The sequence below is a fragment of the Lentzea sp. NPDC055074 genome (genome assembly GCF_053608005.1).
Map to the genome: position 1 here is coordinate 9,583 of NZ_JBSGUQ010000016.1, position 56,247 is coordinate 65,829.

Annotated in this window: 56 protein-coding genes and 1 pseudogene (1 of these 57 only partly in view); 37 read left to right on the forward strand and 20 right to left on the reverse strand. The window is 69.6% G+C overall.

What is annotated here, in order from left to right; translation table 11 throughout:
• The first annotated feature begins 132 nt into the window (after window positions 1–132).
• Window positions 133–285: a LuxR C-terminal-related transcriptional regulator gene (locus ACWF7A_RS30450; protein WP_452253937.1), complete on the forward strand. Its 153-nt coding sequence runs from the start codon at window positions 133–135 to the stop codon at window positions 283–285.
• Here the strand turns inward: ACWF7A_RS30450 and ACWF7A_RS30455 are convergent.
• The gene (locus ACWF7A_RS30455; RefSeq protein ID WP_452253938.1) at window positions 275–1,855 is read right to left on the reverse strand and encodes a penicillin-binding transpeptidase domain-containing protein; all 1,581 of its coding nucleotides are present in this window, start codon (window positions 1,853–1,855) and stop codon (window positions 275–277) included. The two genes, ACWF7A_RS30450 and ACWF7A_RS30455, sit on opposite strands and share 11 nt — an antisense overlap.
• A 78-nt stretch (window positions 1,856–1,933) precedes the next feature.
• The gene (locus ACWF7A_RS30460; protein ID WP_452253939.1) at window positions 1,934–2,674 is read right to left on the reverse strand and encodes an SIS domain-containing protein; all 741 of its coding nucleotides are present in this window, start codon (window positions 2,672–2,674) and stop codon (window positions 1,934–1,936) included.
• Between the two features lie 102 nt (window positions 2,675–2,776).
• Here ACWF7A_RS30460 and ACWF7A_RS30465 point away from each other — a divergent pair, with 102 nt between their 5' ends.
• On the forward strand, window positions 2,777–2,959 hold the full coding sequence (locus ACWF7A_RS30465) for a hypothetical protein (protein ID WP_452253940.1): 183 nt from the start codon (window positions 2,777–2,779) through the stop codon (window positions 2,957–2,959).
• Entirely contained in the window at window positions 2,926–3,222 is a 297-nt protein-coding gene (locus ACWF7A_RS30470) for a hypothetical protein (protein ID WP_452253941.1), read from the forward strand. Before ACWF7A_RS30465 ends, ACWF7A_RS30470 begins: the two co-directional genes overlap by 34 nt.
• On the opposite strand, the gene ACWF7A_RS30475 is transcribed toward ACWF7A_RS30470, so the two are convergent.
• The 3 genes from ACWF7A_RS30475 to ACWF7A_RS30485 are packed head-to-tail and all read right to left on the reverse strand — an operon-like array spanning window position 3,197 to window position 5,560.
• Entirely contained in the window at window positions 3,197–3,772 is a 576-nt protein-coding gene (locus tag ACWF7A_RS30475; RefSeq protein WP_452253942.1) for a nucleotidyltransferase family protein, read from the reverse strand. The genes ACWF7A_RS30470 and ACWF7A_RS30475 overlap by 26 nt on opposite strands.
• A gap of 10 nt (window positions 3,773–3,782) precedes the next feature.
• Window positions 3,783–4,445, reverse strand: coding sequence for a response regulator transcription factor (locus tag ACWF7A_RS30480; RefSeq protein WP_452253943.1), 663 nt, complete (start codon window positions 4,443–4,445; stop codon window positions 3,783–3,785).
• The gene (locus ACWF7A_RS30485; RefSeq protein WP_452253944.1) at window positions 4,442–5,560 is read right to left on the reverse strand and encodes a sensor histidine kinase; all 1,119 of its coding nucleotides are present in this window, start codon (window positions 5,558–5,560) and stop codon (window positions 4,442–4,444) included. Before ACWF7A_RS30485 ends, ACWF7A_RS30480 begins: the two co-directional genes overlap by 4 nt.
• An 85-nt stretch (window positions 5,561–5,645) precedes the next feature.
• Between ACWF7A_RS30485 and ACWF7A_RS30490 the strand changes: the two genes are divergently transcribed.
• Window positions 5,646–7,088, forward strand: coding sequence for a hypothetical protein (locus ACWF7A_RS30490; protein ID WP_452253945.1), 1,443 nt, complete (start codon window positions 5,646–5,648; stop codon window positions 7,086–7,088).
• Here ACWF7A_RS30490 and ACWF7A_RS30495 read toward each other — a convergent pair.
• The gene (locus ACWF7A_RS30495; protein ID WP_452253946.1) at window positions 7,021–7,845 is read right to left on the reverse strand and encodes an alpha/beta fold hydrolase; all 825 of its coding nucleotides are present in this window, start codon (window positions 7,843–7,845) and stop codon (window positions 7,021–7,023) included. The genes ACWF7A_RS30490 and ACWF7A_RS30495 overlap by 68 nt on opposite strands.
• Before the next feature lie 124 nt (window positions 7,846–7,969).
• On the opposite strand from ACWF7A_RS30495, the gene ACWF7A_RS30500 reads away from it, so the two are divergent.
• From ACWF7A_RS30500 to shbA, 5 genes are all read left to right on the forward strand, one after another.
• Complete coding sequence (locus tag ACWF7A_RS30500; RefSeq protein WP_452253947.1) at window positions 7,970–8,608, forward strand: alpha/beta hydrolase; 639 nt, start codon at window positions 7,970–7,972, stop codon at window positions 8,606–8,608.
• A complete protein-coding gene (locus ACWF7A_RS30505) occupies window positions 8,601–9,839 on the forward strand; it encodes an NAD(P)/FAD-dependent oxidoreductase (protein ID WP_452253948.1) in 1,239 nt (412 codons plus the stop codon). Before ACWF7A_RS30500 ends, ACWF7A_RS30505 begins: the two co-directional genes overlap by 8 nt.
• Window positions 9,836–10,516, forward strand: coding sequence for a DUF1365 domain-containing protein (locus tag ACWF7A_RS30510; protein ID WP_452253949.1), 681 nt, complete (start codon window positions 9,836–9,838; stop codon window positions 10,514–10,516). The genes ACWF7A_RS30505 and ACWF7A_RS30510 overlap by 4 nt, the downstream gene beginning before the upstream one ends.
• Window positions 10,513–11,739, forward strand: a complete 1,227-nt coding sequence (locus ACWF7A_RS30515) for a class I SAM-dependent methyltransferase (protein ID WP_452253950.1) — start codon at window positions 10,513–10,515, stop codon at window positions 11,737–11,739. The genes ACWF7A_RS30510 and ACWF7A_RS30515 overlap by 4 nt, the downstream gene beginning before the upstream one ends.
• 229 nt (window positions 11,740–11,968) lie before the next feature.
• Entirely contained in the window at window positions 11,969–12,571 is a 603-nt protein-coding gene (shbA, locus tag ACWF7A_RS30520; RefSeq protein ID WP_452253951.1) for an RNA polymerase sigma factor ShbA, read from the forward strand.
• Here the strand turns inward: shbA and ACWF7A_RS30525 are convergent.
• Entirely contained in the window at window positions 12,534–13,217 is a 684-nt protein-coding gene (locus ACWF7A_RS30525) for an alpha/beta fold hydrolase (RefSeq protein WP_452253952.1), read from the reverse strand. The two genes, shbA and ACWF7A_RS30525, sit on opposite strands and share 38 nt — an antisense overlap.
• 64 nt (window positions 13,218–13,281) lie before the next feature.
• Window positions 13,282–14,460 (reverse strand): MFS transporter, encoded by a 1,179-nt coding sequence (locus tag ACWF7A_RS30530; protein WP_452253953.1) that lies wholly within the window; start codon window positions 14,458–14,460, stop codon window positions 13,282–13,284.
• A gap of 50 nt (window positions 14,461–14,510) precedes the next feature.
• On the opposite strand from ACWF7A_RS30530, the gene ACWF7A_RS30535 reads away from it, so the two are divergent.
• The 11 genes from ACWF7A_RS30535 to ACWF7A_RS30585 all read left to right on the forward strand — a co-directional run bounded on the left by ACWF7A_RS30535 (window position 14,511) and on the right by ACWF7A_RS30585 (window position 26,517).
• On the forward strand, window positions 14,511–15,551 hold the full coding sequence (locus ACWF7A_RS30535; protein WP_452253954.1) for a carbohydrate kinase family protein: 1,041 nt from the start codon (window positions 14,511–14,513) through the stop codon (window positions 15,549–15,551).
• Window positions 15,552–15,650: 99 nt separating this feature from the next.
• Entirely contained in the window at window positions 15,651–17,768 is a 2,118-nt protein-coding gene (locus ACWF7A_RS30540; protein ID WP_452253955.1) for a transglycosylase domain-containing protein, read from the forward strand.
• Window positions 17,769–18,999: 1,231 nt separating this feature from the next.
• Complete coding sequence (locus ACWF7A_RS30545; RefSeq protein WP_452253956.1) at window positions 19,000–19,791, forward strand: M23 family metallopeptidase; 792 nt, start codon at window positions 19,000–19,002, stop codon at window positions 19,789–19,791.
• A gap of 298 nt (window positions 19,792–20,089) precedes the next feature.
• Window positions 20,090–20,278, forward strand: a complete 189-nt coding sequence (locus ACWF7A_RS30550) for an AMP-binding enzyme (RefSeq protein ID WP_452254138.1) — start codon at window positions 20,090–20,092, stop codon at window positions 20,276–20,278.
• A gap of 255 nt (window positions 20,279–20,533) precedes the next feature.
• Window positions 20,534–22,042, forward strand: a complete 1,509-nt coding sequence (locus tag ACWF7A_RS30555) for an HAL/PAL/TAL family ammonia-lyase (RefSeq protein ID WP_452253957.1) — start codon at window positions 20,534–20,536, stop codon at window positions 22,040–22,042.
• A gap of 329 nt (window positions 22,043–22,371) precedes the next feature.
• Entirely contained in the window at window positions 22,372–22,800 is a 429-nt protein-coding gene (locus ACWF7A_RS30560; RefSeq protein WP_452253958.1) for a hypothetical protein, read from the forward strand.
• Between the two features lie 13 nt (window positions 22,801–22,813).
• A complete protein-coding gene (locus tag ACWF7A_RS30565; RefSeq protein ID WP_452253959.1) occupies window positions 22,814–23,470 on the forward strand; it encodes an O-methyltransferase in 657 nt (218 codons plus the stop codon).
• A 61-nt stretch (window positions 23,471–23,531) separates the two neighbouring features.
• Complete coding sequence (locus ACWF7A_RS30570) at window positions 23,532–24,482, forward strand: LLM class F420-dependent oxidoreductase (protein ID WP_452253960.1); 951 nt, start codon at window positions 23,532–23,534, stop codon at window positions 24,480–24,482.
• 4 nt (window positions 24,483–24,486) lie between these two features.
• Entirely contained in the window at window positions 24,487–25,059 is a 573-nt protein-coding gene (locus ACWF7A_RS30575; RefSeq protein ID WP_452253961.1) for a TetR/AcrR family transcriptional regulator, read from the forward strand.
• Window positions 25,056–25,970 carry a TIGR03619 family F420-dependent LLM class oxidoreductase gene (locus ACWF7A_RS30580; RefSeq protein ID WP_452253962.1) on the forward strand — a complete coding sequence of 305 codons (915 nt, stop codon included), beginning with the start codon at window positions 25,056–25,058 and terminating at the stop codon, window positions 25,968–25,970. The genes ACWF7A_RS30575 and ACWF7A_RS30580 overlap by 4 nt, the downstream gene beginning before the upstream one ends.
• Before the next feature lie 43 nt (window positions 25,971–26,013).
• A complete protein-coding gene (locus ACWF7A_RS30585; protein ID WP_452253963.1) occupies window positions 26,014–26,517 on the forward strand; it encodes an MmpS family transport accessory protein in 504 nt (167 codons plus the stop codon).
• Here the strand turns inward: ACWF7A_RS30585 and ACWF7A_RS30590 are convergent.
• On the reverse strand, window positions 26,504–26,953 hold the full coding sequence (locus ACWF7A_RS30590; RefSeq protein WP_452253964.1) for a peroxiredoxin: 450 nt from the start codon (window positions 26,951–26,953) through the stop codon (window positions 26,504–26,506). The genes ACWF7A_RS30585 and ACWF7A_RS30590 overlap by 14 nt on opposite strands.
• 31 nt (window positions 26,954–26,984) lie before the next feature.
• Between ACWF7A_RS30590 and ACWF7A_RS30595 the strand changes: the two genes are divergently transcribed.
• From ACWF7A_RS30595 to treZ, 7 genes are all read left to right on the forward strand, one after another.
• Window positions 26,985–27,896 carry a LacI family DNA-binding transcriptional regulator gene (locus ACWF7A_RS30595; protein ID WP_452254139.1) on the forward strand — a complete coding sequence of 304 codons (912 nt, stop codon included), beginning with the start codon at window positions 26,985–26,987 and terminating at the stop codon, window positions 27,894–27,896.
• Between the two features lie 13 nt (window positions 27,897–27,909).
• The gene (locus ACWF7A_RS30600) at window positions 27,910–28,335 is read left to right on the forward strand and encodes a RidA family protein (RefSeq protein WP_452253965.1); all 426 of its coding nucleotides are present in this window, start codon (window positions 27,910–27,912) and stop codon (window positions 28,333–28,335) included.
• A gap of 105 nt (window positions 28,336–28,440) precedes the next feature.
• Complete coding sequence (locus tag ACWF7A_RS30605) at window positions 28,441–30,267, forward strand: 4-alpha-glucanotransferase (protein WP_452253966.1); 1,827 nt, start codon at window positions 28,441–28,443, stop codon at window positions 30,265–30,267.
• Between the two features lie 81 nt (window positions 30,268–30,348).
• A complete protein-coding gene (locus tag ACWF7A_RS30610) occupies window positions 30,349–30,651 on the forward strand; it encodes a hypothetical protein (RefSeq protein ID WP_452253967.1) in 303 nt (100 codons plus the stop codon).
• 789 nt (window positions 30,652–31,440) lie between these two features.
• Window positions 31,441–33,546, forward strand: a complete 2,106-nt coding sequence (gene glgX / locus ACWF7A_RS30615; RefSeq protein ID WP_452253968.1) for a glycogen debranching protein GlgX — start codon at window positions 31,441–31,443, stop codon at window positions 33,544–33,546.
• Window positions 33,546–35,624, forward strand: a complete 2,079-nt coding sequence (gene treY, locus ACWF7A_RS30620) for a malto-oligosyltrehalose synthase (protein WP_452253969.1) — start codon at window positions 33,546–33,548, stop codon at window positions 35,622–35,624. The genes glgX and treY overlap by 1 nt, the downstream gene beginning before the upstream one ends.
• A complete protein-coding gene (treZ, locus tag ACWF7A_RS30625) occupies window positions 35,621–37,309 on the forward strand; it encodes a malto-oligosyltrehalose trehalohydrolase (protein ID WP_452253970.1) in 1,689 nt (562 codons plus the stop codon). The genes treY and treZ overlap by 4 nt, the downstream gene beginning before the upstream one ends.
• On the opposite strand, the gene ACWF7A_RS30630 is transcribed toward treZ, so the two are convergent.
• The gene (locus ACWF7A_RS30630; RefSeq protein WP_452253971.1) at window positions 37,228–37,572 is read right to left on the reverse strand and encodes an ANTAR domain-containing protein; all 345 of its coding nucleotides are present in this window, start codon (window positions 37,570–37,572) and stop codon (window positions 37,228–37,230) included. The two genes, treZ and ACWF7A_RS30630, sit on opposite strands and share 82 nt — an antisense overlap.
• A 186-nt stretch (window positions 37,573–37,758) precedes the next feature.
• Here ACWF7A_RS30630 and ACWF7A_RS30635 point away from each other — a divergent pair, with 186 nt between their 5' ends.
• The 4 genes from ACWF7A_RS30635 (at window position 37,759) to ACWF7A_RS30650 (ending at window position 39,922) form a co-directional block, all read left to right on the forward strand.
• Window positions 37,759–37,938 (forward strand): CsbD family protein, encoded by a 180-nt coding sequence (locus tag ACWF7A_RS30635; RefSeq protein ID WP_452253972.1) that lies wholly within the window; start codon window positions 37,759–37,761, stop codon window positions 37,936–37,938.
• Window positions 37,916–38,542, forward strand: a complete 627-nt coding sequence (locus tag ACWF7A_RS30640; protein ID WP_452253973.1) for a UdgX family uracil-DNA binding protein — start codon at window positions 37,916–37,918, stop codon at window positions 38,540–38,542. The genes ACWF7A_RS30635 and ACWF7A_RS30640 overlap by 23 nt, the downstream gene beginning before the upstream one ends.
• Window positions 38,543–38,827: 285 nt before the next feature.
• The gene (locus ACWF7A_RS30645; protein ID WP_452253974.1) at window positions 38,828–39,085 is read left to right on the forward strand and encodes a helix-turn-helix domain-containing protein; all 258 of its coding nucleotides are present in this window, start codon (window positions 38,828–38,830) and stop codon (window positions 39,083–39,085) included.
• Between the two features lie 330 nt (window positions 39,086–39,415).
• The gene (locus ACWF7A_RS30650) at window positions 39,416–39,922 is read left to right on the forward strand and encodes a hypothetical protein (protein ID WP_452253975.1); all 507 of its coding nucleotides are present in this window, start codon (window positions 39,416–39,418) and stop codon (window positions 39,920–39,922) included.
• 4 nt (window positions 39,923–39,926) lie between these two features.
• Here the strand turns inward: ACWF7A_RS30650 and ACWF7A_RS30655 are convergent, their stop codons facing one another.
• From ACWF7A_RS30655 to gabT, 5 genes and pseudogenes are all read right to left on the reverse strand, one after another.
• On the reverse strand, window positions 39,927–41,219 hold the full coding sequence (locus ACWF7A_RS30655; protein WP_452253976.1) for an amino acid permease: 1,293 nt from the start codon (window positions 41,217–41,219) through the stop codon (window positions 39,927–39,929).
• 939 nt (window positions 41,220–42,158) lie between these two features.
• Window positions 42,159–42,683, reverse strand: a complete 525-nt coding sequence (locus tag ACWF7A_RS30660; protein ID WP_452253977.1) for a CAP family protein — start codon at window positions 42,681–42,683, stop codon at window positions 42,159–42,161.
• Between the two features lie 504 nt (window positions 42,684–43,187).
• Window positions 43,188–44,144 carry a LacI family DNA-binding transcriptional regulator gene (locus ACWF7A_RS30665; protein WP_452253978.1) on the reverse strand — a complete coding sequence of 319 codons (957 nt, stop codon included), beginning with the start codon at window positions 44,142–44,144 and terminating at the stop codon, window positions 43,188–43,190.
• Between the two features lie 54 nt (window positions 44,145–44,198).
• Window positions 44,199–45,494: pseudogene (locus ACWF7A_RS30670) on the reverse strand (aldehyde dehydrogenase family protein); the annotation flags it as partial.
• 11 nt (window positions 45,495–45,505) lie between these two features.
• Window positions 45,506–46,789 carry a 4-aminobutyrate--2-oxoglutarate transaminase gene (gabT, locus tag ACWF7A_RS30675; RefSeq protein ID WP_452254140.1) on the reverse strand — a complete coding sequence of 428 codons (1,284 nt, stop codon included), beginning with the start codon at window positions 46,787–46,789 and terminating at the stop codon, window positions 45,506–45,508.
• 82 nt (window positions 46,790–46,871) lie between these two features.
• Here gabT and ACWF7A_RS30680 point away from each other — a divergent pair, with 82 nt between their 5' ends.
• A complete protein-coding gene (locus tag ACWF7A_RS30680; RefSeq protein WP_452253979.1) occupies window positions 46,872–48,134 on the forward strand; it encodes a PucR family transcriptional regulator in 1,263 nt (420 codons plus the stop codon).
• Here the strand turns inward: ACWF7A_RS30680 and ACWF7A_RS30685 are convergent.
• Window positions 48,108–48,908, reverse strand: a complete 801-nt coding sequence (locus ACWF7A_RS30685; RefSeq protein ID WP_452253980.1) for an intradiol ring-cleavage dioxygenase — start codon at window positions 48,906–48,908, stop codon at window positions 48,108–48,110. The genes ACWF7A_RS30680 and ACWF7A_RS30685 overlap by 27 nt on opposite strands.
• A 61-nt stretch (window positions 48,909–48,969) precedes the next feature.
• Window positions 48,970–50,163, reverse strand: coding sequence for an FAD-dependent monooxygenase (locus ACWF7A_RS30690; protein WP_452253981.1), 1,194 nt, complete (start codon window positions 50,161–50,163; stop codon window positions 48,970–48,972).
• A 110-nt stretch (window positions 50,164–50,273) separates the two neighbouring features.
• On the opposite strand from ACWF7A_RS30690, the gene ACWF7A_RS30695 reads away from it, so the two are divergent.
• A complete protein-coding gene (locus tag ACWF7A_RS30695) occupies window positions 50,274–50,732 on the forward strand; it encodes a MarR family winged helix-turn-helix transcriptional regulator (protein ID WP_452253982.1) in 459 nt (152 codons plus the stop codon).
• Between the two features lie 266 nt (window positions 50,733–50,998).
• On the opposite strand, the gene ACWF7A_RS30700 is transcribed toward ACWF7A_RS30695, so the two are convergent.
• Window positions 50,999–51,325 carry a helix-turn-helix transcriptional regulator gene (locus ACWF7A_RS30700; RefSeq protein ID WP_452253983.1) on the reverse strand — a complete coding sequence of 109 codons (327 nt, stop codon included), beginning with the start codon at window positions 51,323–51,325 and terminating at the stop codon, window positions 50,999–51,001.
• 208 nt (window positions 51,326–51,533) lie between these two features.
• Between ACWF7A_RS30700 and ACWF7A_RS30705 the strand changes: the two genes are divergently transcribed.
• From ACWF7A_RS30705 to ACWF7A_RS30720, 4 genes are all read left to right on the forward strand, one after another.
• Window positions 51,534–51,941, forward strand: a complete 408-nt coding sequence (locus ACWF7A_RS30705) for a nuclear transport factor 2 family protein (protein WP_452253984.1) — start codon at window positions 51,534–51,536, stop codon at window positions 51,939–51,941.
• Window positions 51,941–52,558, forward strand: a complete 618-nt coding sequence (locus ACWF7A_RS30710; protein ID WP_452253985.1) for a ScbR family autoregulator-binding transcription factor — start codon at window positions 51,941–51,943, stop codon at window positions 52,556–52,558. Before ACWF7A_RS30705 ends, ACWF7A_RS30710 begins: the two co-directional genes overlap by 1 nt.
• Window positions 52,559–52,651: 93 nt before the next feature.
• Window positions 52,652–53,887 (forward strand): ATP-grasp domain-containing protein, encoded by a 1,236-nt coding sequence (locus ACWF7A_RS30715; RefSeq protein WP_452253986.1) that lies wholly within the window; start codon window positions 52,652–52,654, stop codon window positions 53,885–53,887.
• Window positions 53,888–53,957: 70 nt separating this feature from the next.
• The gene (locus ACWF7A_RS30720) at window positions 53,958–55,232 is read left to right on the forward strand and encodes a serine/threonine-protein kinase (protein WP_452253987.1); all 1,275 of its coding nucleotides are present in this window, start codon (window positions 53,958–53,960) and stop codon (window positions 55,230–55,232) included.
• A 69-nt stretch (window positions 55,233–55,301) separates the two neighbouring features.
• Here ACWF7A_RS30720 and ACWF7A_RS30725 read toward each other — a convergent pair whose 3' ends face one another.
• Window positions 55,302–55,967, reverse strand: coding sequence for an HAD family hydrolase (locus tag ACWF7A_RS30725; RefSeq protein WP_452253988.1), 666 nt, complete (start codon window positions 55,965–55,967; stop codon window positions 55,302–55,304).
• Between the two features lie 22 nt (window positions 55,968–55,989).
• Window positions 55,990–56,247, reverse strand: partial view of a wax ester/triacylglycerol synthase family O-acyltransferase gene (locus tag ACWF7A_RS30730; RefSeq protein WP_452253989.1) — the 3' portion only. 1,041 nt of this gene lie beyond the right edge of the window; only the last 258 of its 1,299 coding nucleotides appear in the window; the start codon falls outside the window, past its right edge; the stop codon is at window positions 55,990–55,992.

Here is a 56,247-nt window from a genome sequence, read left to right on the forward strand (position 1 = left end):
CCACATCTCCCCCCCCCACCCCGCAAACCTCTTGTATGGTATTTCGGGGGGGGTTTTTTTTTGTTAACCCCGGGGGGGGGGGGGGGGGGGGGGGGGGGGGGGGCGGGGGGGGGGGGGCCCCCCCACCGCGATGTGGCGCAGGGTCTCTTCATCACCGAGGCCACCGTGAAGTCACACCTGCTCAACATCTACGCGAAGCTCGAGGTGAGCGACCGCGCCGCGGCCGTCACCGAGGCGTTCCACCGCGGGCTTCTCGTCCCGCGAGAGCAGCGGTTCAGCCCTTGAGGAACGCCGCCGTCGCGTTCAGCGCGCTCTGCGACGAGCCCGCCTTCTCCACGACCACCGCGAACGCGACGTTGTTCTGGTAGCCGACGAACCAGCCGTGCGCCTCGCCGCCACCGGCCTCCGCCGTGCCCGTCTTCCCCGCCAGGCCGGGGATTCCGGCGAGCTGCTTCGCGGTTCCGGAGGTGACGACCTCGCGCATCATCGCCCGCAACGGCTGCAGGACGGCGGCGGGCGGACCCGCGGCGACGTCGTTCGGCTCGGACGGCCTGCCGCGCAACAGGGTCGGCGTCGGTGTGCGGCCGGAGACGACGGTGGCGGCGACCAGGGCCATGCCGAACGGGCTGGCCACGACGTTGCCCTGGCCGAAGCTGTTCTCCACCCGCTGGTCGCCGGTGGCCGCCGGGACCTTGCCGGTGTTCGTCTCGGCGCCGGGCACGGTCCAGTCGGCGCCCAGGCCGAACCGCTTCGCCATCGCGGGCAGCGCGTTCGGGTCGAGCTTCGACCCCAGCTCGCCGAACGTCGTGTTGCAGGACAGGGCGAATGCCGTGTGGAACGGCACGCTGTCGTGGCCGAAGCCCGCGTTGCTGATCGTGCGGGTGCCGATGGTGGCCTTGGCCGTGCAGGGAACGGCGGTGCCCGACTGCACGAGGCCCGCGTCCATGGCCGCCGCGGCCGTGACGATCTTCAGCGCCGAACCGGGGGCGTAGCGGCCGATGAACGGGTTGGTGCCGGTCAACGACTTGTTCTGCGCCACCGCCAGGATCTCGCTGGTGGTGGCGTCGACGGCGACGATCGAGGCGCCCTGCGGAAGGGCGTCGACCGCGGCCTGGGCGGCTGCCTGACGGGCCGGGTCGATCGTGACGGTGATCTTCTCACCGCCCTCCACCTTCTTGCTGTCCAGCAAGGTGAACGCACCGCCGGCGGTGATGCCGACCTCCCAGCCGTCGATGCCCTTCACGTCGCCGACCACGCCGGTGATCGTCTTGTAGAGGCCGTCCGGGAGCGTGCCCTGGACCAGAGGTTTGCCGTCGCGCCCCAGCAAAGCGCCGTCCGCCAGCGCCTTGCGGTAGGTGAGGGCGGCGCCCTCGGTGAGCTGAGGGTGCAGGACCGCGGGCGTCCAGCGCACCTTCCAGCCACCGTCGGCGCGGACCATCGGGACCTTGACGTCGTACTTCAGCTGGGCCGCGCTCGGCATGGTCCAGGTGACGGACGCCGTGTACTCGGTGCTCGTGGCGTCGGCGGCCGGTGGTGGCGAGGTCGCCACGAGGGCCTGGAAAGCCGAGGCGCCCATTCCGGCCTTGGTGGCTTCGAGGGCGGTGGTCGCCGCTGCCGGTGCGTCGGTGCGGAGGGCGGCGGCGGCCGGACCGGAGATCGCCCCGTTCAGGAAGGCGACGGCGACCTCCAGCGGTGTGTCGGGCGCCTTCGTCGTCACCGGTGCCGGGTTCGCCGTGTCGTTGACGACCATGATCTTCTTGCTGCCCGACCAGAGCAGGACGCCCGCCACGCCGACGATGGCCGTCGTGACGAGCGCGCCGCTGATCAGGATCCTCTTGCGAGTTTTCTGCTCCACTGTTCAGTTCCCCCAGGTAAGTGCATTCCCCGGTGGGAGACTAACGGTGGAGCGGGCGGAATCCGTGAGGATTTCTACCTATCCGAGCTGTGGGATGCGGGTCTGGTAGTGGCGGAGCAGGTCGGCGTTGGCCGCGTCGCCGCCCTCCACGTTCGCGCTGCGCCACAACGGCAGTCGCACTCCGGACTCGGTCGCCTTGTCGATCAGGCGGACCATCAGCAGGTTCCACAGGAACGTGGTCGCGAGCGTGGAGATCGCCGCGGTCACCGGGGCGTGCTCGGGGTAGGTCGAGTCACCGGGCGGGACGAGGTTGTCGAGCACGACGGTCGAGACCTCGGCCAGGGTCGCGCCGGCACGACGGGGTGCCTGGGCGCTGGAGGCGACCGAGGTGACGCCGACGACCGGGCAGCCCTTGCTCGCGGCCTCCTGGGCCAGTTCGACGGGGTAGTGGTTGACGCCCGAGGTCGAGAACACGAACAGGACGTCGTGCGGGGCGAGGCCCGACTCGCGCAGGACCTCGCCCGCGAGGCCGGAGCGCCGTTCGGCCGACGTGCTGCTGATCGCGCCGTGCATCGGGAGCAGTTCGGGGTGGTAGATCGGGCGGACGCAGGCCAGGCCGCCCGCGCGGTAGAAGGTCTCGGCGACCGCCGCGAGCGAGTGCCCCGCACCTGCGGTGAGAAGGATTCCGTCCGCTTCGACGGCGGCCAGCACGAGCTCGGCCACGTCGTCGAGCGCGGCCGCGTTGTGCTGCTCGACGCGCGTCAGGTGCGTGCGCACGAGGTTGCCGTAGTCGGATCCGGTCACGGTGTCGGTCGTCATGCGGGTCAGTAGTACCGGATCGCAGATCACCTCACCAGTAACCCGGGCACCACAAACCTCGATACGCGCGATGAGGGGTGCGGTGGCGCTCGTGGACAGGGGGTGGGTTTGACCAGGCGGTACTTCTACTTCTGGGTGGTGCTGGTGGCCGTCTTCACGGCGGCGGCGGCCACGAACATCGCGCTGGCGGTGACCTACTCCGAGCTGTGGCCGGTGTGGGCGGCGCTGGTGCTGCTCGTCGTGGCCGGGGCGTGCGCGAGAGCGGCCGTCCGGGCGAGGCCCTGAAACCTCAGGCCAGCAGCTCGACGCCCAGCGCCGACGCCGTGTGCAGCACCGAGTTGCGGTGGCGCTGGGCGACGGCCAGGCCCGCGTCGCGCAGCCTCAACGGTCGCAGCTACTTCGGCGGCCACTACGCCACGATCGTCGGCTACCGCGCCGGCGGCACCGAGTTCGCCGTGTCCGACCCCGCCTACTCGGGTGGCGGGCTGCACTGGCTGAGCGCCTCGAACGTCTCGTCGGGCATCAAGCTCCGCCGGTACGTCGCCTGAGGTCCTCGGGCCGATCCACGTCGGCACCGTCCGCCACGTCGGCGCACTCGACCTGGCGGACGGTGTTCGCGCGGAGGTAGTCCCGGGCGCCCTGGTCGCCGGCCGCCGACGCCACGACGCCCGCGAAGTGGTCCGACCCGATCAGCACGGGATGCCCGACCTCGCCGCCGTAGGTGGCCCTGGCCAGCGCTTTCGGTTCGGCGAGCGCCATCAGCCGGTGCAGGGCCTCGACGGTGACCCCCGGTGTGTCCACGGGCAGGACGAGCACCGCGTCCGCGCTGCCGACCGCGTGCAGACCGGTGCGCAACGACGAGCCCATGCCGGTGTCCCAGTGCGGGTTGTCGACGACCGTCACGCCTTCGAGCCTCGCCCGTTGCCGCACCTCGGACGCCTGCGCGCCCAGCACCACGACGACCGGGTCGCACCCGGCGGCCCTGAGGAGCTCCGCGGCAGAGTCGACGAAGAGCTCGCCGTCCAGTGGGACGAGTGCCTTGGGGGAGCCGAACCGGCGACCGGCCCCCGCGGCGAGCAGAAGACCGGCCACGCGCATGGCTCTGAATCTAGCCGCTTCCGCTGATCCGGTAGCCGACTCCCGGTGTCGTCGCGATGATCGGCGGCTCGCCCAGCTTGCGGCGCAACCGGCCCACCGTCACGGTCACGGTGTTGGTGAACGGGTCGGCGTGCTCGTCCCACACCCGCTCCAGCAGAGCCTCGGCGCTCAGGAAGCCGGGATGTGCCCCCAGCAGTGCCTCCAGGACGGCGAACTCCTTCACGGAGAGGGTGAGGTGCCGCCCGTCCCGCACGACGGTCCGGCGCACCGGGTCCAGTTCGATCCCCGCCGCGCGCAACGTCGGGGGCCTGGCGTCCGGCCTGCGGCGGGCCAGCGCCCGGACGCGCAGCACGAGCTCGGGGAAGTGGAACGGCTTGGCCAGGTAGTCGTCGGCGCCCAGGGTCAGCCCGCTGACCCGGTCGCCGGGCGCGCCCGCCGCGGTCAGCATCAGCACCATCGGCCTGCCCGCCCGCTCGATGATCAACCGGCACAGCACGTCACCGTGGAGTCCCGGCAGGTCCCGGTCCAGGAGCACCACGTCGTACGGGGTGAGGTCGAGGCCGGCGGCGACCAGTCCGTCGTGCGCGAGGTCGACGGCCATCCCCTGGTCGCGGAGTCCTTCGGCGACGATCTCGGCGAGGGCGTGGTCGTCTTCCACGACGAGGACCCTCACGCCGGCACCTCCGCGGCCGGCAGCGTGATCGACACGCCCAGGCCGCCCTCCGGCAGCGCGCGCAGGTCTAGCCGGCCGCCGTGTGCGGCGGCGATGGTGGCCACGATGGACAGGCCCAGCCCCGACGAGCCGATGCGCTCACCGCCGAGCCGTTCGAAGGGCTGCGCCAGCCGGTCGACCTCCCGCTGGTCGAAGACGGGCCCGCCGGACTGGACGACCAGCACCGCGTTCTCCGCGTCCGCGGAGCCGGTGACCCTGACCCATCCACCGGTCTCGTTGTGCTTCACGGCGTTGTCGACGACGTTGCCCACCAGCCGCGCCAGCAACGCCGGACTGCCGTGGGCGACCGCTTCCCGAGGTACGTCCACCGTCACGGTCAGCCTCTTCGCCCCGACGCCGGCGGACAGCTCGTGCAGCGCGTCTCCGGCGAGCTCACCCAGGTCAACGGGGGCGGCGTCGGCCGGCGCGCCGTGCTGCGCTCTGGCCAGCAGGAGGAACCCGTCGAGCAAGTGGTCGACCCGGTCGAGCTGCACTCGCAGGCGGTCCGCGAGCGCCACCGTCGAGGCCGCCGGGCCGGGTTTGGCGACCGCGACGTCCAGCGACGCCCGCATCGTCGCCAGCGGGGTGCGCAGCTCGTGGGAGGCGTTGGCGGCGAAGCGCCGTTGCGCGGTGAACGACACCTCGAGCCGTTCGAGCAGCTCGTCGATGGTGTCCGCGAGGCCCTTCACCTCGTCGGCCGGGCCGGTGACGGCCAGCCGCCGGTCGAGGCTGTCGGCGGAGATGTGCCGGGTGGCGTTGGTGATCGTCCGCAACGGCCGCAGCACGCGTCGCGCCAGCACCCGGCCGGCCAGCAGCGAGACGACGGCCATCACGACCAGCGCCAGCGACGACCCTGCCAGCAGCTGACGTGCCTGCTGCGCGTGCACCTCGGCCAGCTGCGCCTGCAATTGCTGGACCTGCTGCTGTGCCGCGTCCTGGACGGGCGTGTTCCCGGCGGGCGCGGTGTCGCTCAGGCCGCCGGACAGCAGGAAGGTCAGGAGCAGCAGCCCGATGCCGGACACGAGGAACACAGTGGCGTACAGGATCGTGAACCGGGCCCCGGCGGTTCTGCTCATCGCGTCAGAATGCCGGGAGCGGCCTAACAACGGCATGACAAGGCGGGTTCGGGCCGTGTCACCCGCCGGTCGGTAGACCCGGACCATGTCGATCACCGCACTTCTCCGCAGGGAGTGGACCGCGTTCCGCACCCCGGGCCGCCTGCTCTCCCTGGCCGTCGCCGCCCTGTCCGTCATCGTGCCTGGCCTGCTGTTCGGCGCCGCCTCCTCCTGCGACGGCCCGTGCTCCACCGTCAGCGACACGTTCTGGTTCCGGCACCAGGACCTCGGTCGTGAAGGCGCCATCACGGTCAGGATGACGTCGATGACCGGGACGATCACCTACCCGCCGCCCGGTCACGACCAGATCGTCGCCGGGCTCGTGCCGTGGGCGAAAACCGGGATCATCGTGAAGGACGGCGTACGGCAGGGTTCTCGGTACGCGGCGCTGGCGATGACCGGCGGTCACGGCGTGCGTTTCCAGCACGACTACGAGCACGACGTCGCCGGAGGCACGGGCAGCGTCTCGGCGCAGTCGCCGCTCTGGCTGCGCCTGACCCGTTCGGGCGACACGATCACCGGGTCCGAGTCCGCGGACGGCGAGCGGTGGCACGTGGTCGGGACCGCGGAGCTCACGGGACTTCCGGACACCGTCCAGATCGGACTCTTCGCCACCTCGCCGGGCGACCTCACGCTCCGCGAGACCGGCCTCGGAGGCGCGATCGAGGAGGTGCGGTTCACCCAGGCCGTCGGCGTCTTCGACACCGTCACCGTCCAGGGCGGTACCGGCCGGTGGGACGACGGACCGGTCGGCGAGATGAACCACACGGACTGGGAGAAGTTCCACAACGCGTCAGGGGTGGTGGAGGAGGACGGTGTCGTCACGATCAGCGGCACCGGCGACATCGGGCCGATCGGTGAGGGTGGCGCGCGCGGCGTCGAGAAGACGCTGTCCGGCTTGGTGATCGCGTTGGTCGTCGTGCTCGTGGTGGCGGCACGTCATGGCGCTCGAACGGCTCGCGAGACGACCTCCCGGCAGGTGGTCGCTGCCCAGGCGGCCGTCATCGGATCGACCACCTTCGTCACCGGCCTGGCGGGCGCCGGCATCGTCGTCGCGGCCGCGACGACGCCGGTGTGGACGGGTGCGCGGGTGGTCGTCGGCGTCGCCGCGGTGCTCGCGCTCTGCGCCGTCTTCTCCCACAGCCTCGGCGTGTGGCTGCGCCGCGGCTGGGCGGCGGTCCTCGCCGGACTGTCGCTGGTCGCCCTGCCGTACGTCGTCACGTCGGTTCCGCTGCTGCCCGACGCGGTCGCGGACTGGCTGCTGCGTCTCACCCCTGCCGCGGGCTTCGCCGTCAAGCAGACGGTGGTGGAGCATCCGCAGGTGACGGCGCACTACGCACCGTCGGCCGGGTACTTCCCGTTGCCGGGATGGGTGGGGTTCGCCGTGCTCTGCGCGTACGTGGCGGCGGTGCTGTGGCTGGCTAGCCCAGGTTCTCGAGGATCAGCGAGGACGCGGCTTCCGGGATCTCCTCGGGGATCCAGTGGCTGACGTCCTCGACCATCTCGAACCGGTACGGCCCGGTGCACCACTTCTCGGTCTCGAACGCCGCGAACGACCCGAACGCGACGTCCTCGGTGCTCCACACGTACATGGTCTTGACGCCGACCTTGTCCGCGGCGCCGTCCGGCCGACCCGCGCGGTACCAGTTGAGCGCGGCCGTGAGGGCGCCCGGCTCGGACAGCCGCTGGACGTACTCCTCGACGTGCGAGGGCCGGATCCGCCACTCGAACATCTGCTTGAGGGCCTGCGCGTTGTTGTCGAGCATGCGCTTCTCGGTGCTGCGCTCACGCCAGTCGCGCATGTACTGCGACCGCATCGCCTGCTCCTCGTCGGTCTGCAGCGCGGTCCTGAGCGCGCCGGGGTGCGGCGTGGAGAAGACGGTGAGGGTGCGCAGCCGTTCGGGGTGCTCGATCGCGGTCCACCACGCGACGGCGCCGCCCCAGTCGTGGCCGACCAGGTCGAACGTGTCCCAGCCCAGGGAGTCCGCCATCGCGATCACGTCGCCGACCAGGTGCGTGACCGAGTACTCGGACACCTGCTCCGGCCGCACGCCGGGGGAGTAGCCGCGCTGGTCGGGGGCGACGGCGCGGAAGCCGTTCACGCCGAGGACCGCGACCTGGTGCTCCCACTCGAGGGCGGCCTCGGGGAAGCCGTGCAGCAGCAGCACCGGGCGGCCGTCCTCGGGACCGGACGCGATGGCGTCGAAGGAGCCGGCCTCGGTGGAGATGCTGATGTGGTCGATCACGGGTTCGGACACTACCTGTGTGAGCTGGCTCTCATCAGCCGAGCCAACTGCCGTGGCCTCACGAACATCAAGAGTGCACCCGCATGTAGACGTGGCGAAACCACAGGGCGATACGAATGCTGTCGTGTTAGTGCTGCACGGCGGACGAGAACACGGCACCGACCCCGTGCGGCGCCTCAACCTCGCGTACCTGCGGATGGTTCCCCTGGCCCGCGCCCTGCGCGCCCCCGGCGTCGAGGTCTGGACCCTGCGCTACCGGGTGCGCGGCTGGAACGCGCCGAGCCTCGACCCGGTGAAGGACGCCCGGTGGGCCCTGGACCGGATCTCCGAGCTCCACCCCGGCAAGCCGATCGTGCTCGTCGGGCACTCGATGGGCGGGCGGACCGCGTTGCGCGTCGCCGGGCACCCGAACGTGGTCGCCGTGTGCGCGCTGGCGCCGTGGCTCGTGCCCGGAGAGCCGTTCGAGCAGCTCAGGGGCAAGGCGCTGCTCATCGCGCACGGGGACATGGAGCGGATGACGGACCCGGCGAAGTCGCTGGCGTTCGCCCGGCAGGCCAAGACCGTGACGGACCGCGTCGCGCGGTTCAGCGTCATCGGCGACGGGCACGCGATGCTGAAGAGGGCGCGCGACTGGACCCGTCTGGTCGTAGCTTTCGTCCACGGTGAGCTCGGGCTCGAACCGGTGGCACCGGACATCGCGAATGCGATGCGAGAGGCCTCACCGCGAGGCCTCGACGTGCCGTTGGGAGGCTCGCGTGGCTGAGGTCGCCGTCATCGGAGCAGGGGTTGCCGGGCTCACCGCCGCCTACGTGTTGCAGCGCAAGCACGACGTGACGCTGTTCGAGGCCGACGACCGGCTCGGTGGCCACGCGCACACGCACGACATCGGCGGCACGGCCGTCGACTCGGGGTTCATCGTCCACAACGAACGGACCTACCCGAACCTGATCCGCCTCTTCCGCGAGCTCGGCGTGTCCACTCAGGACTCCGAGATGTCGATGAGCGTGCGGTGCGACGGCTGCGGGCTCGAGTACGCCGGGGCACGGAAGCTGCCCGGCCTGTTCGCCCAGCCGAAGAACGTCGTCAACGGTCGTTATGTCCGGATGCTCGCCGAGGTCACCCGGTTCTACAAGCACGCCCAGCGCGTCCTCGCTCACGAGGAGGCGCACGACGTCACGCTCGGCGCGTTCCTCGCGATCGGCGGGTACAGCCGCTACTTCGTCGACCACTTCATCATCCCGCTGGTCAGCGCCGTGTGGTCGTCCGGCGCGGCGCTGAGCATGAAGTACCCGGCCTGGTACCTGTTCGAGTTCCTCGCGAACCACGGGATGCTCGCCATCGGCGGCACCCCGCAGTGGAAGACCGTGGTCGGCGGCTCGCGCACCTACGTCGACCGTGCCGTGCGGGGGCTCAAGGCCGTGCACGTCGGCACGCCCGTGCGGGCCGTGACGCGCATCGGTGCGGGCGTGGAGATCCGCGACGAGAACAACGTGGCGCACACCGCGGACCACGTCGTCATCGCCACGCACCCGGACCAGGCGCTGGGGCTGCTCGCCGACCCGACGCGCGAGGAGAAGGAGGTGCTCGGCGCCTTCCGGTACTCGCGCAACGAGACGTGGCTGCACACCGACGCCTCGATCCTGCCGAGGGCGAGCGGCGCGCAGGCGTCGTGGAACCTCTACAAGCGGGCCTGCCGGGAAGCGGACGACCAGGTGCTCGTCAGCTACCACATGAACCGGCTGATGCGGCTCGACGAGCCCCGCGACTTCGTCGTCACGCTGAACCCGCACGACGTGAACCCGGACCGGGTGCTGGCGAAGATGGTCTACGAGCACCCGATCTACACGCCGGAGTCCGTTGCCGCGCAACGACGCCTGGCCGAGATCAACACCGGCACGACCGCCTACGCCGGCGCGTACCACGGCTGGGGCTTCCACGAGGACGGCTGCGCGTCCGGCGTGCGTGCCGCCCAGCACTTCGGAGTGCAGTGGTGATCTACGACGTCCTCATCACCCACCAGCGCCGCGAGTTGCTGGATCGCACGTTCAGCCACCGCGCCTACATGTGGCTGGTAGACCTCGGTGACATGCCGAAGGTCCCGTGGTGGGCGCGGCCGTTCGCGAAGTTCGAGGCCCGCGACCACCTCGGCTCGCCGGACAAGACCATCCGCGAGAACCTGGACGAGTGGCTGGCCGGGCACGGGATCGACCTCAGCGGCGGGCAGGTCCTGATGCTCGCCAACGCGCGCGTGCTCGGTTACGTCTTCAACCCGCTGTCCGTGTACTGGTGCCACGACGCTGCCGGAGAGCTCGTGTGCGTCGTCGCGGAAGTGCACAACACCTACGGCGGACGGCACTGCTATCTGCTGCGCACCGACGACAAGGGCCGTGCGTCGGTGGACAAGGAGTTCTACGTCTCCCCGTTCCTGGAAGTCGACGGCCACTACGTGATGAAGCTGCCGAAGCCAGGAGCCCAACTGTCCGTGACCATCGCGTTGCGGCAGAACGGGAAGACGACCTTCAGCGCGACGATGAAGGGCGAGCGCAGTTCGGGACTGCGCATGCTGCTACGCCGTCCGCTGATGCCCCAGCGCGTGTCCGCGTTGATCCGCCGCCACGGAATCGCGCTCTACCTCAGGCGCGTCCCGATCATCCCCAGGAGTGATGGATGAGCACGTTGTCCTTGCCCCGTCCCGGTCAGGGCATCTGGCCAGGGCTCTTCAAGGCACCGCGTTCGCCGATGCGCGCCCGCATCGCCGAGTCGCTGTTCCGAAACGCCGTGCGCACGCTGCCGGTGACCGTGCAGTTCCCCGACGGCAGGACGTGGGGAGCAGGTGGCCCGGTGATGCGGCTCGCCCGTCCCGACGAGTTCTTCCACCGCCTCGGCGCCGACGCCAAGATCGGCTTCGGCGAGGCCTACATGGTGGGCGACTGGGTGTCCGACGAGCTCGCGGACGTGCTCGCGGTGTTCGCGGCCAAGCTCTCGACCCTGATCCCTCCCGGCCTGCAGCGGATGCGGCGGTGGGCCGAGCGTCGCCAGACCGAGGTCAACGACGTCGCGGGCTCCCGGCAGAACATCCACCGGCACTACGACCTGTCGAACGAGCTGTTCGCGGTGTTCCTCGACGAGACGATGACGTACTCGTCGGCGTTGTTCGACCGCGGCGAGACCGACCTGCACACGGCCCAGCTGCGCAAGATCGACGGCGTGCTCGACTACGCGGGCGTCCGGTCCGGCTCCCGCGTGCTCGAGATCGGCACGGGCTGGGGCGCGCTCGCCATCCGGGCGGCGCAGCGGGGCGCCACGGTCACGTCGCTGACCATCTCCGCCGAACAGCGCAAGCTGGCACTGGACCGGGTGAGGGACGCCGGTCTCCACGATCGGGTGACGGTCGAGCTGCGTGACTACCGAGAGGAGCACGGTCAGTACGACGCCGTCGTCAGCGTCGAGATGATCGAGGCGGTCGGCGCCGAGTACTGGCCCGAGTACTTCTCGATGCTCGACCGCGTGCTGGCTCCGGGCGGCCGCGTCGGGCTGCAGGCGATCACCATGCCGCACGACCGCATGATCGCGAGCAAGGCCAGCTACACCTGGATCCACAAGTACATCTTCCCCGGCGGGCTCATCCCGTCCGTGCGGTCGATCGAGGAGTCGGTGCGCGACCACACCCGGCTGCGGATCGCCGAGACCCGGTCGTTCGGCGACGACTACGCCGAGACCCTCCGGCGGTGGCGCGAGACGTTCCTCACCCGTTGGGACGAGGTGCGGGAGCTGGGCTTCGACGACACGTTCCGCCGGATGTGGGAGTTCTACCTCGCCTACTCGGAGGCCGGTTTCCGCGTCGGATACCTCGGGGTGCAGCAGTTCGGCATGGCCGAAAGACTGGGCCGTTAGGACCACGTTCTACCCCAAAAGGGTGCCGCTGGCCCCACCCGACTGGACTTCGTGGTCCTCTTTGAAGCAGGCGGTATCAATCGGCTCGCTGCGGTCTCTTCTTCAGTGAAGCCCCAGTGTCGCTGTAGTGGAGGAGGTCGCCGGGATGGTTATGCCCACAGCCGTGCGGACCGGTGGCGGTGTCGGCGTCCTCAGTGCCGAGGAGGCTTGGAATTCGCCAACGGTGCCCATGCGCCGTCGGGTGCGCCAAGCGCCGGTCTCCAACCAGTGGCTCGCCGAAGCCGAGTTCGCCGACCTCGTCGATGCCGCTCTTGCCGGAGACAGACGGGCGGTCGAGCACCTGCTCGGCCGCATCCAGCCGCTGATCGTGCGCTACTGCCGCGCCCGTGTCGGCGGTCGTGAGCGCACGCTGGTCTCGGCGGAGGACATCGCGCAGGAGGTGTGCGTGGCGGTGCTCGGCGCGTTGTCGAAGTACCGCTACGAACCCGGCTCGTTCCTCGCGTTCGTGTACGGCATCGCCGCGCACAAGGTCGCCGACGCGCGCCGCCGCGCCGTCCGCAACCGCGCGGAGGTCGTGCCGGAGCTGCCGGACTGCCCCTCGCTGGAGACCGGCCCGGAGCAGCACGCGGTCAACGGCGAGATGATGGCCCAGGTCACGCGCCTGCTGCACAAGCTCCCGGCCCGCCAGCGCGAGATCCTCGTGCTGCGGGTGGCCGTGGGCCTGTCCGCGGAGGAGGTCGCGCTGGCGGTCGCGTCGACGCCTGGTGCCGTGCGGGTGGCACAGCACCGGGCGCTCACCCGGATGCGGGAGATGATCGCCGAGGAAGGCTGACGCGCTCGATGATCGCGGCGAGCTCTCGCGGGCAGGACAGGAACGGGGAGTGTCCTGCATCGAGACGTTCCGCGGCCCTCGCTCGTCCCGCCATGGCCTCCTGGGCCTGCGGCGGGATCGCGTTGTCCTTCTCGCTGATGACGTAGGTGCTCGGCGTCCGGTGCCAGGCCGCTGCCGTGAGCTGGTCGGTGAAGGCCCTCCGGCTCTGCGGGAGGAGCTTCTCGGTCGGTGGGTTCTCGACGTCGTTGAAGAAGATGGTCTCCGGCGTCAGCGCGTGGACGACGTCTTCTTCTGCGCGCCACCACGGCGGCGGCGTGCCTCCGACCATGCCGAGCAGCGAGTCGCCGACATCAGGCATGCACGCGGCCACGTAGACGAGGTGCTGGACGTCGGGCGTGGCCGCCTGAGTCGCCGGGATGCCGCCGTAGGAGTGCGCGACGATCACCGTCGGGCCGTCGATCGTGTCCCTGATCGCCTGGGCGTCGTCGTGCATGCCGTACCTGGGCGCGCCGTGCGGCGCCACGCTGGGCAGGTCGACGGTGTCGACTCGCCAGCCGGTGGACTCGAGGAGGGTGCGCAGCGGTTCCCAGCACCAGGAGCCGTGCCAGGCGCCGTGCACCAGCAGCAGAGCGGGGCGTTCGGACATGTCCTCAGTGGACGCTCCGGGCGGTGCCGCCGCAAAGCTCGGGCTTCCGCTGGCCGGAAGCCCTTCACGTCCGCAGGTCGCTGCACCCCGCGATCGCCGCCGTGACCAGCACCAACGCCCCGAACACGAGCAACGCGACCGCGCCGCCGGCGAGATCCGCCAGCAACGCCCCGACCACCGGGGCGACCGGCGTGAACCCACGGCTGACGAAGTTCAGCAGGGCGTCCATGCGCCCCATCAGCTCGTCGGGCACCAGTTCGGTGAACACGGCGCCCACGGAGACGTTGAGCATCGGTGTGCCGACCGCGGTGAGCATGAGCGGCACGAACGGCCACCACGCGCCGAACGGCAGAGCCATCGCCATCATGCTCGCGCCGAACAGGGTGAGCACCGCGACGACCAGCCTGCTCGGCGCCATCGTGACCCTGGGCGACAGCAGGGCGCCCAGGACGCCGCCCACGCCGATGCCCGTGAGCACCAGGCCGACGAGCCAGTCGGACCCGCCGCGCTCCTTGACCAGCGCCATGACCGGGAGCAACGAGGCCGTGCCGAGCAGGTTCATGACCACGAAGATCGCGAGCACGTTGCGCAGGCCGCGCTGCCGCCACAGCCACGCGCACGGCTCACGAAGGTCCTGCCGCATGCGCTGACGTGGGCGTTCCCCGGTGCGCGGCGGGATCTTGGCGAACCACGCGCACGCGGCCGCGACGAGGAACGACAGGGCGTCGCCGACGAACGGGACCGAGCGGCCCAGGCCGAAGAGCAGCGCGCCGAGCGACGGGCCGGCCAGGTACGCCACGTGGGTGCGCGCCTCCTCCTGCGCGTACGCGGCCTTGAGCTGGGCGGGAGGCACGATCTCCTTGATCGCCGTCGCCCTGGCCGGGCCCGCGAACGCGGTGCAGACGCCGTCCACCGCCGCCAGCACGAGGAACAGGGGGATCGAGTCGAGGCCGCTGACGACGTTGGCCGCCATCACCGCGACGGCCACGGCCTGGGTGGTCTGGCTCCGGACGAGGACCTTGCCGCGGTCCCAGCGGTCCACCCACACGCCCGCCGGCATCTGAGCGAGGATCAGCGCCGTCGCCCGCACGCCCGCGATCACGCCCGCCCAGAAGAGCGATCCGGTGACCGCGAGGATCAGCAGGGGGACCGCGACCGTCGTGAGCTGGGTGCCGAGCTGCGAGACCGCACCGCCCAGCCACAGCAGCTGGAACTGGACGTTTTTTCTGAGCGGCACCGCCATGCGGACGTTTCTAACGCATGATCACCGGCCGCGGGTGGCAAGGTTTACGCATGGCTGACCCCGGCGCCGAACCCGCCTACGACGTGCTGCTCACCGGCACCGTGTTCCTCGACATCATCTTCACCGGCCTGCCCCGCCCACCGGAGCCGGGGACCGAGGTGTGGGCCGACGGCCTCGGGTCGTGTCCCGGCGGGATCGCGAACCTCGCGGTGGCGCTGCGCCGCCTGGAGCTGAAGACGGCGCTCGCGGCGGCGTTCGGCGAGGACGCGTACGGCGACTTCTGCTGGGACGTGTTGGCGGAGCAGGAGGGCGTCGACCTCTCCTACTGCCGTCGCTTCTACGGCTGGCACTCGCCCGTGACCGTGTCCATGGCGATGGAACGTGACCGCAGCATGGTCACGCACGGGCACAAGTCGCCCGTGATCGCGGACGACCTCTTCGCGCCGCCGCCGTCGACCAAGGCGTGCTTCGTGCACATCCAGGCCGAGGACGAGCAGTGGGTGCGCACGGCGAAGGAGAACGGCGCCCTGCTGTTCGCCGACATCGGCTGGGACCGCACCGGGGCGTGGTCACCGGAGCTGCTGCGGCGACTCGACGGATATGACGTGTTCCTCCCGAACCACGTGGAGGCGCAGGGCTACACCCGCACCGACACGCCCGAGGCCGCCGCGCGCGAGCTCGCCGAGCACGTGCCCGTGGTGGTCGTCACACGCGGGGGCGGGGGAGCGGTCGCCGTCGACAGCGCGACCGGCGAGTGCGTGGACGTGCCGGGGCTGAACGTCGCGCAGCTCGACGCGACCGGTGCCGGTGACGTGTTTGGGGCCGGGTTCGTGATGGGCACTCTGGCCGGGTGGCCGCTCGAACACCGGGTGCGGTTCGCGAACCTGTGCGCCGCGCTGTCCGTGCAACATTTCGGTGGCTCGCTGTCGGCTCCGGGCTGGGGTGACATCGCGGTCTGGTGGCGGACGGTGAGCAGGCGGCCGGACGAGGAACTGGCTCGGTACGGGTTCCTCGACGACCTGCTTCCCGACCACGCGGGCGTCGAGGTGCGCCGTGCCAGCCCGACGATCGGACTGCGGTTGCTCCGGTAGGTTGGAAAACAGTCGATCAGCGGACGCAACCTCATGGGCCTTCCGCGCGACTTATACGTGTAGAGAGTCTCTGGGGTTTTGCTCGGAAGGAGTTGCGGGTTGTTCGCCGCACGCGCGTCAGGCTTGGTCAAGTTGCTGGGGTTGTGCCTGACTGCGGGCGTGCTCCTCGCCGCGATGGTGTTCCCGTTCGTCGGAGGTCTCGGGCTCGCGTCCAACCGCGCGGCCGACACGGTCGACCAGACGTCGGGCGACCTCGCGAAGGGTGAGCTGCCGCTCGTCACCACCATCCAGGACATGAACGGCGACCCGATCGCCTACCTGTACGACCAGTACCGCATCCCGTTGGAGTCCAAGGACATCGCGGACACCATGAAGGGTGCGATCCTGGCCATTGAGGACAAACGGTTCTACGACCACCAGGGCGTCGACTGGCAGGGCATCGCCCGTGCCGCCGCCAAGGCCGGTGTGGACGGTGGGGCGACGCAGGGCGCGTCGACGCTCACCCAGCAGTACGTGAAGAACTACATGGCGTTCGTGCTCGGCGCCGACAACGAGCAGGAGGCCTGGGAGAAGGCCACCGAGGCCACCATCGGCCGCAAGATGCGCGAAGCGCGCGTCGCGTTGCAGCTCGAGCAGCAGATGACCAAGGACGAGATCCTCACCGGCTACCTCAACATCGTGCCGCTGGGCAACCAGACCTACGGTGTCGGCGCGGCGGCGAAGGCGTACTTCAACACCACCGCCGACAAGCTGACCGTCCCGCAGGCCGCGCTGCTCGCCGCGATCGCGAACCGCCCGTCGTCGCTGAACCCCGGCGCCTCCCCGGAGAAGGCGCTGGAGCGCCGCAACATCGTCATCGACAAGATGCGCGAGAACGGCGCGTTCGGCGCCGACGAGACCGAGGCGAAGAAGAAGGCCGAGGAGTTCAAGGCGCAGCCGATGGGCGTCGTCGAGGACCTGCAGATCCTGCCCAAGGGCTGCGTCGGCTCCGGTGACGGCCCGATCTACGGCTTCTTCTGCGACTACCTGCTCGACTACCTGCGCACCGCCGGCATCACGAACAAGGAACTGCAGCGCGGCGGCCTCACCATCAAGACCACGATGGACCCGAAGGCCACCAAGGCCGCGAAGCAGTCGGCCGAGCAGCAGGTGCCGAAGACCCAGAACGGCATCGCGAACGTCATGTCCGTCGTGCAGCCGGGCACCGACAAGCACCGCGTGCGCGCCCTCGTCGCCTCCCGCGACTACGGCAACAAGGCCGAGCTCGGCCAGGTCGCCCGCCCCGTGCCCGCCGAGGTCCTGCCGTTCGGTCCCGGCTCGGTGAACAAGGTCTTCACCGCCGCCGCGGCCCTCGAGCGCAACGTCATCGGCATCGACAAGCCCATGGACGTCCCGAAGGTCTACTACTCGAAGGTCTACCCCAACGGCGGCGCGCCGTGGAAGGTCGAGAACGCGGGCACCTACGGCGAGAAGATGACGCTGACCCAGGCCCTCGCGCAGTCCCCGAACACGGGCTTCGTGATCCTGCAGGAGAAGGCGGGCCTCAGCCAGACCGTGGACATGGCCTACCGCCTGGGCATGCGCGAAACCCTCCAGGGCGCGAACCGAGCCGGCGAACCTCTGAAGCAGGACAAGTCGAACGGCCCGTCGCAGGGCGACTGGACGAAGCAGAACAACGCGGGCTCCTACACCCTCGGCCCGGGCGCCACGAGCGTCCTCGAACTGGCGAACGTGGCCGCGACCATCGTCTCCAGCGGCACCTGGTGCCCGCCGAGCCCGGTGGAACAGGTCCTCGACCGCTACGGCAAGCCGATGCAGCTGAAGGAACAGGCCTGCGAGCAGGCCGTGAACCCCGAGCTGGCCAACTCGCTGGCCCAGGGCATGTCCCACGACACGATCGCAGGCGGCACGGCGGCAGACGCGGCGCGCGGCAGCGGCTGGAACCGCCCGACCATCGGCAAGACGGGCACCACCGAAGAGCACAAGTCGGTCGCCTTCCTGGCCGCGACCCCGCAGTACGCGGGCGCCGTCATGACCTACGCCGACGGCAACCGCCCCGAGGTGATCTGCGCGAACCCGATCCGCCTGTGCGGGGGTAGCAACTCGGGTGTGTTCGGTGGTCAGGTCGCGGCACCCACGTGGTTCAACGCGATGAAGGTGATCCACGAGGGCCTGCCGGTGGCACCGCTGCCTCCGGCGGCGGCGAAGTACAAGTAAGCATCGATCGGCTTGGGGCCGTCGGACGCCAGGGGCGTCCGGCGGCCCTTTGCGTTGGGGGGAGTTGGGAGGGCTGGGGAGGCGAGAGGGCCGGGGAGGTGAGAGGGCTGGGGAGGCGAGAGGGCTGGGGAGGCGAGAGGGCTGGGGAGGCGAGAGGGCTGGGGAGGTGAGAGGGCAGGGCAGCTGGGCAGGCCAGGCGGGTCAGGTCGGGCAGGTCGGGGCGAGCGGGTCAGGCCAGGTCGGGACGGTAGGGCGGGGCGGGCAGGTCGGGGCGGGCGAGGCAGGGCAGGGCGGGCGAGGCAGGGCAGGGCGGGCGAGGCAGGGCAGGGCGGGCGAGGCAGAGCGGGCGGGGGCAGGACTGCAAGGCGGTTGTGCCGGGCAGGTCGGGACGGGCGAGGCGGTCGGGCCAGGCGGGGCGGTCGGGGTCTTGTCGTCAATCGCAATGGCGGAGCCGAGGCGTGCCTCCAGACGCGTCGGGCAAAGGCGAAGCCGAGCCGCCTTGCCGCCAGCGGCAATGGCGAAGCCGAGGCGTGCGTACCTCTACCAGCCTGGTCAGCGGCGACAAGGTGGGCACCGCGCGATTGGGGCTTGACCTTGAGGGGCTGGATGCGACCGTGGCAGGGATCGGCTGGGTTGTTATGCCCAGCTTTTAAAGGTCCGATATGGCATCCAGCTAGAGGCTCGAGGTCAAGCCCCAATCGCGATCGTCGCGAAGCGGCGATGACCCGCACCGCCACGTCAAGGCCTGCGCAACCACCCACGCAAGGCGACACAACGCACGGCAGGCGACCACCCCGCTGGAACCGGCGCCCCCCAACGCAAGCCGCCCCCGAGACACAAACGCGCCCAAACGACCCCAGCCACCCGAAGTAACCACCCCAGCCGGCCCATCCCCGCCCCCACCCCCGGCAAACCTTTCACGATAAAGCGACTGACCAGTACAAACACCAACCCGGGGATTGGTCCAAAGCGCCTTGACCATGCCCTAAACGACTCGACTACCCAAAGTGACGAGCAGTGGGCCTAATCACCTGAACACCCACTTGGCTTGCCCGCGTCGGTCACGCGAGGTTACGTTCTGCGCCGCATGTCACGGTTCGATAACCGCAAGGACACGGAACGCACCCCGAAGCGGTCCAGTCCACCACCGGGCCCCCGAAGCCCGCAGCCAGGCCCCCCGACGCCAGGCGAAGCGCGGTTGCCGAACTCCCCCGAGTGCATGGAGGCAGGTTTGGCACGGCATCGAGCGAAGGGTCCGCTGGTCGACGTCATCACCAGAGTGGACCTGGACCGCAAGAAGGCCGTCGCGGTGGTTGTCGCCGCAGGCGCCCTCGCCGGCGCCGGTTTCGCCCAGGCGGCCACGGCCGTCGGCCCGGTCGATCGCATCATCGCGCCCGTCGCGGCCACCAAGACCCTCGCTGCCGCGATGACCGCGCCGCCGCAGCAGGACGGGCCGCAGACGATTCACTCCGTCGAGACCGGCTCCGAGGCTCGCAAGCTCCTGCAGGCCGAGCAGATCCAGGCGCAGTTCCACGTCGCCGAGGCGCTCAAGTCCGCCGAGGGCGCGTACGCGAAGCGTCAGGAGGCCGCCAAGGTCGAGGCTGCTCGTGTCGCCGCCGAGGAAGAGGCGAAGCGTCCCAAGTGCGTGCGGCCCGCCCAGGGGTCGTTCACGTCCGGCTTCGGCGCCCGCTGGGGCACCAGCCACAACGGCATCGACATCGCCAACGCCATCGGCACGCCGATCGTCTCCGTCATGGACGGCACGGTCGTCGAGGCCGGGCCCGCGTCCGGGTTCGGGCTGTGGGTGCGCGTGCAGCACGACGACGGCACCATCACCGTCTACGGGCACATGAACACCATCGACGTGCCGCAGGGCGCCAAGGTCAAGGCCGGGCAGCAGATCGCGACGATCGGCAACCGCGGGCAGTCGACCGGGCCGCACGTGCACTTCGAGGTGTGGGCCAGTGGTGGGCAGAAGATCAACCCCGTCGGGTGGCTCGCCGAGCGCGGTGTGAGTCTCTAGCTCGCCCGCCTGAACACGAAAAGTCTTGAGGGTCTCCGGCCACGCCGCCGTGCACGACGCACGGTGGTGTGGCCGGAGTCGCGCCATGTCCTGGAACGCGCGCGGCACAACGAAAAGCTCACGTCGCGGAACGGGTGTGCCTGGTCGAGACCACGGCCAAAGGCTTGGTGTGCAACGGCATCATCAGCCGAACAAGCCGAACGCGGAAATTCGACTGTGACGTGGAATCCGGCCGTGAGCGTCCACAACGGCCGGTTCCCCACGCGAACCGCTGTCTGGTGATCGGTGCCCCGATCGGATCAACGGTGAGATCCGCCACGCCTTCGTGGTCACGCAAGGCGACGTCGCGACGGACGAGCCGAGCGCATTCGTGGCGGAGGAGGTGGCGCCGCACAAGAAGATCCGCCAGGTTGAGTTCGTGCGAGAGATACCGAGGTCCTTTTCAGGCAAGATCCCGCGCCGTCTCCTGAGGGACGGCGCGCGGTGAGGCTGCCGATCACTGTTGTCGTTGGTGTGAAAGGACATTCTCTTGCGGTGACGACAGGTTCACCCCAGTGGACCAGTCCACCGATCTTTTGGGCCGAATCGTGCGCGGAGAGTCCGATCAGCTCTCCCGGCACCGTGAACGCGCTCGAGCAGAGTTGAGAAATTTTCCTCGCTTAGTGCGTACATAAGGCCCTTACTCGTCGACCGGTCAACCGGGATCGTCGCGAGTGGCTCCCCACCGTCCTCAGGAGGCGTCGTGCCTGTCGGAACCTCTTCTGCTGCCCTGAATCTGGCCGCACACCTCGAACCCGCCCAGTTGGAACTCGCCTGCGGCCCGGTCCACGTCGAACTGCCGGCGGACGTGCGCCACCGCATCGCCCGGTGTCGCGAGTTCGTCATGGAGGTCAGCGCCTCCGGGCGCGCCATCTACGGCGTCACAACGGGTTTCGGCCCGCTCGTCGAGTTCGCGGGCCGCGCGGACAGCTCCAGCCAGTGCGACAACGTCATAATCCACCTCATAGTCGGCCACGGTGAACTGCTGCCGCCGGCCGTCGCGCGCGCGGCCGTGCTCGCCCGCCTGTTCTCGTTGGCGCAGGGGCGATCCGGAGTGTCTCAGCAGGTCGTGGACTCGCTGACTGCCATGCTGGACACCGAGTTCGCCCCAGCGGTACCACGTTTGGGCTCACTCGGTGCCAGCGGCGACCTCCAGCCGCTCGCCTACGTGGCGCATTCCTTGCGCGGTAACGGCAACGCGTTCTTCCAAGGAAGACTGATGCCGGCGGAAGAAGCGCTCACAAGGGCGGGACTGGGGAAGCTCGCGCTCGATGGGCGGGACGCGCTCGCGCTGGTGAACGGAATTTCGGTGACCGCCGCAGCACTCGGACTCGCTGTCGCGCAGGCGGTCCGCGCGCGCCGGATCGCGGAGTTGTTGTCCGCCTTGATGACCGACGTCCTGGGGTGCGGCACCGAGTTCACGTCGGTTGGACTACTGGCCGCGTTCGGGCATCCGGACGTCGCTGAGACGGGTGCGTCCATCCGAACGTGGCTCGAGGGCAGTACGCCATCCGGGGAGCGGTCGTTGCAGGAGCCCTACAGCATCCGGTGCACGCCCCAGCTGATCGGCGCGGCCGGCACGAGCGTGCGGCACGCGGACGAGGTGGTGCGCCGCGACCTCAACGGCGTGAGCGACAACCCGTTGTTCTTCCCGGAGACCGGGGAGGTCGTGCACGGCGGCAACTTCTTCGGCCAGCCCAGCGCCTTCGCGGCCGACCAGCTCAACGTCGCCCTGGTGCAGCTGGGCAACCTGGCCGAACGCCAGCTGGACCTGCTGGTGGATCCCCACCGCAACAACGGGTTGCCGCCGATGCTCAGCCCGGTTCCCGGCCAGCACCACGCGTTGCAGGGCGTGCAGCTCTCGATGACCGCCACCGTCGCCGCGATGCGCAGGGCCGCCGCGCCCGCCTCGATGCAGAGCCTGCCGACGAACCTGCACAACCAGGACGTCGTCCCGTTCGGCACGCAGGCCGCGCTCACCGCGCTCGACCAGTCGAGGATGCTGCGGTACCTGCACGCCGGGGTCGCGATCGCGCTGCGCCAGGCCGTGCACGTCGGCGCGCGCCGCCCGCAGTCACCGCGGCTCGCGGCGGTGTTCGACAGGCTGGCGCACGAGGTGCCGCCGATCGTGGAGGATCGGCCGCTGGACGGTGCGCTGGGCCGGATGGCGGACGTCCTCGACGGTCTCGTGTCCGAAGTGGAGAGTGCATGATGAGTGCTCCCGTCTGTCTCCCCGCTTGGGGACACACCTGGGTGGACCTGCCGGTGCTGCGAATGCCGATGCCGGGGACGGAGTTGATTCCGTGCGCGAACGGCTGTTTCGAGCTCCCGATCGTCATCCGCACCCCGGAAGACCCGGTGGAACGCGCCGTGCACCGGTGGTTTCTCGGCCACCACGGCGCATTTCTGGTCTGGAAGTTTCTTTCGGCTTCACTCGATCGGCTGATACGCGAGCCTGATTCGCAGCTAGTCCGCGTCACTGCGCTTGGATACGACGCGTACTCGGTGATGCTCGCCTATTCGGGCAGTTGTTCCCGTGAGATGTACGAGGACGTCATCCGGCCGATGATGGTGACGTTCGACCCGGCGTTCAGCGGGCGGTGGGCGCGTGACTACGAGCCCCTGCCCGGCCTGCTGCGCCAGGCCCGTACCGCACTGGGGCCCGTGGCGTCCGCACCGCTCTCCTCCGCGAGCAAGGCGAACCTGGTGGCACACATGGAGGTCATGCGCAGACTCGTGCCCGGCGGGCCGTCGCTGCTGCGCGAGTCCGGCCGGTCGTCCACGACCACCACCGACGCCGAACGGGCCCGGTTCGACGAGTTCTTCCTCGTCAGCCGGGAGAACGTGTGCGTGAGCCGCTACCGGGCCCACCGCGCCGCCATCTTGTCCGCGATCGGTCACGACCTCGCGAAACGCCCGCTGAGGAGCGAGTACGGAGAGACACTCAGGACGTTCGCCACCCGACTATGAGAGAAGGCCGCGCGTGAACGACTTCAAGGCCGTGGTCATGACCCAGCAGATCTACCGCTACGTGCGCGAGCAGGCAGGCCGGCCCAGCGCGGTGCAGGAGAAGCTCATCGCCCGCACGCTGGAGCTCGGCGACTCGGCGGAGATGCAGATCCCGCACGAGCAGGCGGTGCTGCTGTCGTTGCTGGTCAAGCTCACCGGCGCGCAGACCGTGGTCGAGGTCGGCACCTACACCGGGTACTCCACGCTGGCGTTCGCGCAGGCGCTCCCGCCGTCCGGCAAGGTCATCACCTGCGACGTCTCGCCCGAGTGGACCGCGATCGCCGAGGAGGCCTGGCAGGCGGCGGGGGTGCGCGACCGGATCGAGCTGAGACTCGGCGCGGCCGCCCAGACCCTGGCTGAGATGCCGGAGGAACCGGTCATCGACCTGGTGTTCCTCGACGCGGACAAGGTCGGCTACGTCCACTACTGGGACCTGCTGGTGCCGCGCGTGCGCCAGGGCGGCCTGCTGCTCGCCGACAACACCCTCTACTACGGCGAGGCCGCCGCCGAGCAGCCCGTGGGCAACGCCGCCGCGATCAACGCCTTCAACAAGTTCGTGCGGACCGACCCGCGCGTCGAGTCGGTGCTCGTGCCCATCGCGGACGGCCTGACCATGGCCCGCAAGAGGTGAGGTTGTGGACATACCGACCGGTCGGTAGGGTGGCGGCGAAGTTGCTCACCTGGAGGCTTTCATGGCTCGTTGGGGAATCACGCTGCCGCTGATCGGTGTGCCGGTGCTGGAGCACCGCGCGCTGGTGTCCGAGCTCGCCGGGCTCGGCTACACGGACGTGTGGTCGGCCGAGACGACCGGCACCGACGCGTTCACGCCGCTCGCCCTGGCCGCGCAGTGGTCCTCCGAGCTGCGCTTCGGCCCGGCGATCGCGCCCGTCTACACGCGCGGCCCCGCCACGCTGGCGATGACCGCCGCGACGCTCGCGGAGGTGACCGGCGGCCGGTTCGTGCTGGGCATCGGCTCGTCGTCGCCCGCGATCGTGCAGCGCTGGAACGCGATCCCGTTCGAGGAGCCGTTCAAGCGCACCCGCGACACGCTGCGCTTCCTCAAGTCCGCGCTCGCGGGCGAGAAGGTCTCCGCCGACTACGACACGTTCTCGGTGAAGGGCTTCAAGCTCGAGCGCCCGCCGGCCGAGAAGGTGCCGATCATGCTCGCGGCGCTGCGCCCGAACATGCTGCGCCTGGCCGGTCGCGAGGCCGACGGCGCCATCACCAACTGGCTCGCCGCCACCGACGTGCCGCAGGTGCGCGAGGAACTGGGCGACGCCGAGCTCGCGGCGCGCATCTTCGTCTGCCCGACCGAGGACGCCGACGCCGCTCGCGCACTCGGACGCATGCTGATCAGCACCTACCTGACCGTGCCCGCGTACGCGGCGTTCCACGACTGGCTGGGCCGCGGCGAGGCGCTGCGCCCGATGCACGAGGCGTGGGCCGCGGGCGACCGCAAGGCCGCGTCGAAGTCGATCCCGGACGAGGTCGTGGACGCGCTGGTCGTGCACGGGTCGCTCGACCAGTGCCGTGACCGCGTGGCCGAGTACCAGGCGAACGGCGTCGACACCCCGATCATCGCGCTGCTCCCGACCGGGGGAGACCAGGTCGAGCAGGTGCGCGCGCTCGCACCCAAGAGGTAGCCCGGTGTCCAGCGCGACCGAGCAGAAGATCATCGACGCGGCCGTGCGCCTGTTCGCGTCGCAGGGCTACGACGCGACCTCGGTGCAGGAGATCGTCAACGCCGCCGAGGTCACCAAGGGCGCGCTGTACCACTACTTCCGGTCGAAGGACGACCTGCTCTTCGAGATCTACCGGTTGCTGATCACGGCACAGGCGGCCGACATGGACCGGATCATCGCCCTGGGCCTGCCCGCCGGCGAGACGGTGCGCGAGATCCTCGCGTCGCTCGTCACCTCGACGGCCGAACGGGTCGACGAGACGGCCGTGTTCGTCCGCGAGCTGCACCGCCTCGGCGAGGACCGGATGACGGACTTCCGCGCCGAACGCCGCCGCTACCACGAGACGTTCCTCGCGGTCGTGGAGAAGGGGCAGGCGGACGGCGAGTTCAGCTCGCTCGTCCCCGCCGACACGGTGGTGCGGATCGCGCTCGGCGTGGTGAACCAGCTGCCCATGTGGTTCCGGCCGGACGGACCGAAAACGCCTGGTCAGCTGGCCGGGGAGATCGGGGACTTCGTGCTGGCGGGGCTCGCCGCGTGAGGCTCGGACTCGCCCTGCCCCAGTACGGCCGCTTCGCCGACCCCTCCGTCACGCTCCGGGTGGCCGCCGAGGCCGAGGCACTGGGCTTCGACAGCCTGTGGGTCGGCGACCGGCTGCTGCTGCCGACCGCCCCGCGCGACCGGTACGTCAGCCGTGACGGCGTCGTCCCGGCCGAGTACGAGAACTTCCTGGACCCGCTGACCCTGCTCGCGGCGGTGGCGGCGACGACCTCGCGGGCCAGGCTCGGCACCAGCACCCTCAACGCGCTCTGGCAGCCGCCCGCCCTGCTCGCCCGCACCGTGACGACGCTCGACCAGCTCAGCGGCGGGCGGATCGACCTCGGCATCGGTGCCGGGTGGTCGCGCGACGAGTACCAGGCCGCCGGTGTGCCGTGGGCCGGCCGCGGTGCCCGGCTGGAGGAGACGCTCGACGTCCTCGACGCCTTCTGGTCGGACGGCGACGTCGTGGCGCACGAAGGTCCGTTGTGGACGGTTCCGGAGTCGGTGGTGAGGGCGCGGCCCGTGCAACGCCCGCGCCCGCCCGTGCTGCTCGCGGGACTGGTGCCGGCCGCGTTCACCCGCGTGGCCCGGCGCGCGGACGGCTGGCTCGCCGTCGGCCTGCCGCTGCCGGCGCTGACCGCGACCGTCGCGTCGATCCGCAAGCAGGCCTCGGCGTTCGGCCGCGACCCGGACGAGCTGCGGTTCCCGTTGCGGGTCAACCCGCAGGTCACGACGGAGAAGGCCGACCCGGCGCACGTGCCGCACACCGGCACCGTCGGGCAGCTCGCGGACTACGCGCGGATGGTCGGCGGGGTCGTGGGCGAGGTGTTCGCCGACTTCCAGCAGACCGCGCGCTCCGTCGACGAGTACCTGGACCTCGCGGGTGCGCTGATCGCGGCTGTGCGGCGGTAACGACGGCCGACAGGAGGTCGACAAACCCCACGAGGGGGTCCCCATGTCGCACCAGCCACCGGAGTACGGCCTCGCACCGCCGTTGCACGGCGACCCGCCCAGGACGCGCAAAGGCCCGTGGATCCTCCTGCTGGTCATCGCGCTGCTGGCGGTGGGCGGCGTGGTGTACGGCCCTCGCGTGTTCGACGCGGCGAGCGACGCCGTGCGGCAGGGCGAACCCGAGCCGGGACCGCCGCCCGCCGTGGTGCCCGAACCGCCCGCCGCGCCCGCGAAACGGGTCGTCGTGTTCGAGGTGACCGGCACCGGCAAGGCCTTCAACGTCACCGCCACCGTCGGCACGACCATCCACAACGAGCCGAGCGTGACGCTGCCGTGGACGCGCACCGTCGAGGTGCCCGCCGACACCGCCTCGAAGTCCGTGATGCTCGTGGTGGTCGCGGGCCCGGACGGCGCCGAGGTGCGCGGCAGGTACACCGTCGACGGCACGACTGTCCGCGAGGGCAAGGCTTCCGGGCCCTACGGCGTGCTGACGATCACCGACTCCTGAGAGCCTCCAGCGCCTTGTCCGCGTGCGCGTTCATCGAGAACTCGCTCTTGATCACCTCGATGATCTGGCGGTCCGCGCCGATGACGAACGTGTGCCGCTTGACCGGGGTGATGCCGAACCGGCGCTTCACGCCGAACTGCTCCGCCACCTCGCCCGCGACGTCGGAGAGCAGCGGGTAGTCGAAGCCGTTCAGCTCGGCGAACTGCTTCTGCTTGGCCACGTCGTCCATCGAGATCCCGACGCGCTGCGCGCCCGCCTCGGCGAACTCGGCCGCGAGGTCGCGGAAGTGGCAGCTCTGCGCCGTGCACCCGGACGTCATCGCGGCGGGGTAGAAGAACAGCACGACCGGGCCGTTCGCGAGCAGTTCGGACAGCTTGCGCTCGGTGCCGTCCTGGTCGGGCAGGGAGAAGTCGGGGGCGAGGTCGCCGGGCTTCATGGATCTCCAATACGCTCGGGCCGTGACCAGCATGTCCGACGTGGCCAAGGCCGCAGGGGTGTCCGCTGCGACCGTATCGCGTGCTCTGCGGGGCGAACCGGGCGTGTCCGAGGCGACCAGGCAGCACGTGAGCGAGATCGCGCGGCGGATGAAGTACGCGATCGCGCGTGACGCCTCCTCTTTGGCCGGTGGCCGCCGGTACGCGATCGCGGTGCTGACGTCCGAGGTCAGCCCGGTGCTGGCGGGTGCGGAGGGCGCGCTGCGGCAGGCCGGGTACGACGTGCTGCTCTACGTCCTGGGCGACGCCGCCGGGCGCGCGAAGTTCTTCGGCGAGCTGCCGCTCGGGCGCCGGGTGGACGGTGTGCTGCTGCTGTCGATGTCGCTGTCCTCAGCGGAGCGGACGGCGCTGGAGTCGTTGGAGGTCCCGCACGTCGCGGTCGACGACACCGACCTCCGCCACGCGTTGCAGACCGCGGTGTCCCACGTGGTGGCTCTGGGTCATCGCGACGTGGCCCTGGTGCTGTCCGACGGCGAGGACGAGTCGTACGACGAGATCCTCATCTCCGCCGGGCTGGAGGTCCGTCCCGAGTGGACGGTGTGGTGCTCGCCGACCGTCGACGGCGGCGAACAGGTGGTCGACGTGCTGCTCGACGGCGAACGCCTCCCCACCGCGGTGATCAGCTCGAACGGGGCCGCGGCGGTGGGGATCTTCCTGCGCGTGCAGCGGGACGGGCGGTCGGTGCCGGACGAGGTGTCGATCGTGTCGCTGGACGGGCAGGAGCTCACCCGCGTGGTCGGGCTGACCGCCGTCGAGGGCGCGGCCAAGGAACAGGGGGAACGGGCGGTCGCCGACCTGTTCACGCTGATCCGGGGCGGCGAGGTCGAGCCGGCGGAGCACCCGTTGCGGCTGGTCGTGCGCAACTCCAGCGGGCCGGTCGCCTGAGTACTGTGGCGCCATGCCCGCCGCTGAGCGCCTGACCGAGCTCCCCGACCTGCCCACCACCCCCGGCTACGCGCACGCCGTGACGGTCACCGGCACGCTCGCGTTCGTCTCCGGTCAGGTCGCGGTCGACGCCAGGGGGTGCGTGGTCGGCGTGGACGACCTGGCGGCGCAGACCCGGCAGGCGCTGGGCAATCTTCATCACATCATTCGAGGTTTGGGCGCGAACTGGTCGGATGTCGTCAAGTTCACCTGGTTCGTGCTGGACGCCTCGGAGGTTCAGACCATTCGCGACGTGCGTGACGAAATCCTGCGTCCCGCACTGGGGAACGTGCCCAACCCGGCCAGCACATTGGTTCAGGTCGCCGCGTTGTTCGGGCCCGACTTCCTCGTCGAGGTCGAAGCGGTCGTGGCTGTTCCAAGTGAAGCATCGGATGTCTAAGTAAATGCATCTCTGCGTAGGTGTCCCGACCGGCCTGCACCCTTCGGGTGACCAGGGACCATTTGCTCTGGTAATGCGGACCGGGCTGTGACATAGCTTGTAGTTGTGGAGAAGTTGGTGGCGCGGCTGGCGGACGCTTGGGGCGTGGCCACTCGGTACGAAAACGCGGACCAGCAAGAGGTCGTGGTCGATCTCGAGGTCGTCGTGAAGGTCCTGGCCCAGTTCGGCGTCGACGCGTCCACTGAGGACTCGGTCGCCCGCGCGCTCGCCGACGTCGAGCGGCGCAGGGCCGAGCAGAAGCTCCCGCCCACGATCGTCGTCCGCGAGTACGAGACGTACGACCTGCACGGGCCGGCGACCATCGAGCTCGAGGACGGCACCTCGTTCGCCGTCGAACGGCACCTCCCCGACTCGCTCCCGCTCGGCTGGCACCGCGTGGTGACGCCGGAGCAGACCGTCACGCTCGCCGTCGCGCCGAGGACGCTGCCGGACGTGCCGCACACCTGGGGCTGGATGCTGCAGCTCTACGCCGCGCGCTCGAAGGAGTCGTGGGGGATGGGCGACTTCGCCGACCTCGCGACGATCGCGCGCCGCTCGTCCCTCGAGCTCGACGCCGGCGTGGTGCTCGTCAACCCCGTGCAGGCCCCGGCGCCGACGCACCCCGTCGAGCGCTCGCCGTACTCACCGACCACCCGCCGGTTCGTGAACCCGCTGTACCTGCGCGTCACCGACACCGCCGAGTTCCTGCAGGCCTGCCCGCGCACCCGGCAGCTCATCCGCGACCTCAAGCCCGGCAACCAGGACCTGATCGACTACGACGCCGTCTGGGAGGCGAAGAGGCAGGCCCTAGAGCTGCTCTTCCCCGGCGGCGAGGTCGAGATGGACGCCGAGCTGGAGAAGTTCGCGACGTACTGCGCGCTCGCCGAGATCCACGGCGCGGACTGGCGCGAGTGGCCTGCCGACCGCGCGGACGCACCCGCCGAGCGAGTCGGCTTCTACGCCTGGCTCCAGCACCTCTGCACCCGTCAGCTGCAGGACGTCCGGCTCGCCGCGCACGAGGCCGGCATGGCCGTCGGCGTCATCCACGACCTCCCGGTGGGCGTGGCCCCCGGCGGCGCCGACACGTTCGCCGACCCCGACGTGTTCGCCATCGACGTCACGGTCGGTGCGCCGCCCGACGCGTTCAGCGCGGACGGCCAGGGCTGGGGCCTGCCGCCGTGGCGCCCGGACAAGCTCGCCGAGACCGGCTACCGGCCGTTCCGGCAGGTGCTGCGCAGCGTCCTGAAGCACGCGGACGGCATCCGCATCGACCACGTCGCGGGCCTGTGGCGGCTCTGGTGGATCCCGCCGGGCGAGCCGCCGTCGCGCGGCACGTACGTCTACTACGACGCGGACGCCATGCTCGGCGTGCTCGCGCTGGAGGCGTACCGCGCGGGCGCCGTCGTGGTCGGCGAGGACCTCGGCACGGTCGAGCCGATCGTCACCAAGACCCTGCAGGAGAACGGCATGCTGACCAGTGCCGTCCTCTACTTCCAGCGCGACTACTACGCCGAGGGCCACCCGCTGGTCCCGCCGTCGCAGTGGAATCCCAACCAGATGGCCAGCATCTCGACGCACGACCTGCCGACCGCCGCGACGTTCTTCGCCGGGCCGGACGGCCCCGACTTCGACGCGTTGATGCGCCAGGAGGGCGTCACGACCTCGGACCGGGTCGAGGGCGCCCACGAACTGCTCGCGCAGTCACCCTGCGCGTTGGTCCTGACCTCACCTCAGGACGCTCTGCGGGAGACCCGGCAGCCCAACGTGCCGGGCACGATCGACGAGCACCCGAACTGGAGAATTCCCCTACCCGTGGCGCTGGACGAATTTTTCCCACGGGTCCGGGAAGTCACCCGGCCACTGCGCAACCGCAAAGATGAAACTTTTGCGTAACGGCAGGTCATAGATCTGAGTAGTACTGTAAGGCCGTCACCGGACGGCGGAAGACGAACGTTCTTGGAGGTGGCGTACCAAATGAGTTCAGCCGTGGGCACGCGGACATCGACCGGCGTGCTTGAACTGGCCGTCGAGCAGGTCCTCGCTTCGGTGAGGCCGACCGCGCTCGGCGACCCGGTGGTCGGGGCACGGCGCGCGGAGGAATCCCTGCGTGACGCGCTGCGGGACGCTGGTCCCGTGGAGGACAACACGGCCCTGCAGCACGCGCTGGCGTGCGCGGAGGCGGCTTGTGAACACCTGAAGTACGTGGAGATCCAGGAGGCACGCACGTTGCTCATGGCCGCACGTGGGCAGTTGGTTCTCGCACACGAAGGAGTTTGACCGCATTCGGTAGTCGCCGGTGGATGACGATCACACGATCGAATTAAGCCGCTCCCACTCTCGTGAGAACCTTTCCGTAATGGGCCCTGAATTGTCGGTGCCCGCTCGTAGGGTTCGCAGTGTGATCGTCCACCAGACCCACCGGTTCGCATTGGACCCGACCCCGGCACAGACGCGGGCTTCGTCCGCGCCTCGTGGCGCCGGGAGGGTCGCGTTCGACCGGGGTCCTGCCGTGGGCGCTGCCCGCGTTGATCCGGGACCTGACCGAGAGCGAAGTCGCGCCCCGGACCTCACCGCGTCCGGGATGCCGCGCGGCCGGCGACCCGCCGGGGCCGTCGCCGGAGTGCGCCGACAGGGGGCGTGCGGACCGCGATGGCGGGGTAGTCATCCGGTCGTGGCAGACCCCTGGCGCCCGTCGCCGAAGACCCTCTCGGATCGCGGTGTGGTGAAAACCGTGCCGCAGTCGTACATCGGGGTGTTTCGCCACGGGGCGAGCGGGGTAGTGGTCGATCGGGATCTGAACGCCGCACACGACCCCAGAGCATTGCTGCTGGGGAGAACGCAGGTACCGGAGAGGCTGGAGACCTGGAGCCGCAAGGCTCGAACGGACGTGGATCCGGCCGGGAGACCCGCGGTGCGCGGGCCGGTGGCCGGGAAGCGTTCACCTCGCACCGGGAAACCGGGTCAGACGAGGACCTGGACCGCCGGAATCGGTGTGGTGCAAGCACCTCGCCGCCCGGATATGGTCTGTCGGTAGGCCCGCCGCTTGTGACGAGGAGCAACAGCATCGTGCGACCCTGGCCAGGAAGGCCCTATCCGCTTGGCGCTGGATATGACGGCGTGGGCACCAACTTCGCCCTCTTCTCCGAGGTCGCGGAGTACGTCGAGCTCTGCCTCTTCGACGACGACGGCACGGAGACACGGGTGAGGCTGCCGGAGGTGGACGGTTTCGTCCACCACGGCTACCTGCTGGGCATCGGTCCCGGCCAGCGTTACGGGTACCGAGTGCACGGCCCGCACGACCCCTCCCGCGGTCTGCGGTGCAACCCGAACAAGCTGCTGATCGACCCGTACGCCAAGGCCATCTCGAACGGCCTCGCGTGGGACGAGGCGCTGTACGGGTACAAGTTCGGGTCGCCGGAGGAGCGCAACGACACCGACTCGGCGCCCCACGTGCCGAAGTCCGTCGTGGTGAACCCGTTCTTCGACTGGACGAACGACAGGCTGCCCAAGACGCCGTACAACGAGAGCGTCATCTACGAGGCGCACGTTCGCGGTCTCACCATCGACCACCCGGAGATCCCGCCGCGTCTGCGGGGCACGTACGCGGGTCTCGCGCACCCGGTGATGATCGACCACCTCACCAAGACGGGCATCACCGCGGTCGAACTGATGCCGGTGCACCAGTTCGTCAACGACCACACGTTGCAGGAGAAGCGGCTCAGCAACTACTGGGGTTACAACACGATCGGGTTCTTCGCTCCGCACGACGGCTACGCGGCGTTGCCGCTCAACCAGGTGCAGGAGTTCAAGGGCATGGTGCGCGCCCTGCACCAGGCGGGCATCGAGGTCATCCTCGACGTCGTCTACAACCACACGGCGGAGGGCAACCACCTCGGGCCGACGCTGTCGATGCGCGGTATCGACAACGAGTCGTACTACCGCCTGGTCGACGACGACCAGCAGTACTACACGGACTACACGGGCACGGGCAACTCGCTGAACGTGCGGTCGCCCCACACGCTGCAGCTCATCATGGACTCGCTGCGCTACTGGGTCACCGAGATGCACGTCGACGGCTTTCGGTTCGACCTCGCGGCCACGCTGGCGCGCGAGTTCTACGACGTGGACCGGCTGGCGACGTTCTTCGAGGTCGTGCAGCAGGACCCGGTGGTGTCGCAGGTCAAGCTGATCGCGGAGCCGTGGGACGTCGGTCCCGGTGGCTACCAGGTCGGCAACTTCCCTCCACTGTGGACGGAGTGGAACGGCAAGTACCGCGACACCGTGCGCGACTTCTGGCGCGGTGAGCAGGCGACGCTCGGCGAGTTCGCCTCGCGCATCACGGGCAGCAGCGACCTCTACCAGGACGACGGCCGCCGTCCGTACGCGTCGATCAACTTCGTGACGGCCCACGACGGCTTCACGCTGAACGACCTGGTGTCGTACAACGAGAAGCACAACGAGGCCAACGGCGAGGACAACCAGGACGGCGAGAGCCACAACCGGTCCTGGAACTGCGGTGTCGAGGGTCCGACGGACGACGAGGAGATCCTCACGCTCCGGCGGCGCCAGCGGCGCAACCTGATGGCGACGATGCTGCTCTCGCAGGGCGTGCCGATGATCGTGAACGGCGACGAGTTCGGCCGCACGCAGAACGGCAACAACAACGCATACTGCCAGGACAACGAGGTCTCCTGGGTCGACTGGTCGCTGCTGGAGGCGAACGCGGAGCTGGCCGACTTCACCTCGGCGCTCGCCGCGTTCCGCAAGGCGCACCCGGTGTTCCGCCGCCGCAGGTTCTTCGCGGGCCGGCCGATCCGCAAGGGCGACGAGCTGCGCGACATCGCGTGGTTCACGCCCACGGGTGAGGAGATGACCGAGCAGAACTGGGAGGACGACCTCGGCAAGTGCATCGTCGTCTTCCTCAACGGCGAGGGCATCCCCGACCTCGACTCGCGCGGCATGCGGGTGACGGACGACTCGTTCCTGATGGCCTTCAACGCGCACTACGAGGACATCGAGGTCACACTGCCCGAGCTGGAGTACGGTCCTGAGTGGAGGGTCGTCGTGGACACCACGACCGGTCTGGTCGGCGGCACCGAGAAGCCGATCCCCGCGTCCGGTGAGCTCACGCTGACGGCGCGGTCGCTCGTCGTGCTGCAGCGGGTCGGCTGATGCGCGCGCCGTCCTCGACGTACCGCGTCCAGTTCACCCCGTCCTTCACCTTCGCCGACGCCGCCGCCGTCGCGGACTACCTGGCGCGCCTGGGCGTCGGCGCGCTGTACGCGTCGCCGATGCTCGACGCGCGGGAGGGCTCGACGCACGGCTACGACGTCACCGACCCGACGAAGGCGCGGCCCGAGCTCGGTGGTGACGCCGGGCGGGTCGCGCTCCAGGAGCAGCTGAAGGCGCAGGACCTCGGGCTGGTCGTGGACATCGTGCCGAACCACATGGTCGTGCCGAACCCGTGGTGGGAGGACGTCCTCGAACACGGCCAGGCCTCGCAGTACGCGCGGTACTTCGACATCGACTGGTCGTCGGGCAAGGTGCTGCTGCCGGTCCTCGGCGAGGACGCCGAGGACGAGGTCCACGAGCACTACCTGAAGGCGAACTGGCGGCGGGGCAACACCGAGCTCAACTACCGCAGGTTCTTCGACATCACCGAGCTCGCGGCGATCCGGGTCGAGGACCCGGAGGTGTTCGAGGCGACGCACCGCGCGGTGCTGTCGTGGGGCGTCACGGGCCTGCGCATCGACCACCCGGACGGGCTCGCCGACCCCGGCGGCTACTTCCGGCGGCTGCGCGAGCACTTCGACGGCTGGCTCGTCGTCGAGAAGATCCTCGGGCCGGACGAGGCGCTGCCGCAGAGCTGGCCGGTCGACGGCACCACGGGCTACGACGCGCTGCGCGAGGTCTGCGGCGTGTTCATCGCGCCCAGGGACGCCTTCAGCGGCGACTTCCACGAGATCGAGCACAGGTCGCGGCGGCAGGTCGCGGACTCGATCCTGGTGGCCGAGGTGCGCCGCATCGCCCGGCTCGTGCAGGGCGTCGAGTTCGAGGACGCCTGCCGGGCCGTCGCCGAGGTGATGGTCAACTTCCCGGTCTACCGGTCGTACCTGCCGGAAGGCCTGCGTCACTGGGAGACCGCGGTCGCGCGGTCCAGGTCGTCCGCCGTGCGCGCGTTGGACGAGCAGGTCCGCGCCGACCCGCAAGGCGAGCTGGCGACGAGGATCCAGCAGACGTCCGGCATGGTCGTCGCGAAGGGCACCGAGGACACCGCGTTCTACCGGTACACGAACTTCGTGGCGCTCAACGAGGTCGGCGGTTCACCCGACCGCTTCGGGCTGTCCGTCGGCGAGTTCCACCAGCGCGCGGCGCGGCGCGAGGCCGCGGAGCCGGCCGCGATGACCGCGTTGTCGACGCACGACACCAAACGCTCGGAGGACGTCCGGGCGCGGCTCGCCGTCCTGGCGGAGATCCCGAACGAGTACCTGGCGTTCGAGGCCGCGATGAGCGAGAAGCACGGCCTCTCCGAGCCGTCGCTGAACCGCCTGGCCTGGCAGTCGCTCGTCGGCGCGTGGCCGCTCACCGAGGAGCGACTCGGTGGGTACCTGGAGAAGGCCTCCCGCGAAGCCAAGATCAAGACGTCGTGGGTCGACCGGAACGCCGAGTTCGACGCCGAGGTGGCCGCGTGGCCCGCGAAGGCGCTGAACGAGCCCGAGGTCGCCGCGTTCGCCGAGCGGATCAAGGCGCCCGGCTGGTCGAACTCGCTGGGGCAGAAGCTGGTCCAGCTCACCGCGCCCGGCGTGCCGGACGTGTACCAGGGCACCGAGCTGTGGGACTTCTCGCTGGTCGACCCGGACAACCGCCGGCCCGTCGACTACGACGTGCGCCGGGACCTGTTGGCGCGCATCGAGTCCGGCTGGCTGCCCGAGGTCGACGACTCGGGCGCGGCCAAGCTCCTCGTGGTGCAGAAGGCGTTGCACGTGCGCAAGCGCGGCCTGCACGGTTACCGCCCGCTGCACGCCGAGGGCCCGGCAGCCGAGCACGTGCTGGCGTTCGAGCGCTCCGGCGTGATCACCGTGGCGACGCGGCTGCCGGTCGGGCTGGAGCAGAAGGGCTGGCAGGACACAGTTCTGCCGTTGCCGGGTACCAAGTGGACGGACGTCCTCACCGGACGGCCGGCGACCGCGGACCTGGCCTCGTTGCTCGACACCTATCCGGTAGCGCTGCTGGTGCAGGGGGATCAGTGAGCTTCTCCGTCTGGGCGCCCACGCCCGAGTCGGTGCACGTGCGCGTCGACGGTCTCGACCACGAGATGAAGCGCGACGGTGACTGGTGGCACGCCGCCGAGACCGATCTCGGCGGCGGGGGCACCGACTACGCCTTCGTCATCGAGGGGAACGCGTACCCGGACCCGCGGTCGCTGTGGCAGCCGAACGGGGTGCACGAGGCGTCCAGGGTGTACCGCCACGACTTCGAGTGGACCGACAGCGGGTGGACCGGCCGGGCGCTGCCGGGCGGTGTGATCTACGAGCTGCACATCGGCACGTTCACGCCGGAGGGCACGTTCGACGCGGCCATCGGCAAGCTCGACCACCTGGTGGACCTCGGCATCTCGTTCGTCGAGGTCATGCCGGTCAACAGCTTCGACGGCGTCGAGGGCTGGGGTTACGACGGCGTCCTGTGGGGCGCCGTCCACGAGCCCTACGGCGGCCCGGACGGCTTCAAGCGGTTCGTGGACGCCTGTCACGCCCGTGGCCTCGCCGTGCTGCTCGACGTGGTCTACAACCACCTCGGGCCGTCCGGCGCGTACCTCGACAAGTTCGGGCCGTACTTCGCCGGGCGCAACGACTGGGGCCCCGGCCTGAACCTCGACGGGCCGGGGTCGGACGAGGTCCGCCGGTACGTGCTCGACAACGCGCTGCAGTGGCTGCGGGACTTCCACGTCGACGGCCTGCGGCTGGACGCGGTGCACGCCCTGGCGGACCAGCGGGCGACCCACGTCCTTGAGGAGCTGGCCGTCGAGGTGGACGCGCTCTCCGCGTCCGTCGGCCGTCCGCTCACGCTGATCGCCGAGTCCGACCTGAACGACGCGAAGCTCGTGACAGCGCGCGAAGGCGGCGGCTACGGCCTGCACGCGCAGTGGTCGGACGACCTGCACCACTGCCTGCACGTCGCACTGACGGGTGAGACGTTCGGCTACTACGAGGACTTCGCGGCGCCCGGAGCGGTGAAGAACACGCTGGAGGAGGTGTTCTTCCACGCCGGCACCTGGTCGTCGTTCCGCGGGAAGCACCACGGCAAGCCGGTCGACACGTCGCTGCTCCCCGGCCACCGGTTCCTCGCGTACACGCAGAACCACGACCAGATCGGCAACCGGGCCGCGGGGGACAGGCTGTCCGCGACCGTGCCCACGGGGAAGTTGTTGTGCGCGGCGGCGATCGTGCTCACCTCGCCCTACACGCCCATGATCTTCATGGGGGAGGAGTGGGCTGCGTCGACGCCGTGGCAGTTCTTCGCGTCGTTCCCGGACCAGCAGCTCGCGGAGGCCGTCCGCACCGGCAGGCGGCGTGAGTTCTCCCGGCACGGCTGGGGCGAATCGGACGTACCGGACCCGATGTCACCGCAGACCGTCGAGAACTCGCGGCTGTGCTGGGACGAGGTCCGCGAGGGCGAGCACGGCGAGGTCCTGGACGTCTACCGCGCTCTGATCGCGTTGCGCCGCTCCCGCCCGGAGCTGGCCGACCCGAGGCTCGACAGGTTCGCGGTGGTGCAGGACGGGGAGTGCTTCGTGTTGCACCGCGGAGCGATCCGCGTCGTGGTCAACCTCGGCACGACCCCCGTCCCGCTGCCTCAGGGAGACGTGCTGCTGACTTCCTCGGCGATCCCGTCGTCGCTCTCACCGGACTCGTTCGCGGTGGTCGCGTCGACGTGATCCCACAGCATCTGGTCGGCCAGGTCGACGGGCCGTCCTAGTTGCGCGTGCACGAACGCCGTCACCAGCCGGTCGGCGGCGACGTGCAGCTTGATGTTGTGGTGCTGGGATATGTGCACCAGCAGCTGGAACGCCTGCTGGGGTGTGCAGGGTTTGCGTGCGGCGATCAGGCCTGTGGCCTGCCCGATGACTGTCCGGGACACCAGAGCTTTGCGCAGCCCCGCCACCTCGGCCTCGAGGGCGGTGATTCTCGCGGACGACACCGCCGACTCCTTTCGCGTCGTCATGGTCACAGCGGCATGCCGGTGTGACGACGGGCTCTGGAGCTGCATTGCGAAAGGCGGGCACACCCAGAGCAAGCCGTCACATCGGCTTGCGGCTGGGTTCTCAACCGCGAGTGATCACCTTATCAACTGTTTCGGACGGTGCTCGCCGGGTAACCGAGTTGCATGGGTGCCGAGGAGAAGTTCGAGAACAAGGCCGAAGAGCTCAAGGGTCGCGCCAAGGAAGCCGTCGGCGACGCCACCGACAACGAGCAGTGGCAGGCCGAGGGCCGCGCCGAGCGCGCCAAGGGCTCCCTCAAGCAGGCGGGCGAGAAGGTCAAGGATGCCTTCAAGTCCGACAAGTAGCGAAGTAGCGGGCGCCGCCCAGTTCGTCCCCGAGGGGAAGAGCTGGGCGGTGCTGCGTGCTGCGTCGAAGAGCTGCCACGGGTGTGACCTCTTCCACGACGCCACGCAGACCGTCTTCGGCGAGGGTCCGGTGCCGGCGCGGCTGATGATGGTGGGCGAGTGTCCTGGTGATCACGAGGACACCGAGGGTCACGTGTTCGTCGGCCCGGCCGGTCGGTTGCTGGACAAGGCGTTCGCGGCCGCGGGCATAGATCGTTCGAAGACGTACCTGACGAACGCGGTGAAGCACTTCCGGTTCACCGAACGGGGGAAGCGCCGGATCCACGCGACGCCGCGGCGCAGCGAGGTCGTGGCGTGCTTCCCGTGGCTGCGCGAGGAGATCCGGGTGGTGAAGCCCCGGATCGTGGTCGTGCTGGGGGCCGTGGCGGCCAAGGCGGTGCTGGGGCCGTCGTTCAAGCTGACCGAGCACCGCGGTGAGGTGCTGGAGCACGACAGCCTGCGGGTCGGGGTGACGGTGCACCCGTCTGCCGTGGTGCGGGCGGAGAAGTTCACCGAGGCGTTCGACGCGTTCGTGGCCGATCTGGTGGCCGTGCGGAAGGCCTAGCGGCGTGCTGGAGCCCTGAACGGGACAACCCCCGGACGACTCCTGCGTGAGCAGGCTGAGCGGGACCAGCGCTCAGAGTCCGGGGGTCGGGTGGCTGCCTGGGTTTACGACTAGGCGTCACCAAAAGGCGGTCCTATCGGACAGCCACCTCACGAGTCCTGTTGCTATACAACTTCGGACCACCTCCTCTCGTGTGTACTGCGAACCTACGTCGAGATCGTCAGGGCTCGCAACGGACTTTTCTCACGTCACCCGGAGCGTCTGTTTCGCGTAGAATCCGCAGGCATGGTGCGCATCCCCCTGACGTCACTGGAACGGGAGCGCGGCAGGCGGCTCGGTCAGATGCTGCGGGACGCCCGCGGTGACGAGAGCATGGTCGAGATCGCGGCCCGTGCCGGCCTGTCCGCCGAGACCGTGCGCAAGATCGAGACGGGACGCGCCCCCACGCCGTCGTTCTTCACCATCGCCGCTCTCGCCGGTGCGCTGGGGATCTCCCTCGATTCGATCAACGAACTGCTGACCCCGCAGAGCAGGTCGGCGTAGGCGCTGTCCTGCAAGTCTCGTTGGGCGACAGTAGCGGCCGAGGGCTGCGGAGGCGGCACCGCCGCAACGCCCGAATACGCCCGGTATGAGGGCGTGGCGGCGGCACCGCCTCCGGGTCTCTCGCCCGCGCCTGTCACCGAACGAACTTGCAGGACAGCGCCTAGTTCCCACGATGGTGGGGACTAGGACTTGAGCGAGTTAACACTAAAGTCGGAGAACTCCGGCAGTTCCCGGAACGATCCTTGACTTCGCTTCCCGCCCCGTGCTCCGGTGGAGTCACGAGATTCGCTCTTCTCGATGCAGGGGGAAATGGTGAAATTCATTTCAGCTGTGATCGCTGCGTTGTTCGCGTTCACCCTCGTAGGTGCTCCAGCGGCGTCCGCGACGGCAGAAGCGCAGATCAGCAGGGTCGACCTGCTCAAGCGGGCGGCCGTCTGGCTGACCGCGAACAACGGCAAGCAGGTGCCGTACAGCATGTCGAAGTACTGGAAGGACGGGTACCGGCAGGATTGTTCGGGATTTGTCTCGATGGCCGCTACATTGGGCAACGCGAATCCCAAGGGCGGCCCGAACACGGTCGCTCTCGCGACCAGCAAGTACACGACGCCCATCAAGATCGCGGACATGAAGCCCGGTGACCTGTTCATCGACCCGGTCGACGAGCCCGGCGACGACTTCCGCCACGTCGTGATCTTCGAGAAGTGGACGAAGGCGGACAAGTCGCAGTACATGGCCTATGAGCAGCGCGGCAGCCACGGCACCGACCACCGCGTGCTCACGTACGGCCTGACGAACACCAAATACAAGCCCTACCGGTTGAAGAACGTCACCGGCTGATCCATCACGTTCGATCGTGGCCGCGCAGGCGCAGGGCCGACCTGCTGAGCGCCACCGCGGCGACGACGGCGACGAGCACGCCCGTGGACAGGATCTGCCCGCGGGCCTGCTCGTCGCTGAGCATCAGCACGATGATCGCGGCGATCGCCGCCAGCGCCAGCCACGAGAGGTACGGGTAGCCCCACATCGGGACCGAGGGGTTCGGTGTGGTGCGGCGCAACCGGATCTGCGAGACGGCGATGAACGCCCAGACGACCAGCAGCGCCGAGCCGACCGCGTTGAGCAGCAACAGGAAAACGGTGTCCGGCCACAGGTAGTTGAGGAGCACGGAGAAGAAGCCGAACGCCGTGGACGCCAGCACCGCGTTGCGAGGCACCCCGTTCTTCTTGCGCAGCAACGCTTTCGGTGCCTCACCGCGTTCGGCCAGCGAGCTCAGCATGCGCGCGGCGCCGTAGAGGGTGGCGTTGATGGCGCTCAGCAGCGCCACGAAGATGACGACGTTCATGATCTGGCCGGCCGCGGGGATCCCGATCCGGTTGAGCACCGCGACGTACGGGCTCGCGCCCACCTCGGAGTCGTTCCACGGCAGGAGTGTCACCACGACGGCCATCGAGCCGAGGTAAAAGACGAGCAGCCGGGTCATGGACGTCCGGACCGCCTTCTTGATGGCGTGCCTGGGGTCTTCGGCGTCCGCGGCGGCGATCGTGACGACCTCCAGGCCGCCGAACGCGAACACCACGGCCACGAAGCCGGCGATCACGCCTGACCAGCCGTGGGGGAGGAAGTCGCTCAGGTTGCCGGTGCCGGGGGAGCTCACGTTCGGGAGCAGGCCCGCGATGGCCGCTGTGCCAAGAAGCAGGAAGAGGACGATCGCGGCTACCTTGAGGCCCGCGAACCAGAACTCGAACTCGCCGAAGTTGCGGACGTTCGCCAGGTTGATCGCCGTCAGGGCGGCCATGAAGATCAGGACCCAGGCCCACTGCGGGACTGCCGGGACCCAGCCGGATGCGATCTTGGCCGCTCCTGTGGCTTCCACCGCCAGCACCACGCCCACGGTCGCCCAGTAGGTCCAGCCGACCGTGAAGCCCGCCCAGGGACCGATTGCCTTCTCCGCGTGTACGGAGAAGGCGCCGCCGCTGGGGTGTTCGGCTGCCATTTCCCCCAACATGCGCATGATCAGCAGGGCCAGGAAACCGGCCAGGGCGAAGGAGATCAGGACCGCTGGGCCCGCCAGGGCTATTCCTGCGCCTGTGCCCACGAATAGGCCCGCTCCGATCACACCTCCCAGCGCGATCATGGTTACATGCCGTTCCCGCAGGTGAGTCACGCTGTCAAGCCCCGTTCGAGTGCGCCGCTGGCGGGCCGATAGTGAGTTGATGGCGGCGAAGAGTCAAATCGTGTGATCGGAGTTACATCGAACTGCTACCAGTGAGGGTGAGATCCATGAACTCGCCTGAGGGAGTACTACCTTCTGGGACCCTGCCTGCGGGGACCTTGCCTCGGCTCGACACCTTTTCGAAGGCGCTCGAGCGCTATTCGGAGTGGGGGTGGTTGGTGTTGCGGTCGGAGAACCGGTTGCTGCTCACCACCGACCACTCCGTGTCCGCTGTGGAGATCGCGGCTGGAGTCGGTGGGGAGGTTCAGCACTACCTGTCCGTCCGGCTGCTCGGGGGGCCTGTGGTGGTGTTGCCCTCCGTGGGCGGTGCTCCTGGGCGGTGGTTGATCCTCACCGAGTCTGCCGATGAGGCTTCTCAGGTGAACTTGATCCGGTTGCGGGCTCGCGGGGCCCTCACCCATCGGTTGGGGACGTTGGTGCCGTTGCCTCCGTCTCGGATTGGTGGGGGTGGGGTTCGGTGGTTGGGGGATTCGCCTTCGGGGAAGCCGTTCGTGCCTCCGTTCTCGGCTGTGGTGGCTGCTTTGAGGGCTGTTACTGAGACTTCTGGGTTGCGGTGAGCTGGGACTGTGGCGCGTTTGCGTTGAGTTCCCCGGTTGCGGGCGGCGTGGTTGCGTTGCGTGCTTCCCCTGGGGGCTCTGCCCCCAGACCCCCGGCAATCTGATCAGGGGCCAGCGCTGTTCGCAGGTTGATGGCACGCCTGTTGCTGTGAGCGGCTGCCTGTTGCGTTGCTGGGTGGCCCCTCGGGTTTGCTCAAGACGGCTCGCCTTCGGCATCGCAAGGCCGTAGGGGCGGCTCGCCTTCGGCATCGTGTGGGAGGGCTGCTCGCCTTCGGCTGTGCGGTCAAGCTGGGGTCGGTGGGAGGACGTTTGCCCTGAACTGGGTGAGGGTGTTGCCTCGCTTCGCGAAGTTCAGGACCACGTAGGTGCCGTTCTTGCCTTGGGCGACGCCTACGCCCAGGCGGTCCGTGGTCTTCCAGACCATGGCGGTGAAGTGCAGCACTGAGTAGTCGAGGTTCTGCTGCGTCATCTCTTTGGTGTAGTCGTAGCGGTGTGATTCCGCGTACCAGTCCTCTAGAGCTTTCTCGATCACTGTATCGATTGATCGGGACCTGCCGGCCTTGTAGAGGTTCTCGCCGTACTGGTTGTCCGGGCGGTGGGCGAAGGCTTTTGTGTCGTGCAGGTGGGTTGCCCATTCTTGCGCTGTTCTTGACACTTCGGAATCGAGGGAGAGGGGGGTCACGCTGTGCATTGATCGGTACGCGTTGACCTGTTCCAGCGTCTTGGTGGCCGGGTCCTGGGCCTGTGCAGGTGTTGTTGTGAACGCTAGGACTGCTGCTACGGCGATTACGGAGAGCATCGATCGCATGACGCTTTTGTCCCCCGGAAGGCGCATGGTGGGCAAGAGTTGCTGGTCACGTTGCTGTCTTGATTGGCGCTGCGTAGTCGTGGTGTAGCCTTGGTGTGTGACGTGGATCACTGGTGGGCTATGTGGTCGGGGGAGCCCCTAGTGGGCCCCTGGGTTGGTGATGGCTACCCCGGTTGCGGTGCAAATTCACTCCACAGGATGCGTCCGAGGCTCTACGGTTTATGGGTCGGACACCAGCGGAAGGAGCTTGGCATGGACGGGTACGAAAATCTCGCCGACGAGGATGGCCACGTTCGCGGGTACGACTAGACGTCTACTCGGCCGGCCGCGCTGGGGAGCCTTCCCGAAGAGGCTTCAGCGCGGCCTGAGTGGTTTTGTGGGCCCTTGTTCGTTCGCGATGAGCAATGCGCGTTAAGTGTGTGTAATGGTCGCGCGCTGGTTTGTTGCGGCCGTGTTGCGGAGGTCCTTCCCACCGGGTGTCGGCGGGCAGGATCTCCGACGGGGCTAGTCGGGGTTGCGCGTGGTGCTTGCTCGGACCACGAGGGTGGTCGGGAGCTCGCGGTGCTCTGCCGGGCCGCCGGCCAGGAGGGTGGCGAGCAGTTCCACCGCCACCTCGCCTGCTGCCTCCGTCGGCATGTGGACCGTGGTCAGGGCCGGGGAGCACATCGTCGCGTAGAGGATGTCGTCGAAGCCCGTCACGCTGATCTGGTCGGGCACTTTCACGTTGTTGGCCGCCAGGTAGGCGAGTGCGCCCAGGGCCATGAGGTCGTTGTAGGCGATGAACGCCGTTGCGCTCGTGTGCAGTGCTTGTTGCGCTGCCGCGTAGCCGCCGTTGAAGTTCGGGTCGAACGAACCCAGCAGGTGTGCACGGCCCGCCAGGCCCTGCATCCTGCGGTTGTTCGACCACGCCGCGGCCGGACCACCCAGGTAGACGAGGTCTTCGTGGCCCAGCGCCTCCAGATGGGTCACCACCTGTTCCATGCCGTTGGCGCTGTCCATCAGGACGGAGGAGACGCCCGGCACGATCCTGTTGATCAGGACCAGAGGGGTCAGAGCGGCTAGTTCGACGATCGTCTCGTCGGACAGCAGGGATGCGCAGAGCACCACGCCGTCCACCTGGGCGGACATCGTCCGCACCAGCTCGGCCTCGGTGTCCGGGTCCTCCCTGCTGTCGCAGAAGAACACCGAGGTGCCCGCCTCGCCCGCCTTCGTCTGGACTCCCCGCAGGACCGACGGGAAGAACGGGTTCAGGAGGTCGGGCACCACGATGCCCAGGTTGCCGGTCCTGCCGGTGATCAGGCTGCGGGCCGCCCTGTTCGGCTGGTAGCCGAGGCCTGCCACCACGTCCAGGACCCGCTGGCGGGTGGCCTCCTTCACGAGGCCCGGTGCGCTCAGGGCGCGCGAGACCGTCGAGACGGAGACCTGAGCCTGGCGAGCTACATCCCTGATCGTGACGGCCACGCCTGAATCATCGCAGTCAAGGTCAAGTACGGCCCAGCCGTCGGGGAGTCCCGGTCAGAGTTCCAGGCCGGTCAGGACCAGGACGCGCTGGTCGGTCAGGTCGTCCATGGCCGCGCGCAGGCCCTCGCGGCCGATGCCCGACTCCTTCACACCGCCGTACGGCATCTGGTCCGCCCGGTAGCTCGGCACGTCGCCGACGATGACGCCTCCCACCTGGAGTCGTTGTGCGGCACGGAAAGCCAGTCGCACGTCGGTGGTGAACAGGCCCGCCTGGAGGCCGTAGCGGGACTTGTTGACGCGGTCGAACGCCTCCTCGACGCTGTCCACCCTCGTCAGGGTCACGACCGGGCCGAAGACCTCCTCGGCGTCCACCTTCGCGCCCTCCGGCACGTCGGTCAGGACGGTGGGCGCGTAGGTGCGGCCGTCGCGGGTGCCGCCGGTCAGGACCGTGGCGCCGGCCTCCCGGACCCAGGCCTCCACGCGGTCGGCCGCGGCGTCGCTGATCAACGGGCCGACGTCGCCTGCCACGTCGAGCTTGTTCACGTGCCGCACCACGGCTTCCGAGACCGCGTCGTACACGTCGGTGTGCACGTAGACGCGTTGCACCGAGATGCACGACTGGCCCGCCTGGTACATCGCGAACGTGGCGATGCGCTGCGCGGCGAAGTCGAGGTCCTGCCAGTCCGGGGCGACGATCGCGGACGCGTTGCCGCCCAGTTCGAGCGTGACGTGCTTGCGCGGCACGCGGTCCTTGATGCCCCAGCCGACCGGGCCGGACCCGGTGAACGAGATCACCGGAAGGCGCGGGTCGTCGACCAGGGCGGCGGTGTCCTCATTGGACAGGTGCAGGATCGAGAACGCGCCGTCGGGCAGGTCGGTCTCCGCCAGCAGGTCGCCGAGCAGGAACGCGACCTTCGGCGTGGCGGGCGCGGGCTTGAGGATGATCGGCGCGCCGACGGCCAGTGCGGGAGCGACCTTGTGCGCCACCAGGTTCAGCGGGAAGTTGAACGGTGCGATGCCCAGCACCGGACCGCGTGGCACGCGGCGGACCAGCGCGAGACGGCCCTCGGCGGACGGGTCGGTGTCGAGGCGCTGCAGTTCGCCCGAGAAGCGGCGGGCCTCCTCGGACGCCCAGCGGAACGTGGAGATCGCACGGGTCACCTCGATGCGCGCCCACTTCAGCGGCTTGCCCGAGTCGTCGTTGATGGCCTGCGCGAACTCCTCGGCGCGGTCGGCCAGGCGGCGCGACACGTGGTCCAAAGCGGACGCACGGCGGTGTGCGGGCAGTGCGGCCAGTTCGGGCGCCACGGCGGCGGCCTTCGCGACGGCGGCCTCGACGTCTTCGGCGGTGTGAAAGGGAATCATGCGAGCAGAGCTCCTTCGAGCACGTCGAGACCTTCGGCGAGCAGGTCGTCCGGGATGACCAGCGGGGGCAGCAGGCGGATCACGTTGCCGTAGGTGCCGCACGTCAGCACGACGACACCCTGTTCGTGGCACGCCTTCGCGACGCGCGCGGCGACGTCGGGGGTGCGTTCGGTGAACTCGATGGCGAGCATCGCGCCACGGCCGCGGATGTCCGCGATGACGTCGGTCTTCTCCGCGATCGCACGCAGGCGGTTCAGCACGGTCTCCTCGATGCGGCGGGCGGCCGCGTTGAGGTCGCGCTCGCGCATCGTGCGGAGAGCGCCCAGGGCTGCCGCGCACGCCACCGGGTTGCCGCCGTACGTACCGCCGAGCCCACCGACGTGCACGGCGTCCATGATCTCGGCGCGACCGGTGACGGCGGCGAGCGGCAGGCCGCCCGCGATGCCCTTGGCCGTGGTGATCAGGTCCGGCACCACGCCCTCGTGGTGCAGCGCGAACCACGAGCCGGTGCGGCAGAAGCCGGTCTGGATCTCGTCGGCGACGAACAGGACGCCGCGCTCACGGCACCACCGCGCGATCGCCGGCAGGAAGCCCTCGGCGGGCGCGATGAAGCCGCCCTCGCCCTGGATCGGCTCGATGACCAGTGCGGCGGTGTTGTCCGCGCCGACCTGCTTCTCGATCGCCGCGATGGCACGGTCGGCCGCTTCGGGACCGGTGAGGCCGTCGTGCAGCGGGTAGGACGTCGGCACGCGGTAGACCTCGGGCGAGAACGGGCCGAACCGGTGCTTGTACGGCATGTTCTTGGCGGTCAACGCCATCGTGAGGTTCGTGCGGCCGTGGTAGCCGTGGTCGAACACCACGACGGCCTGCCTGCCGGTGACGTGCCGGGCGATCTTGACCGCGTTCTCGACGGCCTCGGCACCGGAGTTGAACAGCACCGACCGCTTCTCGTGGTCGCCGGGCGTGAGCTCGTTCAACTGCTCGCAGACCTCGAGGTAGCTCTCGTACGGCGTGATCATGAAGCAGGTGTGGCTGAACCTGTCGATCTGCGCGTGCACGGCCTCGGCGACGGCGGGCGCGGGGTTGCCGACGTTCGTCACGGCGATGCCGGAGCCCAGGTCGATGAGCTGGTTGCCGTCGACGTCGATCAGCAGGCCGTCGTCGGCCGAGTCGATGTAGGCGGGCAGCGCGGAGCCCACCCCGGCGGCGACGGCACCTTTGCGCCGCGCCTGGAGCTCCAGGGACTTGGGGCCGGGGATCGCGGTGCGCAGTCGGGTCATGTGCACCAGCATGGCCCTGGTCAGCACGGTGCGCAGTGTCTGAAATGGCGATCTCGGACATGATGGTTGTACAAAGTGGCACATGCCCATCACGGTGCGGGACCTCGCGGGGAAGCTGGCGCTGCCGGTGCTGGCGGGAGACGTGTCGAAACCGGTCGGGTGGGTGCACGCCACGGAACTGGAGGACCCCACGCCGTTCCTGGAGGGCGGTGAGCTGCTGCTGACGACCGGCCTCACCGCGTCGCGGACCGGCTACGTCGAACGGCTCGTGCGCGCGGGCGTCGTCGGGCTCGGCTTCGGCACCGGGCTGGGCCACGACGTCGTGCCGGCTTCTCTGGTGCGGGCGGCGGAGGGAGCGGGGCTGGGGCTCGTCGAGGTGCCGCGCGAGGTGCCGTTCATCGCGATCAGCAAGGCGGTGTCGAAGGCGCTGGCCGCCGACGAGTACGCCGCTCTCACCCGCACCAGCGAGGCCCAGCGCGCCCTCACCCGAGCCGCGGTCCGGGCCGGTGTCGGGGGAGTCGTGCGCAGGCTCGGCCAGTGGATCGACGGCTGGGCCGTGCTCCTCGACGCGGCCGGTGAGCCCGTGCACGCCCACAACCCCCGGCTCGTCCCGGACCTGACCGCCGAGCTCACCCGGCTCCGGACCGCGGGCGGTCTGGCCAGTGCCGCGTTCGAGCTCGACGGCACCCACGTGTCGCTCCAGGTCCTCGGCAGCCGTGCCCGGGGAGTGCTCGCGGTCGGCACCGTCCGGCCGGAACCGGGCATCGTCACCACGGCGGCGTCCCTGCTCGTCCTCGCTCTCGCCCAGAACGACGCCGTCGACGCGGCCCGGCGGGAGCTCCGCGCCGGCCAGTTCCGGATGTTGCTGGCCGGGCACGCGGTCGACGGGCTGCCCGACCGGTTCCGGGTGTTCCTCGCCGGGGAGCCACCGGAGGACGACGTCTTCTGGGCCGAGCACGACGGTGACGTCGTCGTGCTCGCCACCGACTTCGAGGGCGTCGCCTCGTCCGAAGTGGACGGTGCTGGTGTCGCGCGGGGGTACCGCGAGGCGCGCCAGGCCCGTCAGGCCGGCGTCCGCACGTTCGGGGAGCTCGCGGGGAACCTGCCGCTGCCGGAGGGGTTCGCGGACGCGTTGCTGGGACCGCTCGACGCGGAAACCCGTGCCACGCTTCGAGTCTGGCTGGCGCACCACGGCGTGTGGGACCCGGCGGCGGCCGAACTGGGGGTGCACCGGCACACGGTGCGCAACCGGGTGCGCAAAGCCGAGCAGGTGCTGGGACGGTCGCTCGACTCGCCCGGCCTGCGCGCGGAGCTGTGGCTAGCCCTCCACCGCGAAGGTCAGTGAGGCGGTGTAGCCGGACGAGACGTCACCGGACATCGTGGCCATCTGCTGGTCGACGCCGTCGCGGAACACCATGTCCTGCTTGAGGGTCGTCCGCGACATGTTCTGCACGCTCCGCGTGTAACCGGTCGTGCCGTAGACCTCCTTGCACGTCGTCTCGGGCAACGCGAGCTGCGAGGTCGTGATCTTGTTGCCGGCCTTGGTCGCCTCGGCGAGGCTCGGGTAGACCTCGAAGTGGATGTGCGGCCAGCGCCCCGAGTACGCGCCGGGGAACACGCTGACGAACTTCAGCTTCCCGGACGAGTCGGTCTCCTGGACGCCGCGCAGGAAGTTCTCGTCCTTCACGCGATCCGAGTACATCGAGTAGTCGCCGTTGATGTCGCAGTGCCACAGGTAGACCGCGGCCCCCGTGAGCGGCTTGCCGTCGTCGTCCTGCACGGTCAGGTCGATGGTCAGCTGGACGCCCTCGGCCGTGCGGGTCGAGGAACCGAAGCTCGACCGGATGTCCGACCGCACGATCCCGCTCTGCGTCAACGCGTTCGGGCCGTTGGAGCCATCGCCGGGGTACGGGCCGGCGGTCTCCTCGGGGATGGTCTCCAGCGGCGAGCTGGCCGCTGCGGACGTCGTCGGGGTGGTGGTCGTGGAGGTCGCGGTGGTGGTCGACGGGGCGCAGGCCACGAGGGTGAGGCCCGCGCCGCCGAGCAGCGTCAGCGCCCGCCTGCGCCCGAAGAGCGTGGCGAGGTCGAACTGGAGGCCGCGGTCGTGGTTGTCCGTCATGCGACCAGATTGGGGCCCGATCCTGTGAGGCGCCTGTGGGGAACCTGTCTGTGCTTTATGGTCACTGCTCCGCAGGCGGCGGTGAGCTCGTCGGGAAGTCGAACTCCCGCCAGCTGAAATCCGGCAGGGTCAGCGCCGAGTGTTCCGGACGGGCCTGCGCGGGCATCGTCTCGCGCGAACGGAGTGCGGCGTTGCGCGCGGCCAGTGCCTCGGCGGTGCCGGGGAACAGCTCCGCGTTGCCCACGTCGACCAGGTTCTGGTTCGCCTCGACGAACGGGCGGATCGTGCGCTCGTACGCGCCGAAGTCGTCCATGGTGCCCGCCAGCACGTAGGCGCCGACGAGCGCGAGGCTCGACCCCTGGCCGGTGAGGAACGACGGCGCGTGGGCGGCGTCCCCGGCCAGCGCGACGCGGCCGGACGACCAGCGCGGCATGCGGATCTGGCTGACCGTGTCGAAGAACAGGTCGTCGGCCTCGTGCATAGCCTTGACCATCCCCGGCACCTCCCAGCCGTCGCCGGCGAACACCGACGCCACGAGGTCGCGCTGGGCCTGCGGGTCGCGGAACGCGCCGAACGGGGCCTCGGGGCGCGCGAAGCTCAGGAAGCCGTGCACGGTCTCGTTCGCGCCCACGGCGTAGAGGGCAGCGGCGCGGCCGGGCTCGTTCCACATCAAGGCTTCCTGTTCGAGGCCGAGGTGGTTGGGCAGCGTGAAGCCCGCGAAGCAGTAGCCGAGGTAGCGGTGGAACTGCTCCTCCGGCCCGAAAGTCAGTTCGCGCACCACCGAGTGGAGGCCGTCGGCGCCGATCACGTGGTCGTAGGTGCGTCGCAGGCCGCTGCGGAACGTCACGTCCACGCCGCCGGAGTGCTCGTTCATCGTGACGATGGTGTTGTCGAACAGGAACTCCACGTCGTCGCGCACGAGGTCGTGGAGGATCTCGGCCAGGTCGCCGCGCCGGACCTCGAGGTCGCCGCCGTTCCCGCCGGTGATCGTCTCCGGCCGGATCGACGCGACCTGGGCACCGCCGGCGTCGAGGAACGTGATCCGGCGGGTGTCGACGTGGGCCTCGCGCAGGCGGGGGAGCAGGCCCATCCGCTCGACGACTCCCAGCGCGGTGCCGCGGATGTCGATCGGGTAGCCGCCGCCGCGCAGGGCGTGGGACTTCTCCACGACGGTGACGTCGAAGCCGCGGCGGCGCAGCCAGAACGCGAGCGCGGGGCCGGCGATGCTGGCGCCGGAGATCAGGACTGAGCTCATGGGGCCCTCCAGATAACTAACTTAGGTATCATTTTTCAGGCCGCGATGATCGCTACGGTGACGAGCGACTGAGGCAAGCATATACCTAAGTTAGGTAAGTAAGGTGTGAGATGAGCGCCCTGGACCCCGCGGCGATGCTGCCGCAACTGATGCAGCTGGGCACCGTGCTCAACCGCAGCCACCTGGTCGAACGGGCCATGGACCAGGTCGGCCTGCCGATCGACCGGCCCGGTCTGACCGTGCTCATCACCCTGCGCATGGCCGGTCAGCCGTTGCGGGTGGGGGAGATCGCCGCACGGATGCAGGTCGTCGGGCCGCACGTCACGAGGCACCTGCACGACCTGGAACGCGCCGACCTGGTCCGCCGTGTCGCCGATCCCGGCGACCAGCGTGCGCGCCTGGTCGAGCTCACCGAGAAGGGCGCCGGGGCGGCGGCCCGGTACCTGGAGGCGATCCTCGGCTGGTTCTCCGACGCGGTCTCCGACTGGTCCGAGGAGGACAAGGCGGCGTTCGGACGGCTGCTCAGCCGGTTCGTGGAGGACCTCCAGGCGCACGTCGGCCGGGGGTGAGAAGGGCTGAGGGTGTGACTCAGGACGTGGGCGGACACGCCGCCCACGTTCTGTGTCACACCACTAGTCAACCGATGTCTGCACCCGGCCCCGGCTTCGGTTCAGCGGCTGCTCGAAGCCGGCGTGCGGGTTGAGGCCGAGGCCTGCTCCGGGTGAGGTGCGGGCCTCGGATGTCTGCCTGTTCACTCTGAACCGCGAGCGGCGCGATGCCGCCGGTTCTTGCCGAAAGCGAATTCAGGGCAATTCTTGCGACGGCCGCCTCACTATCACGAAGTATTCACCCGGTGGTCGGCGCGGTCGTCCGTCTTGGTCCTGCGGTATTCGCGTTCGGCGACCGCCGCCCGGTCGACCTCCGCGTGCGGCACGTCGAGCGCCGCGCTGATCCAGGCGCGCCAGTAGGGACCCGGAATGCGTTTGCCGCGTTCCCACCTCGACACTTCTTCACGGGTGACGCTGTCGTTTTGTGAGATCTCGCACAACAGGTCCGCGAGTGCGCGCTGGGTGAGGCCCTGTTCGCGTCGTGCCTGGGGAATCAGGGCCGTGATCGGCGGGGTGGCCAGGTGCTCTCTGGCTTGAGTGGCTGCCTTGAGCACGGTATTGCTCCGTTTCACTGCGATGACGGGGGGACGACATCCACAGTGCCTCAAAGTCGATGGTTTCGTGCCGTGCATTGCGGTGATACCGGCGGTCGTTGAAAGTTCAGCCACCTATGCAATCACTTGATCGGATGTTCGGACGAAAAGCAACTGGTCCAATGGGGTGTGCGGACCCCCGTTTCGAGCGGCTGGTTAGTGTGGGGAAATGTTCACAACGGTCGAAGTGGTGCAGGTGTTCCTCGCCCGACTCGCGGCACAGGACGCACCCGGCATCGCGCGGTTGTGCGCACCGGCCGTGGAATGGGAGGCGCCCGAACCGAACGGTGCCCGCTGGACGTTCGGCACGCGCACCCGTCGCGAGGTCGAGGCCCAGTTCCTGACCTTGTTCGCCACCTACGGCCTGGAGCAGCTCTCGGCCCGTCAGGTGATCGTCGACGGAGGGGACGCGGCCGTGATCGGCTCGGCGCGCTGGCGGGTCCAGGCCACCGGCGAGACAGTGGAGACCCGCTTCACGACCGTGCTCTCCGTGCACCTGGGGGAGATAGAGCAGTACTGGCACATGCCGGACACGCTGGCCGCGGCCGTCTCGACCGGCCTGGCGCGGACCGGGTGATGAGCGCGCAACGCGAGAGAGCCGTGCACACGAGGACGAGGCTGCTGCAGGCCGCGGCGGAGGTCTTCGACCGCGAGGGGTTCTCCGGTTCCAGCCTCACCGCCGTGTGCTCCCGCGCCGCTGTGTCGAAAGGCGCGCTGTACTGCCACTTCCGGTCGAAGGAGGCACTCGGCGTCGCGATCATCGAGGAGCAGTCGCTGCTGTGGCACCGGTTGCGCGACGAGGTGCTCGCCGTCGAGCCGTCACCGGTGCAGGCGTTGATCGCGATGTCGTTCGAGTTCGTCAGCAGGCTCGAGACCGACCTGACTGTGCGGGTGAGCGCGAAGTTGTTGCGGGAGGCCGTGTTCTTCGACGTCGCGGCCGCCGCCCAGGTGATCGGTTGGGTGACCGTGGTGCGGGACCTGCTGTCGCTCGCGCGCGAACGCGGTGAGCTGAGGCCGGAGGTGAACGTGCGGCACGCGGCCGAACAGATAGTGGCCGAACTGCTCGGGCTGCAGTTCGTCGCGCAGGCGCTGACCGGCGGCACCGACCTCCGCGTCCGGCTGGGCAGGCTCTGGCGGGCGACGTCCGGCTGTCTCGTGACGGCCCCGGTCCGGGAGAAGTTGCGGTTCGAGTGACAGTCGTCTCGTCCCAATCGAGACAGGAATGGCTGTTCACGCCCCTGTGGTTGTCCTCCTCGTTCAGCACATGCACGAACGTGGAGGACGAAGGTGGCCGGTCGCAGCATCGTGGTGGTGGATCCGTTCTCGGCGGGCAGAGGCATCGCCCCCGCGTTCGCGCGGCGCGGTGCCGGCGCGATCGCGGTGCTGACGAAGCAGAAGCCGCTCGCGGAGACCACCTCGACCTGGAACCCGTACGACTTCCAGGAGATCCACGTGCTGCACGACCTCGACGAACTCGCCGCGAAGCTCGCCGTGCACGACCCGATCGCCGTCGTGCCGGGTGACGAGACCGGTGTCGAGATCGCGGAGACGCTGTCCGAGCTCATCGCGCCGGGCCGGTCGAACGTCCTGACGCTCTCGTCCGCGCGCCGCGACAAGTGGCAGATGGCCGTGGCGCTGCGGACCGCCGAGGTGCCGCACCTGCGTCAGATCAGCTCGGACTGCGTCGACGAGGTCGGCGCGTGGATCCGGCGGGAGAACCTCGAGGACTCGCCGATCGTGCTGAAACCGCAGGCGGGCGGTGGTGCGGACGACGTGTTCGTGGCGATGCCCGGCGACGACTGGCGGGTGAGGTTCAACCGGATCCTCGGCTGCGTTAACAAGCGGAACGTCCGCAACGACAAGGTGCTCGTGCAGGAACTCGCGGTGGGCACCGAGTACGAGGTCGACACCTACTCGATCGACGGTGAGCACGGGCTGGTCGCGGTGTGGCGCTACGCCAAGGAACGCCGCGGCGACCGGCTCGGCATCTACCTGTCGAACACGCTGGTGTCGTCGGAGGAACCTTTGGTCGACGCGTTGTTCGAGTACGTGTGCCGGGTGCTCGACGCGACCGGCGTCCGCAACGGGCCCGCGCACGTGGAGGTCATGATGACCCCCGACGGGCCGCGGCTGATCGAGGTCGGCGCACGGCTCGCGGGTGAGCAGCAGCAGGAGCTCACGTTGCTCGGCACCGGGGAAAGCCAGATCACGCGGATGGTGCGGCACCGCGTGGACGGTGAGCCCGTCGGCCGGTACCAGCGGCGCCAGCACGTGAAGTCGGTGTACCTGTCGTCGCCCGCGGCCGGTGAGCTCGGCAACTCGGTGCGTTTTGGTGAGCTGGCCTCACTTCTGCCGAGTTACCAGAGCGATGCGCTGGCGTATCGGGAAGGTTCCACGGTGCCGCGTACCGATGACCTGTGGACGTCGTTGGGCTCGGTAGTGCTGGCGACGACCGACCTGCGTCAGCTCGAACGGGACGTCGCGGTGGTCCGGGAGATCGAAGCCGGGCTGATCGTAGTTTGATCTTCAGGTCGGGCGGGTATCTGGGACCCCAGGTGACCCGCTAGGTTGCTGCGGAGGCGAGCGGAGGCCCATGAGCGCACCTTGGGACGGCGATCTGACCGGGGCGGTGATCGACGACCGCTTCGTGGTCGGAACCCTTCTCGGGTCCGGCGGCATGGCGGAGGTCTACCGCGCTTACGACCGTTCGACGACGTCCTCGGTGGCCATCAAGGTCTTCTCGGGGCCCGGCCTGCCCGACGACGAGCTGAGACTGCAGCGCGAGGCGTCGATGCTGGCCTCGCTCGACTGCGCCGGCATCATCCCGGTCTACGCCTCCGGCGCGGTGTCGCGCCGCCCGTACTTCGTGATGCGCGAGATCACCGGCGGCACGCTGCGCCAGCGCATGCGCGAACCGCTGCCGCCGAGGTTCGTGGCGCGGATCGGCGGCCAGATCGCCGCCGTGCTGGACCACGTGCACGACCTGGGCGTGGTGCACCGCGACATCAAGCCGTCCAACATCCTGCTCGACGACACCGAGAAGCAGGCCTACCTCGCGGACTTCGGTCTCGCGCTGGTGGCCGAGGTGACGCGCGTGACGACGTCCGGGATGCTGGTCGGCACGGCCGGATACCTCTCGCCGGAGCAGGTGCGCGGCGTCGAGGTCGGCCCGCCCGCCGACGTGTACGCGCTCGGGCTGGTGTTGCTGGAGTGCCTGACCGGACGGGCCGAGTACCCCGGTGGCGACGCCGAGGCCGCGCTGGCCCGGCTGGCACGGCCGCCGCGGATCCCCGTCGACCTGCCCGCCGCCTGGCGGTCGTTGCTGTCGTCGATGACGGACATGGTTCCGGAGCGTCGTCCTTCCGCCGCCCGGTGCGCGGAGGCGTTGAACGCCGCGCACGAGGCCAGTCGCGGGCTGCCGGCTCTGGCACCGGACGCGGCGGTCTCCTTCGCCACGTCGGCGCCCGCCGTCGTGCCGGAGCCCCGGTCCCACAAGCGCTGGGCGGTCGCGGCCGCCGTCGTCGCCGCGACCGCGGTGGCCGCGGTGGTGGCGAACTTCGCGGGTGGGAGTGAGGCTCCCGCCGCGGACAAGCCGGTGACACCGGACGCGCGGACGCAGGTGGTGACGGTGACGCAGTCGACGGTGACCGTCGTGCAGACGTCGTCCGCGGGCTCGGAGGCGCCCGGTGTGCCGGGGGCGCCGCAACCCGGTGCCGGCGGGGTGGTGGTGAGCGGGACTTCGACCCAGGTCGTGGAGACCAGCGAGGTAGCGCCGACCGGGGAGACGACCGAGACCAGCAAAGACAAGAAGAAGGACCGCAAGAAGTCTTCGGAGGTCCCCACCCCGTCGGCGGTTCCTCAGCCGTAGGGCTGGAACATGCGTCTCTCCCGGTCGGTCAGGCGGTCCCCGGCCGACCGGTGAGGACGTCCGCCGGGTTCAGGCGTTCGGTTCTTCCACCACCGCGAACGGCAGGTCGGCCAGCTCCGCCCGCAGCGTGTCGAGGTCCGGGTACACCGCCGACGCTCCGCGGTCGACCAGCTCGTCCTCGGCGAACCCGCCCGTCAGCAGCCCGATCGACGGCAGTCCCACCCGTCCGGCCGCCTCGCAGTCCCACACCGAGTCGCCCACGACGACGGCGCGTTCGCTCTTCACCTCGCGCAGCGCCACCTGGATCAGGTCCGGCGCGGGCTTGCTGTCCTCGACGTCGTCGGACGTCGTCCACGCGACGTCGCCGGGGTCGAGCAGCTTCAGGTAGTGCTCGACGTGCTTGCGCTTGCCCGAGCTGGCGAGCACCACGGCCAGGCCGAGGTCGGTGGCGGCGCGGACGAGGCGGTGCGCGCCCTCCAGCGGCTGGATCTCGTCCAGCATCTCGTCGAAGTACCGCTCCCAGGCCTTGCGCAGCTCGTCGCCGTGGTCCTGCTCCACCTTGTCGCCCGCCACGGCGGCGACGAGCTTGTCGCCGCCCATGCCGATCGCGCGGTGCACGCGCCAGGCGGGCACGGTCACGTCGACCGTGCGGAAGGCACGCAGCCACGCCACCGTGTGGTGGTAGTTGGTGTCGACCAGCGTTCCGTCCACGTCGAGGACCACGGTGTTGCTCATGAAGTCAGGTTTGCCCGAGCCTCTACCTCGGCAAACCCACCAGCTCCCTGGTCTCCTGCAGAGCCGAGATCTCCCGACGCAGCACGCTGTCGAGCCAGGTCGCGTCCGACATCCACGACTGGTTCGTGTTGAGGCAGACGTGCACGGACGACTTGTAGACCGACAGCGCGATGCCGACCGCGTGGCCCGGGGCGACGGGCGCGACCGGGTACATCTCGCACAGCGAGGCGCCGTCGAGGGCGAGCGGGACGGACGGCAGCGGCACCGACGTGACCAGCGT

What these genes read in the sequence shown, in the direction of transcription:
- ACWF7A_RS30460 (WP_452253939.1), bottom strand. Translation starts at nt 2,674, where the DNA reads ATGACGACCGACACCGTGACCGGATCCGACTACGGCAACCTCGTGCGC.
- ACWF7A_RS30645 (WP_452253974.1), top strand. Translation starts at nt 38,828, where the DNA reads ATGGTGCGCATCCCCCTGACGTCACTGGAACGGGAGCGCGGCAGGCGG.
- ACWF7A_RS30515 (WP_452253950.1), top strand. Translation starts at nt 10,513, where the DNA reads ATGAGCACGTTGTCCTTGCCCCGTCCCGGTCAGGGCATCTGGCCAGGG.
- ACWF7A_RS30725 (WP_452253988.1), bottom strand. Translation starts at nt 55,967, where the DNA reads ATGAGCAACACCGTGGTCCTCGACGTGGACGGAACGCTGGTCGACACC.
- ACWF7A_RS30590 (WP_452253964.1), bottom strand. Translation starts at nt 26,953, where the DNA reads ATGAAGCCCGGCGACCTCGCCCCCGACTTCTCCCTGCCCGACCAGGAC.
- ACWF7A_RS30485 (WP_452253944.1), bottom strand. Translation starts at nt 5,560, where the DNA reads ATGAGCAGAACCGCCGGGGCCCGGTTCACGATCCTGTACGCCACTGTG.
- ACWF7A_RS30490 (WP_452253945.1), top strand. Translation starts at nt 5,646, where the DNA reads ATGTCGATCACCGCACTTCTCCGCAGGGAGTGGACCGCGTTCCGCACC.
- ACWF7A_RS30635 (WP_452253972.1), top strand. Translation starts at nt 37,759, where the DNA reads ATGGGTGCCGAGGAGAAGTTCGAGAACAAGGCCGAAGAGCTCAAGGGT.
- ACWF7A_RS30655 (WP_452253976.1), bottom strand. Translation starts at nt 41,219, where the DNA reads ATGATCGCGCTGGGAGGTGTGATCGGAGCGGGCCTATTCGTGGGCACA.
- ACWF7A_RS30660 (WP_452253977.1), bottom strand. Translation starts at nt 42,683, where the DNA reads ATGCGATCGATGCTCTCCGTAATCGCCGTAGCAGCAGTCCTAGCGTTC.
- ACWF7A_RS30595 (WP_452254139.1), top strand. Translation starts at nt 26,985, where the DNA reads ATGTCCGACGTGGCCAAGGCCGCAGGGGTGTCCGCTGCGACCGTATCG.
- ACWF7A_RS30600 (WP_452253965.1), top strand. Translation starts at nt 27,910, where the DNA reads ATGCCCGCCGCTGAGCGCCTGACCGAGCTCCCCGACCTGCCCACCACC.
- ACWF7A_RS30610 (WP_452253967.1), top strand. Translation starts at nt 30,349, where the DNA reads ATGAGTTCAGCCGTGGGCACGCGGACATCGACCGGCGTGCTTGAACTG.
- ACWF7A_RS30685 (WP_452253980.1), bottom strand. Translation starts at nt 48,908, where the DNA reads ATGACGGACAACCACGACCGCGGCCTCCAGTTCGACCTCGCCACGCTC.
- ACWF7A_RS30475 (WP_452253942.1), bottom strand. Translation starts at nt 3,772, where the DNA reads ATGCGCGTGGCCGGTCTTCTGCTCGCCGCGGGGGCCGGTCGCCGGTTC.
- gabT (WP_452254140.1), bottom strand. Translation starts at nt 46,789, where the DNA reads ATGACCCGACTGCGCACCGCGATCCCCGGCCCCAAGTCCCTGGAGCTC.
- ACWF7A_RS30705 (WP_452253984.1), top strand. Translation starts at nt 51,534, where the DNA reads ATGTTCACAACGGTCGAAGTGGTGCAGGTGTTCCTCGCCCGACTCGCG.
- ACWF7A_RS30710 (WP_452253985.1), top strand. Translation starts at nt 51,941, where the DNA reads ATGAGCGCGCAACGCGAGAGAGCCGTGCACACGAGGACGAGGCTGCTG.
- treY (WP_452253969.1), top strand. Translation starts at nt 33,546, where the DNA reads ATGCGCGCGCCGTCCTCGACGTACCGCGTCCAGTTCACCCCGTCCTTC.
- ACWF7A_RS30560 (WP_452253958.1), top strand. Translation starts at nt 22,372, where the DNA reads ATGTACGAGGACGTCATCCGGCCGATGATGGTGACGTTCGACCCGGCG.
- ACWF7A_RS30570 (WP_452253960.1), top strand. Translation starts at nt 23,532, where the DNA reads ATGGCTCGTTGGGGAATCACGCTGCCGCTGATCGGTGTGCCGGTGCTG.
- ACWF7A_RS30530 (WP_452253953.1), bottom strand. Translation starts at nt 14,460, where the DNA reads ATGGCGGTGCCGCTCAGAAAAAACGTCCAGTTCCAGCTGCTGTGGCTG.
- ACWF7A_RS30640 (WP_452253973.1), top strand. Translation starts at nt 37,916, where the DNA reads ATGCCTTCAAGTCCGACAAGTAGCGAAGTAGCGGGCGCCGCCCAGTTC.
- ACWF7A_RS30720 (WP_452253987.1), top strand. Translation starts at nt 53,958, where the DNA reads ATGAGCGCACCTTGGGACGGCGATCTGACCGGGGCGGTGATCGACGAC.
- ACWF7A_RS30680 (WP_452253979.1), top strand. Translation starts at nt 46,872, where the DNA reads ATGCCCATCACGGTGCGGGACCTCGCGGGGAAGCTGGCGCTGCCGGTG.
- ACWF7A_RS30535 (WP_452253954.1), top strand. Translation starts at nt 14,511, where the DNA reads ATGGCTGACCCCGGCGCCGAACCCGCCTACGACGTGCTGCTCACCGGC.
- ACWF7A_RS30690 (WP_452253981.1), bottom strand. Translation starts at nt 50,163, where the DNA reads ATGAGCTCAGTCCTGATCTCCGGCGCCAGCATCGCCGGCCCCGCGCTC.
- ACWF7A_RS30695 (WP_452253982.1), top strand. Translation starts at nt 50,274, where the DNA reads ATGAGCGCCCTGGACCCCGCGGCGATGCTGCCGCAACTGATGCAGCTG.
- shbA (WP_452253951.1), top strand. Translation starts at nt 11,969, where the DNA reads ATGCGCCGTCGGGTGCGCCAAGCGCCGGTCTCCAACCAGTGGCTCGCC.
- ACWF7A_RS30525 (WP_452253952.1), bottom strand. Translation starts at nt 13,217, where the DNA reads ATGTCCGAACGCCCCGCTCTGCTGCTGGTGCACGGCGCCTGGCACGGC.
- ACWF7A_RS30585 (WP_452253963.1), top strand. Translation starts at nt 26,014, where the DNA reads ATGTCGCACCAGCCACCGGAGTACGGCCTCGCACCGCCGTTGCACGGC.